General features: G+C 56.2%; 40 protein-coding genes and 1 tRNA gene (1 of these 41 running past the window's edge). 27 read left to right on the top strand and 14 right to left on the bottom strand.

Annotated features, from left to right (window positions below; translation table 11 throughout):
- Positions 1–951: 951 nt before the first annotated feature.
- Entirely contained in the window at positions 952–1,818 is an 867-nt protein-coding gene (locus tag LAO21_16995; GenBank protein MBZ5554417.1) for a hypothetical protein, read from the bottom strand.
- 427 nt (positions 1,819–2,245) lie between these two features.
- Between LAO21_16995 and LAO21_16990 the strand changes: the two genes are divergently transcribed.
- Together LAO21_16990 and LAO21_16985 are read left to right on the top strand one after the other, a co-directional pair.
- Positions 2,246–3,394, top strand: a complete 1,149-nt coding sequence (locus tag LAO21_16990) for a dipeptide epimerase (protein MBZ5554416.1) — start codon at positions 2,246–2,248, stop codon at positions 3,392–3,394.
- Positions 3,395–3,612: 218 nt separating this feature from the next.
- Positions 3,613–3,689, top strand: a tRNA-Val gene (locus LAO21_16985).
- A 206-nt stretch (positions 3,690–3,895) separates the two neighbouring features.
- Here LAO21_16985 and LAO21_16980 read toward each other — a convergent pair.
- Positions 3,896–4,159 (bottom strand): hypothetical protein, encoded by a 264-nt coding sequence (locus tag LAO21_16980; GenBank protein MBZ5554415.1) that lies wholly within the window; start codon positions 4,157–4,159, stop codon positions 3,896–3,898.
- A 713-nt stretch (positions 4,160–4,872) separates the two neighbouring features.
- Between LAO21_16980 and LAO21_16975 the strand changes: the two genes are divergently transcribed.
- Together LAO21_16975 and LAO21_16970 are read left to right on the top strand one after the other, a co-directional pair.
- A complete protein-coding gene (locus LAO21_16975; protein MBZ5554414.1) occupies positions 4,873–6,060 on the top strand; it encodes an efflux RND transporter periplasmic adaptor subunit in 1,188 nt (395 codons plus the stop codon).
- A 26-nt stretch (positions 6,061–6,086) separates the two neighbouring features.
- A complete protein-coding gene (locus LAO21_16970; protein ID MBZ5554413.1) occupies positions 6,087–9,239 on the top strand; it encodes an efflux RND transporter permease subunit in 3,153 nt (1,050 codons plus the stop codon).
- A gap of 35 nt (positions 9,240–9,274) precedes the next feature.
- Here LAO21_16970 and LAO21_16965 read toward each other — a convergent pair whose 3' ends face one another.
- Positions 9,275–9,631 (bottom strand): GxxExxY protein, encoded by a 357-nt coding sequence (locus tag LAO21_16965; protein ID MBZ5554412.1) that lies wholly within the window; start codon positions 9,629–9,631, stop codon positions 9,275–9,277.
- 152 nt (positions 9,632–9,783) lie between these two features.
- A complete protein-coding gene (lepA, locus tag LAO21_16960; GenBank protein MBZ5554411.1) occupies positions 9,784–11,580 on the bottom strand; it encodes a translation elongation factor 4 in 1,797 nt (598 codons plus the stop codon).
- Positions 11,581–11,825: 245 nt separating this feature from the next.
- On the opposite strand from lepA, the gene LAO21_16955 reads away from it, so the two are divergent.
- The 23 genes from LAO21_16955 (at position 11,826) to LAO21_16845 (ending at position 40,933) form a co-directional block, all read left to right on the top strand.
- The gene (locus tag LAO21_16955) at positions 11,826–14,456 is read left to right on the top strand and encodes a tetratricopeptide repeat protein (protein MBZ5554410.1); all 2,631 of its coding nucleotides are present in this window, start codon (positions 11,826–11,828) and stop codon (positions 14,454–14,456) included.
- 80 nt (positions 14,457–14,536) lie between these two features.
- The gene (locus LAO21_16950) at positions 14,537–15,733 is read left to right on the top strand and encodes an acetyl-CoA C-acetyltransferase (protein ID MBZ5554409.1); all 1,197 of its coding nucleotides are present in this window, start codon (positions 14,537–14,539) and stop codon (positions 15,731–15,733) included.
- Positions 15,734–15,879: 146 nt separating this feature from the next.
- Positions 15,880–16,758 carry a 3-hydroxyacyl-CoA dehydrogenase family protein gene (locus LAO21_16945; GenBank protein MBZ5554408.1) on the top strand — a complete coding sequence of 293 codons (879 nt, stop codon included), beginning with the start codon at positions 15,880–15,882 and terminating at the stop codon, positions 16,756–16,758.
- A 121-nt stretch (positions 16,759–16,879) separates the two neighbouring features.
- Entirely contained in the window at positions 16,880–17,665 is a 786-nt protein-coding gene (locus LAO21_16940; GenBank protein MBZ5554407.1) for an enoyl-CoA hydratase/isomerase family protein, read from the top strand.
- Positions 17,666–17,711: 46 nt separating this feature from the next.
- Positions 17,712–18,191: a 6,7-dimethyl-8-ribityllumazine synthase gene (ribH, locus tag LAO21_16935; GenBank protein ID MBZ5554406.1), complete on the top strand. Its 480-nt coding sequence runs from the start codon at positions 17,712–17,714 to the stop codon at positions 18,189–18,191.
- Positions 18,192–18,379: 188 nt separating this feature from the next.
- A complete protein-coding gene (gene nusB, locus LAO21_16930) occupies positions 18,380–18,844 on the top strand; it encodes a transcription antitermination factor NusB (protein MBZ5554405.1) in 465 nt (154 codons plus the stop codon).
- A 132-nt stretch (positions 18,845–18,976) separates the two neighbouring features.
- Positions 18,977–20,530, top strand: a complete 1,554-nt coding sequence (gene lysS / locus LAO21_16925) for a lysine--tRNA ligase (GenBank protein ID MBZ5554404.1) — start codon at positions 18,977–18,979, stop codon at positions 20,528–20,530.
- A 94-nt stretch (positions 20,531–20,624) separates the two neighbouring features.
- Positions 20,625–21,866: an ABC transporter permease gene (locus tag LAO21_16920; GenBank protein ID MBZ5554403.1), complete on the top strand. Its 1,242-nt coding sequence runs from the start codon at positions 20,625–20,627 to the stop codon at positions 21,864–21,866.
- Between the two features lie 126 nt (positions 21,867–21,992).
- A complete protein-coding gene (locus LAO21_16915) occupies positions 21,993–22,691 on the top strand; it encodes an ABC transporter ATP-binding protein (GenBank protein ID MBZ5554402.1) in 699 nt (232 codons plus the stop codon).
- Between the two features lie 98 nt (positions 22,692–22,789).
- The gene (locus LAO21_16910; GenBank protein ID MBZ5554401.1) at positions 22,790–25,228 is read left to right on the top strand and encodes an ATP-dependent Clp protease ATP-binding subunit; all 2,439 of its coding nucleotides are present in this window, start codon (positions 22,790–22,792) and stop codon (positions 25,226–25,228) included.
- Between the two features lie 101 nt (positions 25,229–25,329).
- Entirely contained in the window at positions 25,330–28,392 is a 3,063-nt protein-coding gene (gene bamA, locus LAO21_16905; protein ID MBZ5554400.1) for an outer membrane protein assembly factor BamA, read from the top strand.
- Positions 28,393–28,484: 92 nt separating this feature from the next.
- Positions 28,485–29,075, top strand: coding sequence for an OmpH family outer membrane protein (locus tag LAO21_16900; GenBank protein MBZ5554399.1), 591 nt, complete (start codon positions 28,485–28,487; stop codon positions 29,073–29,075).
- 303 nt (positions 29,076–29,378) lie between these two features.
- Positions 29,379–29,828, top strand: coding sequence for a 3-hydroxyacyl-ACP dehydratase FabZ (gene fabZ, locus LAO21_16895; protein MBZ5554398.1), 450 nt, complete (start codon positions 29,379–29,381; stop codon positions 29,826–29,828).
- Positions 29,829–29,916: 88 nt separating this feature from the next.
- Positions 29,917–30,687 carry an acyl-ACP--UDP-N-acetylglucosamine O-acyltransferase gene (lpxA, locus tag LAO21_16890; GenBank protein ID MBZ5554397.1) on the top strand — a complete coding sequence of 257 codons (771 nt, stop codon included), beginning with the start codon at positions 29,917–29,919 and terminating at the stop codon, positions 30,685–30,687.
- Between the two features lie 42 nt (positions 30,688–30,729).
- A complete protein-coding gene (gene lpxI, locus LAO21_16885; GenBank protein ID MBZ5554396.1) occupies positions 30,730–31,539 on the top strand; it encodes a UDP-2,3-diacylglucosamine diphosphatase LpxI in 810 nt (269 codons plus the stop codon).
- Positions 31,540–31,836: 297 nt separating this feature from the next.
- Positions 31,837–32,805, top strand: coding sequence for a Gfo/Idh/MocA family oxidoreductase (locus tag LAO21_16880; GenBank protein ID MBZ5554395.1), 969 nt, complete (start codon positions 31,837–31,839; stop codon positions 32,803–32,805).
- Between the two features lie 464 nt (positions 32,806–33,269).
- Positions 33,270–34,250: a TonB C-terminal domain-containing protein gene (locus tag LAO21_16875; protein MBZ5554394.1), complete on the top strand. Its 981-nt coding sequence runs from the start codon at positions 33,270–33,272 to the stop codon at positions 34,248–34,250.
- Between the two features lie 86 nt (positions 34,251–34,336).
- Entirely contained in the window at positions 34,337–36,091 is a 1,755-nt protein-coding gene (locus LAO21_16870; protein ID MBZ5554393.1) for a SpoIID/LytB domain-containing protein, read from the top strand.
- A gap of 140 nt (positions 36,092–36,231) precedes the next feature.
- Positions 36,232–37,050: a hypothetical protein gene (locus LAO21_16865; protein ID MBZ5554392.1), complete on the top strand. Its 819-nt coding sequence runs from the start codon at positions 36,232–36,234 to the stop codon at positions 37,048–37,050.
- A complete protein-coding gene (gene miaA / locus LAO21_16860; GenBank protein ID MBZ5554391.1) occupies positions 37,047–38,000 on the top strand; it encodes a tRNA (adenosine(37)-N6)-dimethylallyltransferase MiaA in 954 nt (317 codons plus the stop codon). The genes LAO21_16865 and miaA overlap by 4 nt, the downstream gene beginning before the upstream one ends.
- Positions 38,001–38,022: 22 nt before the next feature.
- Positions 38,023–38,289: an RNA chaperone Hfq gene (gene hfq, locus LAO21_16855; GenBank protein ID MBZ5554390.1), complete on the top strand. Its 267-nt coding sequence runs from the start codon at positions 38,023–38,025 to the stop codon at positions 38,287–38,289.
- 30 nt (positions 38,290–38,319) lie between these two features.
- Complete coding sequence (hflX, locus tag LAO21_16850) at positions 38,320–39,576, top strand: GTPase HflX (protein ID MBZ5554389.1); 1,257 nt, start codon at positions 38,320–38,322, stop codon at positions 39,574–39,576.
- Between the two features lie 7 nt (positions 39,577–39,583).
- Positions 39,584–40,933, top strand: coding sequence for a tetratricopeptide repeat protein (locus LAO21_16845; GenBank protein ID MBZ5554388.1), 1,350 nt, complete (start codon positions 39,584–39,586; stop codon positions 40,931–40,933).
- A 518-nt stretch (positions 40,934–41,451) separates the two neighbouring features.
- Here LAO21_16845 and LAO21_16840 read toward each other — a convergent pair.
- From LAO21_16840 to ffh, 10 genes are all read right to left on the bottom strand, one after another.
- Entirely contained in the window at positions 41,452–42,129 is a 678-nt protein-coding gene (locus tag LAO21_16840) for a Crp/Fnr family transcriptional regulator (protein MBZ5554387.1), read from the bottom strand.
- 281 nt (positions 42,130–42,410) lie between these two features.
- Positions 42,411–43,100 (bottom strand): thiamine phosphate synthase, encoded by a 690-nt coding sequence (thiE, locus tag LAO21_16835; protein ID MBZ5554386.1) that lies wholly within the window; start codon positions 43,098–43,100, stop codon positions 42,411–42,413.
- Positions 43,101–43,372: 272 nt separating this feature from the next.
- Entirely contained in the window at positions 43,373–46,108 is a 2,736-nt protein-coding gene (locus LAO21_16830) for a tetratricopeptide repeat protein (GenBank protein MBZ5554385.1), read from the bottom strand.
- A 175-nt stretch (positions 46,109–46,283) separates the two neighbouring features.
- Positions 46,284–46,940 (bottom strand): ribonuclease HII, encoded by a 657-nt coding sequence (locus LAO21_16825; protein ID MBZ5554384.1) that lies wholly within the window; start codon positions 46,938–46,940, stop codon positions 46,284–46,286.
- Positions 46,941–47,244: 304 nt separating this feature from the next.
- Positions 47,245–47,628: a 50S ribosomal protein L19 gene (gene rplS, locus LAO21_16820; GenBank protein ID MBZ5554383.1), complete on the bottom strand. Its 384-nt coding sequence runs from the start codon at positions 47,626–47,628 to the stop codon at positions 47,245–47,247.
- Between the two features lie 85 nt (positions 47,629–47,713).
- Positions 47,714–48,484: a tRNA (guanosine(37)-N1)-methyltransferase TrmD gene (gene trmD / locus LAO21_16815; protein MBZ5554382.1), complete on the bottom strand. Its 771-nt coding sequence runs from the start codon at positions 48,482–48,484 to the stop codon at positions 47,714–47,716.
- A gap of 101 nt (positions 48,485–48,585) precedes the next feature.
- Complete coding sequence (gene rimM / locus LAO21_16810) at positions 48,586–49,143, bottom strand: ribosome maturation factor RimM (protein ID MBZ5554381.1); 558 nt, start codon at positions 49,141–49,143, stop codon at positions 48,586–48,588.
- Positions 49,136–49,366 carry a KH domain-containing protein gene (locus LAO21_16805; protein MBZ5554380.1) on the bottom strand — a complete coding sequence of 77 codons (231 nt, stop codon included), beginning with the start codon at positions 49,364–49,366 and terminating at the stop codon, positions 49,136–49,138. Before LAO21_16805 ends, rimM begins: the two co-directional genes overlap by 8 nt.
- Before the next feature lie 160 nt (positions 49,367–49,526).
- On the bottom strand, positions 49,527–49,808 hold the full coding sequence (rpsP, locus tag LAO21_16800) for a 30S ribosomal protein S16 (GenBank protein ID MBZ5554379.1): 282 nt from the start codon (positions 49,806–49,808) through the stop codon (positions 49,527–49,529).
- Positions 49,809–49,961: 153 nt separating this feature from the next.
- Positions 49,962–50,674, bottom strand: the 3' portion of a protein-coding gene (ffh, locus tag LAO21_16795) for a signal recognition particle protein (GenBank protein ID MBZ5554378.1). 634 nt of this gene lie beyond the right edge of the window; only the last 713 of its 1,347 coding nucleotides appear in the window; the start codon falls outside the window, past its right edge — the gene reads right to left on this strand; the stop codon is at positions 49,962–49,964.

Here is a 50,674-nt window from a genome sequence, read left to right as displayed (position 1 = left end):
GAGAAGTTGACTGAAAATGCTGCAAAATGTGTTCACGGTTGAGCCTCCGAATGTGAATTTGCAATCTTCCGGACTGCGAATCCATCATACGTGATGGCTCAACCCCTTTCATTTTAAAAAGCTAATTTGGACAAGAGTGTTGAGATGTTGAAGAACTACTTGCAAGGGACAAAACAGAATTGTATCCATCCTGGATGGAATAGTATGGGAAGTCAATCTCGAATTCTCTTGCAGCCACTTGGTTCCCTCCATAAAAATTTGAGGATGGAAACGCCAAGGCGAATAGCAACAGGCATCCTAAAACCTTCAGGCTTTTAAAAAAAATGTTTCTCATCGGCCCCTCCTTATCGAATTGGAATGAGTCAAGTCGACACGTGCATTCAACTGGAATCGCAAGAATTGTGAACCGAGCATCCTCGTCACCGTCTTTCAGATACAAGACGTGCTTCCGCCAATCAGTTCACACGCACACAGCTATGTATTTCAAGTCAGTGTTTATAGGGGGTCGAAAATCGTTCCCGAGAAACCAAAGATGGACGGCGTGCTGCCCCGTCCCTCCCTTGGAAAAAACCGCTATCTGAGCATAGACCGAGGAGTGTTAGTTGATGCGCATCCACCCTGTGATGCGATAGGCAGGCCTCAGCATGCACTACGAGAAGAACTGCGACCGTCACTTCCTCGATTGCCCTCAAATATAAAGTGCCTCAAGAATCAATTTAAGTGCACTCAAACGAAAATATTTGTCTAACGCTCACGTGTGGGTGAGGTCCTACAAGGAGGAGTTGAACCAATGCGGGGTCAAATCATCTCAAATTTCATCTCATTTGCGAGTTGACCGGGATTCCGCGATCGACGCCCAATGAGCAGATGGAATCATGAAAGATTTGACTCCTTGAAATTCTTCACCGTGGTAATCTCTAGCGCAACCCGCGCACGAGCCGTCGGTCATCCCTACTGGATCGTAAACGCCTTGGGCTGGACAGGTTGGTTCACGCTGAATTTCGAATAGTTCATATCCCATTCAGCGACGGAGGAGGCTTCCGCATCCACCGTGTAGCGAATGTTCCAGTGAGTCGGGAGCATCAAGCCCTCAACTTCTTTAAAGTTGTCGAAGCGCTCCTCCAGCTCGTACCGTTTTTCCTTTTGGCTGATTGAAAGCGTGGGACTTCCCGCCACAATCTGCGCGGGAATGACCAGCCGGTAGAGGGTTGCCACGTGGCGATACGTCTCGGCGTCAAAATAGAGATAGACGTTGAGGTCCTTGCCCTTCCGCGGCACGTAGCGGAGCTCGTGAGCGTCTTTCCCCGCAATCTTCTTTACCCCGTCATAATATAATCTTGGATTGCGTTTTTCGAGTTCAGCCAGCGCCCAGCGCGTCGAAAGGACACCGCCCATGAGTCCTTCTTTTACGATGAAATCGTAGGTGTAAAGAAACTGCCCCAGTCGCGACCGCAATCCGTCTCGAATATACCCGACGTCAAACTTTTCGCCGTCATAGACGAATTGCTCCGCCGGATAATTGAGATGGTTGAAGTTGATGATGAACTGGATCTTGTCACCCTCGGACACGAGGGTCGAAGGCCCGGAGAGGGACCCCGGTCCGCTCCCATCGACGATCCGCCACGCGCCATCCCCCTCCAAAGTGCAGGTTTTCCGCGCCGATAGTTTCTCGGAGGCGCCAATGGATTTGAGATGGCGGGAGACGAGTTCACCCGGGCTTAGCTTCGGATCCTTGGCCTCGAGGAGGCCCAAAGAAGCTAACACGACAAAAAGGGCGAAGGCCGTACCGAATACAATCCGGTTATTTATTTTTTCCATGATCACAAGATCCCTCCTTTGAGATCTGATTTGAAGTCCAGGGGGGAAAGATAGGATTCCCTGCAAATACTGAAATACGCCTAGAGAGTCGGGCCTTCTGAACTCCCGGTACTATCTCTTTGGCGGCAGCCTTGCGCCGTCTCTTCAAAGAAACCCCAGCAACCGCCGTCCAGCCGTAATGATGATAGATTCGAGCGCGCTTCTTCACCCTGTTGAAGGCCTTTGACGACTCGAATCCGATTCCACTTTCAGTTTGTCCGGGGGTGGATCTCGCCTCCCAATGGGGAAGAACATCACGGTTGAAGTGAAAATTAGCACAAGCGAGGAAACAAGTAAAGAAGAGATGTATGAATGTCCTTGGATCTCCGTTGCATTTTCCCCACTTCTCCACGAGAATACCTTGAGATTGCAGACCAGGACTCATCCCATGAAGATTACTCGCAAGCATTTCCTAAGAACAGCGACCCTGGCGGCGGCAGTTCCCTTTCTGCCGTCCCCTGCCCGGTTGAGTGAGGCCCAAGTGAAAAGCAAGAAAACGGCTACTTCGGGAACTTCAACCCAAATCCATGTCAAGACGGTTGAGCTTCGACTCAAGCATGCCTGGACCCTGTCGCGGAACACTTCAACCGTGAAGAATAATGTGTTTGTGCGCCTGGAGCGCGAAGGGGTGGCCGGGTGGGGGGAGGCGGCGCCGAATGTGCGCTACGACGAGACCGCCGAGTCCACGCTGAGCGCAATCCAGCAAGCTCGCCCCATCTTTGAAAAAGAAACGTGGTGGCACTACGCCCAAATCTCTGACGAGGTGGCCGGCACCGTCCATCATGACTCGTGCGCCAAGGCGGCGCTGAATATTGCCCTTTATGACTGGGTCGCCCGCAAGCTGGGGGTCCCTCTCTATCAAATGCTCGGGCTGGATCCCGCAAAAACGCCCGTCACCACCTTTTCAATCGGGATTGACACCCCCGAAGTCATGCAGCAGAAGGTCCGTGAAGCGGAAGAATTTCCAGTGCTGAAAATCAAGGTGGGGCTGAAGAACGACGAGGACATCATTCAGGCCATTCGCAAGGTGACTTCCAAGCCGTTGCGGGTGGATGCCAACGAAGGGTGGAAATCCAAGGAAGAGGCGGTGGAGAAGATCAACTGGATGGCCACGCAGGGCATCGAATTTGTGGAACAACCCATGCCCGCCAGTATGATTGAAGAAACGCGCTGGGTGCGCGAGCGCGTGAAGCTGCCCCTCATTGCCGATGAAGCGGTGTTGGGCGCGGCCGACATTCCCAACCTGGTGGGGGCCTTCGACGGCATCAACATCAAGTTGATGAAAGCCGGGGGAATCCACGAAGCCCTTCGCATGATTGAGCTCGCGCGGTCGCTCCGTCTGAAAATCATGCTGGGATGCATGATCGAAAGCTCCGTGGGGATCACCGCGGCGGCGCACCTCTCACCGCTCGTCGATTACGCTGATCTCGACGGCAATCTCCTGATCTCGAACGACCCTTTCAAAGGCGTGCTGGTCAGGAATGGAAAATTGATTTTGCCCAAACGGCCGGGCCTGGGCGTGACTGGGAGTGTGTAGGTGTCGGGAGTTAGGTGTCAGGTGTCGGGTGCCAGGTGTCGGGAAAAGCTCGAAGAGCGGGGGTAGGACCTCAAGGCCTGAGCTTCATAGTGGGATTCAACCTGCTGCCCTACTGATCTGGTTGGGTTTCTCCCTGACACCCGACACCTGCCACCTGACACCTCCACTGCGGTTGCAGATTCAAAATGCCCGTGCTAATATTGACGGCCGCTCGAAACAGGGCCGTAGCTCAGTTGGTATGAGCGCTTCCTTGACACGGAAGAGGTCAGCGGTTCGATCCCGCTCGGCCCTACCATCTTTAGTCATTTTCCTGTGAATTCGAAGTTCTTCCTACCCGCTCTCGGGGCCTCCCCAATCAAAAGTGCATGGACCGCGGGTCCTTCTGTTTCCTGCAGGTGCGCCGATCGGTATTCGAACGCAAGCCACCATCATGCTGTTGGAAATCCCGCCTCTACTGAAACCGAAAAGCACACCCGCAGGCCCTCATACTTTATATGTTCTTCAGTTTAGGACGAAGTATTCGGTCTTATGGGCAAAATGGATTTCGGCGACATGGTCACTGTCCAGAACCAGCTCATCCTGGTCGGATTTCTGCTCGGAATCCTTCCATTCACCCTGATCCTTCGCAACCACTTTCCCATCATCCGTTCTGAACACGATCAATTGGTTATCTTTAATCACGAAGGTGTATTCCCCCGCCTTCAAATGGGCATCGGCGATCGTCGCCGGCATGGTGTCCAGCGTCGCCCTCACTGTCTTAGCCAAAATTGGAACTGAGAAAGCTAGAGCGGCCAAAAAAATCACCAGGGATGAAATACTACGGAGACGCATAATGAAATCCTCCACTTTCGTTAGACTAACGCCTATGGGCATCCAGGGTGGGTCAAGCCCACTCTGAATCAAAACCATCTTTCGGGAAAACGTTCCAATCAAACGGATGCTCTGAATACACTCCGGGTTGCTGGATGTTCCTCGGAAGATGTTTTTGAACGAATCCAATCGCATGATTTTTCAGATGAATGGAGTTCCGTTGTAATTAGTTGTAAGTGGGGATCCCTCAACCGAAGCGGCTGTCCATCCATCGCCTTCTTCGATTGATCGGCGAGGGGCGGTTGAACCGTTGCAAGCTTTTCCCACGAAGTCCTCTCAAAACCCCCTGCAAAGTTCTTAGCTGCCTTTTCGAATCGGTGTTATGCTACTCTTCCTAAGGCTGAGGGGGATTTTTTGCCATGCAACTCCTTGCTCGCAAATGCCTCACAGGCCTCATCTTGGTTGTAACCCTCCAAGGAATTCGGTCGTCTTGGAGGGGTACCGACCATTCCTCCGCCGAGAATGGTTTCTGGAGGTCTTTGCGTTTCCCTCCCCGGTGATTTATAAGCCTTTAAGGACATCAGGAAGGCATCATAATGTTTACTCGAAAAAGCATCCCCGTGGGCCTACCAGAGACTGCGATCCCGTGGAAATCGATACAAGATCTTATGATAGTTTTGACCACCAGTGTTCTATTGGTCTTCAGCATTTCATGTTCGAAGGACACCCCCGGGAAGTCGAACAGCTCTGTGCAGAAGCCCATCAGCGCCCGGGTCATTCCGGTTGAATCGAAGCAGATCCGGCGAAACATTGAATCGGTCGGCTCCTTGTTCGCCTACGAGGAGGTCACGGTCAGTTCCGAAGTCGAGGGGCGGGTTGATGATGTGCTGGTGGACGTCGGCGATCACGTGGCACGCGGTCAGGCCATGGTCAAGGTGTCGCCTGTTGAACTCCAGTATGCGCTCGACCAGCAACGTGCTGCGTTGCGCCAAGCGCGTGCCCGGCTGGGTCTTTCCGAAGATGGCCCGGAGCTGAAAGATGTCCGTGATGCGGCCGAGGTCAAGAAGGCGGCGGCCGATCTGAATGAAGCGGACCAGAAGTTCCGCCGCGCCAAGGCCATGATGGACCAGGGCCTGCTTCCCCAACAGAACTTCGACGAAGTGGAGTCCAAGTACAAGTCCGCCCGCGCCGCTTATGATCTCGCGGTCCAAACCGTCGAAAATATCAGGCACCAGGTCTCCCAGTACCGCGCGACCGTCGCCCTGGCGCAAAAGAAATTGTCGGATTCGGTCATCCGGGCCCCCTTCGAAGGACAGATCAAGACGCGCACCGTGACACCCGGACAGTATCTGAAAGTCCAGACGCCCGTGATGGTGATTGTGAACATTGATCCCCTGCGCGTCCGTCTGAAGGTCCCCGAAAAGATGGCTGCGTGGGTCAGAGCAAACCAGGAGGTCACCCTCTCCGTGGAGGCTTACCCCGACCGGACTTTTTCCGGAAAGATATCGCGGATCAATCCTTCCGTGGACGAGCAAACCCGTTCCTTCGAAGTGGAAGCTTTGATCGTCAATCGGGAGGGACTTCTCAAGCCGGGGTTCTTCGTCAAGGCCAGCATTCCTTCCAATCGCGTCGAAAGCGGTCTATTCGTGCCTTACAGCGCGCTGCAATATGTCTACGGGCTTTACAAGGTCTATACGGTCGAGGGGAATCTGCTCAAAGAAAGGGACGTGAAAATCGGCGAGCGGAGCGGCGACCAGGTGGAGATTGTCGAGGGGATCGGTGCGGCGGATCGCGTGGCACTTCCGGCAAAGGGCCAGGTCTTCAAGGATCGAACCCCGATCGAAGTGGTTCCTTAGATGTATCCCGTGGTGGAGTTCAATCGATGACCCTTGCTGAAGTATGTGTGAAGCGGCCGGTCTTTGCGGTCATGTTGATCAGCTTCCTGGTCGTGCTGGGGATTTTTTCGTTCCGGGAGCTTGGCGTCGATCTCTTTCCGAAAGCTGACCCGGCCACCGTTTACATCAATGTCCGATTGCCGGGCGCCACACCGGAAGAGGTGACGACCCAGGTGATCCTTCCGCTTGAGGAGGCTGTCAGCACCATCAGTGGCCTCGATGAGCTGAACTCCTCGGCGTCCGAGGGGAGCGCGCGCGTCGTCTGCAAGTTCGTACTCGAACGGGAGATTGAAGGGGCGGCCCAGGACGTCCGCGAAAAAGTGGCGGGCGCGGTCCGCAATCTGCCCCCCAACATCCTCCCGCCGGTGATCCAGAAAGCGGACCCGGATTCCGATCCGGTCATCTCGCTGGTGGTGGCGGGTGACAAGAGCGTGCGTGAAACCACCGAGATCGCCGACAAACAGATCAAGCGGGTTCTCGAGACGGTCGACGGGGTCGGCGAAGTCAGCCTCACCGGCGCCCGCATCCGGCAGATCCGGATCCTGCTCGATGCCGAGAAATTGAATGCCCACGGCATTACCATCAACCAGGTCCAGGACGCCATTCAAAACGAGAATGTGGAAATCCCGGGCGGCCGCATCACGCGGGGCGACAATGAACTGGGGGTGCGAACGCTCGGGCGGATCGACGCCGTCAGCCAGTTCAGCGACATCATCGTCACCAACGTCAGGGGCACTCCGATCCGGGTCACCGACGTGGGCCGCGTCGAAGACAGCTATGCGGAGCCGCGTTCATGGAACCTGCTGGAGGGCAAGCAAGCCGTCACCCTGGATGTGCGACGCCAATCCGGCACCAATACCGTCGAAATCATCGATACGGTAAAGAAGAAGCTTGGGCAGATTCAACGGATGCTGCCCCCCGGCATCGCCATCCGGATCATCCGTGATCAATCCGTATTCATCAAGGCCTCCGTCGCCTCGTTGGAAGAGCATCTGTTGTTTGGAAGTCTTCTGGCGAGCCTGGTCGTTCTGCTCTTCATCCGAAACATCCGCTCCGTCATTATTGCTGCCATTGCGATCCCCACGTCCATTGTGGCCACTTTCACCCTCCTCAAGGCGATGGACTTCACCTTGAACAACATGACGCTGCTGGCCCTGACGCTGGCGGTGGGAATCGTGATCGATGATGCCATTGTCGTGCTCGAAAACATCGTCCGCTATCTTGAGGAGAAGCAATATCCCGCCAAGCAGGCCGCCATCGAGGCGACCCGGGAAATCACCTTGGCCGTCATGGCTACGACCCTGTCGCTGGTCATCATCTTCCTACCCATCGCTTTCATGAGCGGCTACGCACGGCGTTATGTCAACCAGTTCGGCTGGACGATGGCTTTTTCCATCATGGTCTCGATGCTGGTGAGCTTCACCCTGACCCCGATGCTGAGCTCGAAGTTGCTGAAGCGGGTTTCCGAAAAACGCGGTGCCTCCGAGAAGGATCTCATCGCCACGCCCGAAGCGCACGGGCATACGTCGAAGGATTCCGTTTTTTTCAGCTGGATCGACCGTCATTATGGCCGCCTCCTGGAGTGGTCTCTCAGTCATCGCGGCATTGTTGTGGCGGTGCTGTTGGCGACCTTTGCGCTGACCTTTCCTCTCAACGCGGTGGTGGGACGAGACTGGATTCCGCCCGATGACCAAAGTGAACTGACGTTGCTGATGGATTTGCCGGTCGGCACTTCGATCGATGGGACGTCCAAGGTCGCTAATGAAGTGGCCAATCAGATTGCGAAACTTCCCGGCGTGGAGTTCGTCAACCCCTTCATTCACGAAGGGAACTCCAGCCACGCTCATGTCTATGTCCGGCTGGTGGACCTCTCCCGTCGAAAATTCACAAACCAGGAGATTGCCGCGGAGGTGCGCAAGCTGACGAAGGATTATCCGGACATGCGAAGCCGCGTGATGATCCCTTCGGCCTTGGGCGGGGGAGAAACATACTTTCCGCTTCGCGCCCCCATCCTGGGGCCCGATTTCAAAAGAGTGACAGAGATTGCCAAGGAAGTTGCCCTGAGGTTGCGGGCCATCCCCGGACTGCTGGACGTGGATCCGGGGATGAGCATCAACAGCCCGGAACTGCAGGTCAAGATTGACCGCCAGCGGGCCTCCGATCTGGGGGTGCGCGCCAATGATGTGGCGGGTGCGCTTCGGCTCATGATTGCCGGCGAAGATCAGATCTCCACCTACAAGGAAGGGGACGAGCAGTACGATGTCACGATGCAACTGATGCCCGAGCAGCAAAAGAATCCCGATATCCTGGCGCGATTGATGATCCCCTCTTCCAAGGTCGGACAGGTCCGCCTGGACAATGTGGCTGCCATTCAACGCGGATTGGGGCCGGCGCGAATCGAGCGATACAACCGGCAGTTCCAGGTGTCGGTGAACGGCAGCAATGCGCCCGACTTTCCCCTCGACGCCGCCGCCCGTGCAGTGGGAGAGGAGATCCGCAAGGTGGGCCTGCCTGCCGGGTACAGCTATCGCTTCACGGGCGCCGTCAAGATCCTGGATGAAACCACCAAAAACCTGATCATCGCCTTCCTGCTCGCGTCCATCTTCATGTACATGGTGCTGGCGGCCCAGTTCGAGAGCTTTCTCCACCCCTTCACCATTATGTTGAGCCTGCCCCTGTCGATCCCGTTCGCGCTACTCTCGCTGTTCCTGACGGGGCGCACCCTCAACCTCTGGAGCGCCCTGGGGGTGTTGTTGCTGCTGGGAATTGTGAAGAAAAATGGAATTCTTCAGGTGGATTATACGAATAAATTGCGGGCACAAGGACTGCCGTTGCGGGACGCGATTGTCCAGGCGAACCATGTTCGGCTGCGACCGATCCTGATGACGACGCTGTCGATTGTGGCCGGCTTGATTCCGACCGCCATTGGAATCGGGGCGGGTTCAGCCCAGCGTTCGGCCATCGCCGTCACCATCATTGGCGGCCAGACCCTGTGCTTGCTTCCAACGTTGCTGGTGACCCCGGTCGCTTATTCACTCTTTGCGGAGTTGGAGGGACGGAAGTTGTTCGTGGGTGCCGGGGCGGTTATATCAAGACTGAAATTAAGCGCGACACGGTTCTTCACGTTTTTTGTGAATTGATTTCACCACAAAGACAGCAAGATCACAAAGCATATCTATTCCAACAGACCCATAACCCGCCGTCGAATGGGGTCCTTCAAGACCGGAACATTGAAGTTCAGAAGAAGGCCGATTTTCCATCCCCCTATTTTCAAATAACTCAGCAGCTGAGCCTCGTGAATCGGGAGAATGGATTCGACTGCTTTGATCTCGACAACAACGGCATCCAAAACCACAATATCCAAACGATAACCACAATCCAATCGCTTTCCCTTGTATTGCAGGGGCAAGGGTCGCTGACGCTCGAACGGAATCTGCCGAAGATTCAGTTCATAACAGAGACATTCTTCATAGGCTGACTCCAACAGGCCTGGCCCCAGGGCACGGTGTACGTCGAGTGCTGCACCAATGATTTCATGGTGATTTCATTGGGGTCCATATGATCCCCCTCTGCGCAGTTGGCGCCATCTTGGTGCGTTTTCTTGGGGGTGATGGGGGGAGAAAATTAAGAAACAACCTTACTATACATCAAAGAAACAAGACAACCCGAGATTCTCCGGTTCTCTCACTGCACCTTCAGGATCGCGAGGAACGCCTCCTGGGGGATATCGACCTTGCCCACCCGCTTCATGCGCTTCTTCCCTTCCTTTTGTTTCTCCAAGAGCTTCCGCTTGCGGGTGATATCACCTCCGTAGCATTTGGCGATGACGTTTTTGCCCATCGCCCGGACAGTTTCTCGCGAAATGACCCGGCTTCCCACTGCGGCTTGGATGGGAATGGGGAAGAGTTGGCGGGGAATCAATTCCTTCATCTTTTCGGTGAGGGCGCGACCGCGGGGAAAGGCCTGATCACGGTGGACGATCAGGGACAGCGCATCCACCGGCTCGTCATTGACCAGGAGGTCGAGTTTGACCAGGTCGGATTCCCGATAGCCGCTGAAATGGTAGTCGAAGGACGCATATCCGCGGGAGGCGGATTTCAGTCGATCATTAAAATCCAGGACGATTTCATTCAGCGGCAGGTCATACACCAGCATCACCCGGGTCGGGGAAACATATTCGAATTTTTTCTGGATCCCCCGCTTTTCCTCCGCCAGTTTCAGGATATTCCCGACGTACTCATGGTGACTCAACAGGGTGGCCTCGATCATGGGCTCTTCAATTCGATCGATTTCATTCGGGGGGGGAAGCTTGGTGGGATTGTCGACCTCGATGACGCTGCCATCGGTCCGAGTCACCCGGTATCGCACGCTGGGCGCGGTCGTCAGCAGGTTGAGATTGAATTCCCGCTCCAGCCGTTCCTGCACAATGTCCATGTGGAGCAGTCCGAGGAACCCGCATCGATAACCGAAGCCCAGCGCCAGCGAGTTCTCAGGCTCATAAAAGAACGAGGAATCATTGAGCCGGAGTTTCTCCAGAGCATCCCGCAGAGGCTCATACTGTTCCGCCTCCACCGGATAGAGGCCGGCGAACACCATCGGCTTAATTTCCTGAAAGCCGGGAAAGGGGGTCGCGGTTGGATGAACGGCATCCGTGAAGGTGTCCCCGATCTTGGTATCCGCGACGCGCTTAATGTTCGCAATGAAAAACCCCACTTCGCCCGCCCCCAGTGAATCCAGCGAGATCGCTTTGGGTGTCATGGCACCCAGATCCTCGATGGTATACACCTGGCCCGTAGCCATCGACCGTATTTGCTTCCCGCGGCGCATTTCCCCATCGATGACGCGCGTCAGGATCACGACGCCGCGATAGGAGTCAAACCAGGAATCAAAGATGAGCGCTTTGAGGGGAGCGTCGAAGTCCCCGGCCGGAGAGGGGATTTCCCGGACAATGGCTTCGAGAATTTCCCCGGTGCCGATCCCCTGCTTCGCGCTGGCCAGAATGGCATTGGAGGAATCAATGCCGATCAGGTGTTCGATCTGCTCTTTGATGACCGCCGGCTGGGCCGAGGGCAAATCGATCTTGTTGATGACTGGGATGATATGGAGATTATTGTTGACGGCGAGATAGCAGTTGGCCAGGGTTTGTGCTTCCACCCCCTGGGAGGCATCGACCACCAGGATGGCCCCCTCACAGGCCGCCAGTGACCGCGAGACTTCGTAGGAAAAGTCGACGTGCCCGGGCGTGTCAATGAGATTGAAAATGTACTCCTGATCGTCGAGCGCGTGGTAGGTCAGCCGCACCGCGTGCGCCTTAATCGTAATGCCCCGCTCGCGCTCAAGATCCATGGCATCCAGCACCTGCTCCCCCATCTCCCGCTGACTCAATGCCCCCGTCAACTCAAGCAGCCGGTCACTCAACGTGGTCTTGCCGTGATCGATGTGAGCTATTATTGAAAAATTTCGGATGAATTTTGTGTCCATGTCATCAGGAGAAGACTTCTCCGCCTCGACAAACAAAACACTATATCAACCGCCTCGGAAGACTGTCAATTGACACTCCACGTGCAGTCCCGGAGCTGGACGTGACGACCGCATGGCATCCGGAGGAACCCAGGGGTCGTACAATTCCTTTGAAAACTAAGGTGCGAAAGAGTATATTTCACATCAAAATTGGGCGCTTTTTTTGGGCCGCTCTTCTTGCCCGGCCCGATCTCAAACTTGAATTCATGTTTACCTCAAGCATTTACAAGAAGCGCATCGAGAAAGCACAGAAGAACCTTCAAAAGGGGAAGACCCGCGAAGCGCTCGAGGAGTACCTTGGCCTTTACCATGATGACCCCACCGATCCGGATCTGCTTCAGACCATTGCGGATCTCTATGTGCAGACCCATCAGAGTGAAGAGGCGATCCGGGCATACCAATCCTTAATTGATCAGGCTCAGGCGGAGGGGGCCCTGAGCAAGGCCATTTTTCTCCATCGCAAGATCATCAAACTCCGGCCCAACGATCCTCAGAAGATCCTTGACCTGGCCCATTTCCTCCTCCAAAACAACAAGGTCACCGAGGCTGTTCAGGAATATCAGATTGCGTCCCAGGTGCTCGCCAAGCAGGGCAAGGCCTCAGCGGCCATGCACTGTTACGAGCGAATCGTGGAGCTTCTGCCTGAAGAGACGGCCCACTATGAAACTCTCGGAAAATTTGCTGCGGCGAACAAGGAGGAGGCGGTCGCGGAGCGCGCCCTGCTCACTGCGGGAAAGCAGCATCTGGCGAAGAAGAACTTTGCGGAAGCCGTGGCCGACCTCCAGCAAGTGATCCAATTGAACCCGAAGAACGCCGAGACGGTGCTGACGGTGGCGCATTTGTACGCTGCCGAGAAACGCTGGGAGATGGTGGTGGAAATTCTGGAAGCAGGGGCCCAGGCCAATCCGCAGCACCCGCAACTCCTGGACGACCTGGGCGCGGCAAATGTCCATCTCAATCGGCTCGATAAGGCTGACCAGGTCTGGTCACGCCTTTTTCAAATCAAACCGGAGTCCTATCCCCGACTGGTTTCCCTGGCAGAGAAATGGCTCCAGGCGAACAACCCCGCCAACGCCTTCGCCCTCGCCATGAAACTTAAGGAGTATTGTTTCCGGATCCGGCAGTATCCGGTCGTCACGGGCTTGCTGGAGACCATTGTCGCACGGAACCCGAACGATGTAGCGGTCCTTTCCCAACTCGCGGGGCTTCACCTGTCGCTCAACAATCGTGAGGAATACAAGCAATCCCTCGAGAAGATGTTTGAAGCCCATTGTGAGGCCGAGAACCATGCGATGGCAGCGGAGGTCCTGGACAACCTGATCAGCGGCGACCCCTCCGATGTCGCTCATGGGGAACGTCTGGAACGCTTGAGGACCAAGCTCCCGCCCGCTACGCTCCAGCCCCTCGAGGCCCATCTCGAAAAGGTCGGCGTTTACCGGCGAGCGGCAGACCGAAAGGCCGAACAGCAGGCGCCTGCGGAGGCCGAGGTCGAACCGCCCGTCGCCATCGGTAAGCCCACCAATGAGGCGATCGAAGATTTGTTTCTGCAGGCAGAACTCCTCTTGAAGTATCAAATGAAGGACCGGGCCCTCGTCCCGCTGAAGAAGCTGGAGACGATGACCCCTTTGCCCGCTGAGTTCAAGGAACGCTACCTCACCTTGTGTCGGGAAACGGGTCACTCACCGGCGGGGGGCATGGAGGAAACTCCGACTCCGGCGCCGAAACCCGCCGGGGCGCCCATCGGAACGGCGCGCCCTTCCCCGGGGGTGCGTCCCGTTGAAACCAATGTCGGACGCGGGATTGAAGCGATCGCGGCCATCTTCCGCAAGGTCCATCTTCAACAGGGCGCGAAGGGCGTGTTGTACACGGCGGTCCATGAGCTGGGCAAGCTTCTGCATGTCAGCCGATGCTTTGCAGCCCTCTCTTCAGCAGCTAAACCTGCCAGCACCTACATTGAGTACTGCGAGTCCAAGCGCGCCAAATCGGATCCCAGCACGCTGGTTCCTTTGCTGCAGTTCTGTGAGCAGACTGTGGTGGTCAACCGTCGGCCTCTGTTTTCCGACCGGGTGACGGAGGATCCCGAGTTCGAGAAGATCCGACCGGAACTCGTTTCACTGGGGGTGCAATCCCTGGTGGTCTGGCCTCTTTCAAGCCAGGAGCAGGTGATTGGGTTTGTCGGCCTCGAGCAGGCCGAGGAAGTTCGGTCTTGGACGGGGGAGGAGATTCTCATTCTTCAGACCGTGACCGAACAGATCGCCGTGGCCCTGGGGCATGCCCGGTTGCGCCATCTTGTGAAGACCCTGGCCGTCATCGATGAAGAGACGGGGCTCATCAGCCGACACTCATTTTTCGACTGCCTGGTGTCGGAGATTGACCAGGCCCGAAGACAGGGCACCACCCTCTCCCTCGCCCTGCTGGAGCTGAGTCACATGGAGGAGTTGGAGCGGTTGCAGGACTCCTTCCGCGCCATGCAGCTGTTGAGAGATTTTGCGCAATTGATCATCGCGCACACCCGGGAAACCGACATTGCGGTCAAGTTTGACCGCTCGATCATTGCATTGATTCTCCCCGATACGCCCTACAGTGAGGCGGATTGGGTGGTCCAGAAATTTCATTCATTCCTGACTTCCGAGGCGCTCGAGAAACTCCATTCGCTGGTCGGTGAAGCCCCTGTCCTGTTGTCCTCCGCGGCGGCAGAGGCCCTGGTGACGCCTCATACGGATCCGGCGGATTCCGCCACCGACGTGGTTTTCCGCGCCGAGCAGGCGTTGGCCCAATCCCGCACTGTCGCTTCCGAACCGCAATCCTCTCTTGACCCGTCGCTGTCCCAGAGATAGCGTTGACACGCGAATTCACTATCTGCTAGTTTGTGAGCGCTTGGGCAGTCCCCACATGAGCTGAAGCTTGAGGTGTCTTTATGAGTCAAAAAGACGAGATCGTCATCGTGGCCGGTGCCCGGACTCCCATGACGGAATACAACGGGGTGTTGAAAGATTTCACTCAGAGCGAACTGGGGGCCATCGCCGCCCGCGAGGCGATCCGCCGTGCGGGAGTCGATCCGGGAGAGATCGACCACGTGATCATCGGGAATGCCATGCAGACCTCCCCCGATGCCATCTATTGTGCCCGTCATGTCGGCCTCAAGGCGGGAGTCCCCATTGAAACCCCGGCCGTGACCGTGAATCGATTGTGCGGCTCCGGGATGGAGTCGATCGTTCAAGCCGCGCACCGCATCCTGCTGGAGGAGGCAAAGCTGGTGCTGGCCGGAGGCTGCGAATCCATGTCCCAGGCCCCCTTCGTTCTCCGAGGAGTGCGGTCGGGCCTTCGACTGGGGAACGCCGTGCTTGAAGATTCCTTGATGGTCTCCCTGATGGATTCCTACTGCCACCTGTACATGGCCCAGACGGCCGAAAATCTGGCCGCCAAATTTGGCTGGTCCCGAAACGATCAAGATTCCTTTGCGCTACGCAGCCAACACCTTGCGGCAGAGGCCTGGAAGAGTTGCCGCCTCTCCGATGAGGTCGTGCCGGTGGAAGTCAAGACCAAGAAGGGGGTGGAGCTCGTCAAGCAGGATGACCACATGAGGCCGGATACTACGCTTGAAGGGCTGGGAAAATTGCAGCCTGCATTTGGGAAGAGCGGCACGGTGACCGCCGGCAATGCCAGTGGAATTGTCGATGGGGGTGCGGCGGTGGTGGTGACGTCGGCCGCCTATGCCCGGGAGCGCGGTCTCAAACCCCTGGGCCGGGTGATTGGATGGGCGGTGGCGGGGGTGGAACCGGAGTTGATGGGCCGGGGACCTGTTCCCGCCACACGGAAGGTCCTGGAGAGAACGGGAATGAAGCTGGACCAAATGGACCTTATCGAAGTCAACGAGGCCTTCGCCGCGCAGTACCTGGGAGTGGAGAAGGAGCTCGGGCTCGACCGCGAAAAGGTCAACGTGAACGGCGGGGCCATCGCCCTGGGACATCCGCTGGGCGCCAGCGGAACGCGTTTGGTTCTTACGATTTTGCATGAACTGCGGCGGCGCCAGAAACGTTACGGGCTGACGACCGCTTGCATCGGGGGCGGCCAGGGCATCGCCATGATCGTGGAGGCCCGCCAGTCGTCCTGATCATTGGGCGATTCACCCGCGTCGGCCTGCACCTCGACCGGGGGACATCGCCCTGGAGTGAAATTCGAAAATGCAACTTTTCGGACGGGAAGGATGATTCCGTCCTCCCTTGCTTTCAACCCTAAATTTCATATGGAGCAGTGACCATGGAGATCAAAAAAGTTGGAGTTGTCGGGTGTGGGCTGATGGGTTCGGGAATTGCGCAGGTGGCTGCGACGGCCGGATATGAAACATTGGTCCGCGAAGTCTCCCAGGCGCTGCTTGATAAGGGTTTCGGATTCATCGACAAGTCGCTCAGCAAGTTCGTGGAGAAAGGGGCGATGTCGGCCGATGATAAACGACAGACGATGAACCGGCTGAGCGGAACTGTGCACTTTGAAGGCTTGAAGGACTGCGACATCATCATTGAAGCCATCACGGAGAACCTGGAAACCAAGAAGCTGACCTACCGGATGCTCGAAGAAGTGGCCGGCCCGGAGACCATCTTCGCGTCCAACACCTCCTCGCTCTCCATCACCGAGATGATGACCTCCACGAAACGACCCGGTCGTTTCATTGGGATGCACTTCTTCAACCCCGTCCCCCTGATGAAGCTGGTGGAAGTGGTCCGGACCATTGCCACGGATCCTCACATCTATGAGCAGGCGGTCCAATTCACGGAATCGCTGGGGAAGGTGGCGGTGAGGGCGCGGGATACCGGCGGGTTCATTGTCAATCGCTTGCTGGTGCCCTATCTTCTCGACGCGATCCGCGCGTTCGAGGAAGGGGTGGGGTCGATCGTCGATATTGACAATGGCATGAAACTGGGTTGTGGATATCCTATGGGACCCTTCACCCTTCTCGATTTCGTGGGACTCGATACCACCTACTACATCGCCGAAATCATGTTCGAAGAGTTTAAAGAAAAACGATTTGCTTCCCCGCCGTTGTTGAAGCGGCTGGTCCTGGCCGGTAACTTCGGGAAGAAGACAGGGCGAGGGTTTTATGATTGGAGTGATCCGAAAAACCCGAAGCCGGCCCTTTAGAGGCAAGAGCGACTGCAAGGAGGCACGGCGTGAATCAACGGCATCCGGGACGGCGAGTGATGGGGTCGGACTGGAAATCCCGCTGCTCATCCAAAATTCTCAGGCAAAGATGGAGTTCTTTATGTCCTCGTATGAAAACATTCTGTTCGAGAAAAGAAGCCAGCTCGCGTATGTCACCATCAACCGACCAACCAAGTTGAACGCCTTGAACCGGGCCGTGATGCAAGAGTTGGACGATGTTTTTGCGACGATTTCTCAGGACGATGGGGTCCGCGCCGTCATCCTGACGGGGGCGGGTGAAAAGGCCTTCGTGGCGGGTGCGGACATCGGTCAGCTGGCGACACAATCCCCCGTCGAAGGCAAAGAGTTTTCGCTTTGGGGCCAAAAGGTTCTCCACAGGATTGAGACCCTGGGCAAGCCCGTGATCGCGGCCATCAATGGCTACGCCCTGGGGGGAGGCTGCGAACTCGCCCTGGCCTGCACCCTCCGCATCGCCAGTGAGAATGCCCGCCTGGGCCAGCCGGAAGTGAAGCTCGGCATCATGGCAGGATACGGCGGAACTCAACGGCTGCCACGGCTGGTGGGCAAGGGGATGGCCATGCAACTCCTCCTCACCGGTGAGCAGATCTCAGGGACTGAAGCCTATCTGATCGGTCTCGTCAATAAAGTAGTGCCCTATGCTGAACTCATGCCCACGGCCGAGAAAGTGGCACAGGCGATGATTGCCAATGCGCCGCTCGCCTTGAAGTACTCCATGGAGGCCGTGAATCGTGGTCTCGAAGGTACCCAGGAGGACGGGTTATTCCTTGAGGCAACGCTGTTCGGCCTATGCTGCACCACTGAGGATATGAAAGAGGGAACTCAAGCCTTCCTGGAAAAGCGCCCCGCCCAATTCAAAGGAAAGTAGAAGTGCGCTTTCGGGAGTGGAGAAAAAACCCCGTTCGAGTGATCTAATGACCCGAGCCAAGATCCAAACAGTGACCGGCGATCTCAACGCCCGTGGCAAGAAGTTCGCTATCGTCGTGTCCCGATTCAACAGTTTCATCGGCGAACGCCTGCTCTCGGCCGCTTTGGAGACGCTGGAACGCACGGGCGCAAACCTGAGGAGGGATGTAAAGGTCGTCCGGGTGCCCGGGGCGTTTGAAATTCCCCAGGCCGCCAGCCGCCTGGCCCGCTCCGGAAAATTTGAGGCGATCATTACGCTTGGTTGTATTATCCGGGGGGAGACGCCTCATTTTGATTCGGTTTGTGCCGGCTGCGCCAAGGGGATCGAGGTCGCCAGCGTGGAAGCGCAAACGCCGATTGCGTTCGGCGTGTTGACATGCAATACGCTCGAAGAGGCCATCCAACGTGCGGGAGGCAAAGCCGGCAACAAGGGGAGCGATGCGGCGATGGCGGCCATCGAGATGGCTGGCTTGATGAGAAAGATCTGAAGCCGTTGCCAGTGGTCAGTTGCCAGTTGAGAACGAACTGAACCATTTGTAAATTCGAAATTCGTTGCTTCAAATCGGAGAGCCGTGATTACCAAAGATCGAATAAATAAATCTAGCGCTGATGGCTGACCGCTGGCAACTGAGAACTGGCAACTGCTATTTGAAAAATCCAAGGTGCCCGCTCTACAATGATCACCCGTCGAAAGTCAAGAGAACTTGGCCTCCAGATGTTATTTCAATGGGATATTGCAAAAGCGAGCCCGGAGGAGGTTGATGAAACTTTTTGGCCCTTGCGGGAAGAAGATCCCGAGGAGTACCCGTTTGCCCGCAAGCTTTTCACAGCAGCCACGACCGAAATCAAACGGATCGATCAGCTCATCGTCAAACACTCCGAGCATTGGCGCCTCGAGCGAATGCCGGCCGTAGACCGAAACGTGCTCCGCCTGGCAATCGCGGAGTTCCTGACCGAAGCCGATACCCCCAAAGTCGTCGTGATCAACGAAGCGCTGGAAATCGCCCGCCGTTTCAGCGGTCCGGAATCGGTGCAATTCATTAACGGAATTTTGGACCAGGTGAGGAAGACGCTGGAAGGGGAAGAAGCCCCGTCGCCGCCCTCGGCTAAAACCGCTTCAACCGACGCCGATGAAGGATGAAAAAGAGGAAAGCCCAGACCCGCTCCCGTATCTTCCCCGCATTGTTCCTTGACCCTGCGTAAAGGCAACCTCTATAATCCCACGTTCATTTGCGCACAGCACAGACTGAGGACCCGGACAGTGACTGAACCCATAAGCCCACTCCTTTCTGAAGGAGACCAGATCGCCCAGCGGAGGAAGAAACTCGAGGAGATCATCGCCCTGGGACATTCCCCCTACCCCTCCCGGTTTGACTGGAACACCACCGCGACCGAGGTTCTCCAAACCCATGGCGGCGCTTCCAAGGAACAACTGGAAACGACGAAGATTGCCGTCCGGTTGTGCGGCCGTTTGATGACGATTCGGGGGCACGGCAAGGCGGCCTTCGCTCATCTCAGCGACGGGGCGAAGAAGCTGCAAATCTATGTGCGGCTGGACGCCGTCGGCGAAGAGAATTTCAAGCTCTTTCAACTGCTCGATATCGGGGATTTGATCGGGGTGGAGGGATCCCTGTTCCGCACCAAGACCAACGAACTGACCGTCCATGTGGAGAAGTGCACCCTGCTGGCAAAGGCCTTTCTGCCATTGCCCGAAAAATGGCATGGCTTGTCGGATGTGGAAATCCGGTATCGCCAGCGCTATCTGGATCTCGTGGTGACGCCGGAGGTCCGTGAGACCTTTCTCAAGCGCAGTCAGATCATCCGATTTATCCGCCGGTTTTTCGATGCACGCGGATATATCGAGGTCGAAACGCCGATGATGCAGCCGATGGCCGGTGGAGCGCTGGCGCGCCCCTTTGTCACGCACCATAACGCCCTCGACATCGATCTTTATTTGCGCATCGCCCCGGAGCTCTATCTCAAGCGATTGATCGTCGGGGGATTAAACCGGGTCTACGAGATCAATCGAAATTTTCGGAATGAGGGCATCTCGACCCGGCACAATCCCGAGTTCACCATGCTCGAGTTCTATCAGGCGTACAGCGATTATCGGGACCTGATGAGTTTGACGGAAGAACTGCTCCGGTCGTTGGTCCAGGAGGTCAGCGGCGGCCTGCGGGTGGAGTACGGCGATCTGGAGCTCTCCTTTGAGAAGTTCGATTGTCTGACCATGAGGGAGGCGGTAGTGCGGTATTGGAAGAACCCCTCCAATCGGCCGACCCTTGAAAGCTTGCGGTCCGAATCCGGCATGCGTGCGGCCGCGAGCGCTCACAACGGGAATGCTGCCAGCTCGGGGAGAACCCTCGAACGTGTCGATGAGAGACTGTCGGCCGGCCTCCTGCTGGGCGCGCTGTTTGAGGCGGTCGCCGAGAAGGAGTTGATTCAGCCCACCTTCATCTTCGAATTCCCGGTGGAGCTTTCCCCCCTCTCCAAGCGCAACACAGATGATCCGGCCATGGTGGACCGGTTTGAATTGTATATTGCAGGGATGGAAATCGCGAATGCGTTCAGTGAACTCAACGATCCCCTTGATCAGCGGGACCGCTTTGAGCAACAGCTCAAACAGCGGGAAGGAGGCAACGAGGAGGCCCATCGGATGGACGAGGATTACCTCCGCGCCCTCAGCTATGGAATGCCCCCCACGGCGGGTGAAGGGGTGGGCATCGACCGCTTGACCATGCTGTTGACGAACTCCAAGTCCATTCGCGATGTGATCCTGTTCCCGCTGATGCGCCCCGAAAGAAGGGGGACTGACCCGACCGATTGAAGGCAGGAGTCGAGAGGCATCCGCCGCAACAGGCCGGACGCCGCCCGAATCCCGGAGGCACCCTCCGCACTGCCTGCCCGATTCTCGACAGACCATGAAATTCGAATTGTTTATTGCTACACGATATCTCAAGGCCAAGCGCAAACAAGCGGTGATCTCCATCATCACGGTAATCTCCGTGATCGGGGTGGCCGCCGGGGTGGCGTCGCTGATTATCGCCCTTGCGGTCAATGCCGGGTTCAAGGAGGACCTGCAGAAGCGACTTCTGGGGGCCACCGCGAACATTAACCTCTTGCGCGTCGAGAACGATGGGATCCGGGACTATGAATCGCTGCTGGTTCGGCTTGCCCAGGTGCCTCATGTCGTCGCGCTGGCGCCGGCTATTTATGAACAGGTCCTGCTTTCGAGCGGGACCCGGGCCAAAGGGGTGGTTCTGAAGGGCATCGACGTCAAGCGGGAACTCCAGGTCGGGGATTTGCTGCAATCGGTGAGGCAGGGCAAGCTGGACGCCTTGGAGACAGACACCCAGGAAAATCCGGCTGCTCCGGCCCCCCTGGCCGTCGGAAAAGATCTGGCGGAATCGTTGGGGGCCGAGGTGGGTGATGTCGTCACGGCAGTCAGTCCGCAGGGCAACATCACGCCGACGGGCGTCATCCCGCGCTACAAGAAATTCAGGGTGGCTGCGATCTACGATTCCGGTTTTTTTGACTATGATTCAGCGTGGGTGTTTACTTCGCTCCCGGCGGCCCAAAACCTCTTTTCCCTGCCGGATGTCGCCTCGGTAATTGAATTCAGGATTGACGACATTTACCGGGCTTCTGAGGTGGCGACGGATCTCAAAGGGATGGCAGGTCCCGGCTACACGACGGTCAACTGGATGGAGCAGAACCGATCCCTCTTCCAGGCGCTGAAACTGGAGAAAGTGGTGACAGTCATTACCATCGGTTTGATTGTTCTGGTCGCCGCCCTGAACATCCTGATCACGCTGGTGATGATGGTCATGGAGAAGAACCGGGACATTGCCATCCTGGTGGCCATGGGCGCGCGCTTGGATCAAATCCGGAAGATATTTATCTGGCAGGGAGTCATTATCGGGGTCGTGGGAACGGTTTTTGGCGCCCTGGTCGGGTACTCGGTCAGCTGGGTCTGTGAGCGGTACCACCTCATCGCCTTGAATGCGGATGTCTACTCTTTTGCCTATGTCCCCTTCAGAACCCGTCCGTCCGATGGCCTTCTCATTGCCGCAGCTGCGATTTTGATCAGTTTTCTTTCAACCCTGTATCCGGCACGCAGTGCTGCCCGCGTTTCGCCCGTGGAAGTGCTGAGATATGAATGAAGCCCGCCGGGAATTCAACCCCACCGCCCCGATCCAAGGGGAGGCGCCCGGTCCGTTCCGTTTTGTTCAGGATGCGTCCGCAAACGCCCGCCATTCCGGCATTCCGAGGCCATCCGGGATAGATTCTTGAATATCTTCCTTCAAGCCAAAAACCTCGCCCAGGTCTTTCACGTCGGTGACCACTCCCTCACGGTTTTCGAGGATCTGTCATTTGAAGTGAGCGCCGGAGAAATGGTCGCGGTGACCGGCGAGTCGGGCGCTGGAAAGTCGACCTTGCTCTACCTTCTGGGCGGACTGGAGCAGCCCACCCACGGTGAAATTCTGATTGATGGCCGCGAGATCCACCGGGCCGCACTGGGAGCGCTCGCCGGGTTTCGAAACCAGGACATCGGATTCGTGTTTCAATTCCACTATTTGCTTCCGGAATTCACCGCCCTCGAGAACGTCTGTATCCCCCGGCTCATTCATGGAGAGGCCTACCGGGAGGCTCGCCCCGAGGCTGAGCAAATTCTTGGAGAAGTGGGGCTGGGCGACCGGATGGGACACCGGGTGGGTCAGTTGTCGGGGGGGGAGCAGCAACGCGTCGCCCTGGCGCGCGCCCTCATCAATCATCCGAAACTCTTACTGGCGGACGAGCCGACCGGCAACCTGGACTACAAGACCAGCACCTCGGTGATCGCCTTGCTCCGCCGCCTGCACCGGGAACACCAGCTGACTTCCGTCATCGCCACTCACAGCCGGGAGGTGTCGGGGCAGGCGGATCGCGTTTTTTGCATCGCCGAGGGGCGACTCTTTGAAGTTGATAAAAACACTTTTGCTAGGTAGAATGACTGGCGCTCTGGAGACTTTCTGCTGACTCTGTTGGCGCTCTAGCCAGGGGCATTCCGCCAGCGCGGATATCTCGAACCAAGGATTTGGATTCTATGTTTGAACGATACACTGAGAAGGCCCGCCGTGTCATCTTTTTCGCCCGTTATGAAGCCAGCCAGTTCGGCAGCCCGAACATTGAGACCGAGCACCTGCTCCTGGGTCTGTTGCGCGAAGACAAGGGGTTGACGAACCGCTTCCTGCGCTCCCACGCCGGGATCGAGTCGATTCGAAAGCAGATTGAGGGCCGGACCATCTTACGGGAAAAGGTTTCGACCTCGGTCGATCTGCCGCTAAGCCAGGAGTGCAAGCGGGTGTTAATGTATGCCGCGGAAGAGGCCGAGAAGCTGGGATCCAAGCACATCGGCACCGAGCACCTGCTGCTCGGACTCTTGCGGGAGGACCAGTGTTTCGCCGCGGAGCTGCTGCGCGAACGTGGCCTGAAGCTTTCGGCGCTGCGCGAAGAACTGGCGCGACAACAAAGCGAGAAGGCCCCGTCCAGCAAGCAAAAGGAAACTCCCCTGCTGATGGAATTCAGCCGGGACTTGACGCAGGCGGCGATGGACGGGCAACTCGATCCCCTCATCGGACGGGAAAACGAAGTCGAGCGGGTGATCCAGATCCTCTGCCGGCGCACCAAAAATAATCCGGTGCTGATTGGAGAACCCGGAGTCGGCAAGACCGCAATCGTGGAAGGATTGGCCCAGCGAATCGCCGACGGGCTGGTCCCTTCTTTTTTGGCCGAGAAGCGCGTCCTGGCCCTCGACCTGTCCCTCATCGTGGCGGGCACCAAGTACCGCGGTCAGTTCGAGGAACGCCTGAAGACCATCATGAAGGAGCTGATTGAAAATCAAAATGCGATCGTGTTCATCGACGAGCTGCATACCCTGGTGGGCGCCGGTTCTGCGGAAGGTTCGCTGGACGCCGCCAATATCCTGAAGCCTGCGCTTTCGCGCGGTGAAATCCAGTGTGTCGGGGCCACCACACCCGGGGAGTTTCGAAAATCGATCGAGAAAGACCGCTCGCTGGAACGCCGCTTCCAGGCCGTGAAGGTGAACGCTCCCAACGAGGGAGAGGCCATCAAGGTTCTTTACGGGATCAAGGAGCGGTACGAGAAATTCCATGCCGTCTCTTATGCCGATGAATCCATCGAGGCCGCGGTGTACCTGTCGAATCGGTACATCTCCGACCGGTTCCTGCCGGACAAGGCCATTGACCTCCTCGACGAGGCGGGGGCCCGGGTCAAGCTCCGCCAGACCATGCTCCCCGACGAAGTAAATGAATCCCAGCGCAAGATCAAATTCTTTGTGACCCGCATGGAAGCGGCCATCCAGAATCACGAATTCGAGAAGGCGCGCTTTTATAGCGACGAGGAACGACGCGAGCGCGAGCACATGAAGCAACTGCGCGAAACCCTCAACCTCGATGACAGCCCGATGGGGGTAGTCACCCGGGCGGAGATTGAAGAAGTGGTGGGACGGTGGACCGGCATCCCCGTGACTTCGATCAAGGAGGAAGAGAGTGCCAAACTGCTGCGCATCGAGGAAGAACTCCACAACCGCGTGATCAGCCAGGACAGCGCCATTTCGGCCCTGGCGCGCGCCATCCGGCGCTCGCGCGCCGGATTGAAGAACCCGATGCGGCCCGTGGGCTCGTTCCTGTTCCTCGGCCCCACCGGCGTCGGCAAGACCGAGATGGCCCGCACCCTGGCCCATTTTCTGTTCGGCAGCGAGAAGGCCCTGATCCGGTTCGACATGTCCGAGTTCATGGAGAAACATTCGATCTCGAAGCTGATCGGCTCGCCGCCGGGCTATGTGGGATACGAAGAAGGCGGGCAATTGACTGAGAAGGTGAAGCGCAACCCTTATTCGGTCATTCTGCTCGACGAAATCGAAAAGGCGCACTACGATCTTTTCAATATTCTGTTGCAGGTTTTTGAAGACGGCCAGTTGACCGATGGCCTGGGCAACACCGTCGATTTCAAGAACACCATTATCGTGATGACCTCCAACATCGGAGCCCGCTACCTGCAGAAGCGGGCCACCATGGGATTCCAGGCCCCTTCCGATGATCTGAGCCAGGGAAAAATGGAAGAAATGGTGATGGGAGAGGTCAAGCGGATTTTCAATCCCGAATTCCTCAACCGGCTCGATGAAATCCTTGTATTCAATGCCTTGGGAGATGACGATCTGCTGAAAATCGTTGAATTGCTGGTCAACCAGATGAACCTCACCCTGGCCCAGCGCAAGATCGAGGTGGTCCTGGCGGATGATGCCAAACGGTGGATTGTCGAGAAGACCTGCCTGGACCGCTCCTATGGCGCGCGACCGCTTCGCCGGGCCCTCCAGAAGTATATCGAGGATCCCCTGTCGGAGGCCCTCATCCACAACCGGCTTCACCCCGATTCAAAGCTGGATATCTTTCTGGAGAATGACGGGCTCTATTATCGGATCCCGAACGCAACCGAGGTTGAGGCGGTGTTGCTATACAAATAATTCGCGAAACAACCTTCGGACTCCAGTTTTCATCATCTAATAGGTTGGTCCTGCATCCCGGCATCCTTCACTCGGGATAAACTTATAGGTGGGAGGAATCTTTGTTCATTTCATTTCGAGGGCAAAGGACGAAGTTCGCCCTGAGCCTTGTGGTAGCGATGCTGTCCGCGCTGACGTGGTTTGCTTCCGTTCCCGTGGTCGCTCAATCGGCCCCGCCCTCAAGCCAGGAGCCACCTAAACCCGCGGCCGGCGACCAGAAAAAGAACCCCTCCCAGGAGAAGCCCGACTCTCAGCAACCCGAGAAAAAGCCGGAGGAAAAAAAGAAGGAGGGTGCGCCCGCTCCCTTTGAACCCATCCCGACCGCCAAGCCCGAGCAGCCCCCAAAGCCCGCACCCGCGCCCGCCGCTGGGCCCACCGCGCCGGAAACCGGCCGGCCTGCGGTCAACCCGGTCATCGAGGATATCATCATCACAGGGAACCGCCGCGTCCCCAAAGAAACACTGCGCGCGCGAATCCTGACGCGCAAGGGGGACCCCTTTGATGCGGATGCCCTCCGCCGCGATTATATGGCGTTGTGGAATACCAACCTGCTGGACGACATCAAGCTGACCACTGAAGGCGGGACCAAGGGAATCATTGCGACCTTTACGGTCAAGGAAAGGCCGTTGGTTCGAAAGATCGAATATGAGGGCAACAAATCGATCACCCGGTCTGAAATCCTCGATCGATTCAAGGAACGCAAGGTCGGACTCTCCCAGGAGTCCCAGTATGATCCAACGAAAATCAAGCGCGCGGAACAGGTCCTCAAGGACTACCTCGCGGAGCGCGGACGCCAGTTTGCGAAGGTGACCCACGAAGTCAAGGAGGTCCCCCCGTCTTCGGTGGAACTCACTTTTATCATCGAAGAGGGCCCCAAGGTCAAAGTGGGAAAGATTGAGTTCGACGGAAACACGGTTTTCTCAGACGGCACCCTGGTGCGTGCCATGAAAAACGAACGCCCCAAGGGGATTCCCCCGTTCTTCTATCTGTTTCACGCCACCTACGATAAAAATAAGATGGCGGAGGACCTGGAGCGGGTCCGCAGCCTTTACCAGGACAAGGGCTACGCCAAGATGATTGCCCAGGAGCCCAAGACCGAGCTGGAAGACACCGGCGCCCCATTGCTCCGAATTCCGTTCATCAGCTCATCGAAGGGCGGAAAACGGGTCAACGTCCTGATTCCCGTCGAAGAGGGGGCCCAATATCACATGGGCCAGCTCACCATCACGGGCAACAAGCTGTTCAGCGAGGAACAGCTCCGGACCGTCATTGGACTGAACACGGGCGACATCTTCAGTGTGGGAAAGATCCGCAAGTCCTTTGAAAATATTCGCAAGGCGTACGGGGAGCGGGGTTACATCAACGAGACGCCGGTCCCCGATCAGACTTTCGACGACGATAAGAAGACCGTCGATTTCGCCATCCGGTTTGAGGAAGGGAAGCAGTTTTTTGTCCACCGGATCGAGTTTTCCGGAAACACAACTACGCGGGACAAGGTGATCCGGCGCGAGATGCTGCTGGACGAGGGGGACGTTTACAACACCCGCCTCTGGGATCTGAGTCTGCTCCGGATCAACCAGCTGGGATTCTTTGAGCCGGTGAAGGCGGAGAAGGATGCGGATGTCAAGCTGAACGAGCGCGACGGGCAGGTGGATCTGACCCTGAAATTGAAGGAACGGGGAAAGCAATCGATCAGCTTCAATGGCGGGGCGAGCGGCGTTGCCGGCACGTTTATCGGGCTGACTTATCAGACCAACAACTTCCTCGGACTGGGTGAAACGCTCACGGTCCAGTTGGAAGGAGGAACGCGGCAGAAGAATTTTTTGTTCGGATTCACGGAACCTTACTTCCGGGATCGGCCGTTGACAACAGGATTCACGATCTTCACCCGCAGCTTCCGCTTTGACCAGGCCCGCGAGACGGCGCTGGCCCTGGGACTCTCCTCCACGGATTTGCTGGGGGATCCCAATAACCTGCAGCAATATACTCAGGATTCCTCGGGATTTACCCTGTTTGGGAGTTACCCTCTCCGGCCGTTCACCCGAGTGGGGCTGACCTTCGCGTTGGAGAACTCGTCGCTGACAAACTTGAACGCGGCAGCCCAGCAATTTTTCAACTTGCTGACGTTCAACAGCCTGGGGGGGCCCAGCGCATTGTCCAACATTCGCTCCCACAAGGTCACTCCCTCCTACTCCTTCTCCACCGTGGACCACCCTTTCACACCGCATTCGGGCAAGAGCCTTTTTGTGGCGATGGATTTTGAGGGCTCTATCCTGGGAGGCAACGTCAGTTCGTATCGGCCGGTCATCGATTTCAAATACTTTCACCCCGTGAACAAAGGCCGGCATGTCGTGGGAATCCACTTCCTGGGATCCTTTGTGTCGGGGTTTGGTTCAACGACCATCCCCGATCCTTCCCATCCGGGACAGTCGATTACGACCCCGCTCGTGGCTGCTCCGTATGAGAGGTTTTATACCGGGGGAGAGGATTCCATCCGTGGATTCGACATCCGGGCGGTTTCTCCCATTGCCCTTTTCCCGCAACAGGTATCGTTCGCAGAGCCGTTGCTGGATGCGGCGGGAAATCCCATATTCACCCCGGACGGCCGGCAACAATTCAATTTTCAGTCCTTCCAGACGAGGCGGCTGATCCAACCCGGCGGCGACACGCAGCTCGTGGTCAATGCCGAATATCGAATCCCTCTCTTTGGCCCGGTCACGCTGGCAGCCTTCGCAGATGCCGGCTCGTCCTTCGTCCTCAAACATTCACAATTGACCCTCTCGACCCCCGACGTGTTGGGAGACACCAGTGTGCCCCTGCTCAAAGGAACCAACCTGACGCTGCGCTCCTCGGTGGGCCTGGAGCTGCAAGTGGTGCTTCCGGTGGTGAACGCGCCGTTCCGCCTCTATTATGCGTTCAACCCTTCGCGCTTGAGCACCACCTTCACGCCGCCCGGATTCATTCCAACGGATCCATTTACGCGCAGTCGGGTGAGTGACATCTCCGTACTCTTCAATGATCCCAATTACTTTAAGACCCAAGTCCTGGCTTCGCCGTTCTTGTCACCCATTTCAATCAAGGAACCATCACGCACCATCCGATTCTCAATTGGTCGGACCTTCTGACACCCCGCGACTGGTCGCATCGAAGGACAGGCGGAGGGTCTTTGACAAAAGGGCCTCGCTCCAATTATTATCCTTCGGGAGGAGATACTGAATTGACAAGAAAAAACCTAATCCGGATTACCCTGATGGTTGTCGCTTGTGGCCTGAGTCCCCACCTGGCACGGGCGCAAGCTCCCACAAAGATCGCCATCATTGATATCCAACAAGCCATCGCGAACAGTGAAGAGGGGAAGAAAGAGTCCTCTGTCCTCAACGCAAAGGCCACCGCCAAGAGGGCCGAGCTTGAGAAGATGCAGAAGGACATTGAGTCCATGCAGAAACAGCTCCAGGATCAGGCCACCACCCTGAACGACGACGCCAAAGCGCAATTGGCGCGGCAGATTGACCAGAAGGGCAAGGACCTGCAGCGCCAGCAACAGGACGCACAGGACGAATTTCAGGGCCTATCCCAGGAAATTGTCAGCCGAATCGGGCGCAAGATGCTGAAGGTCATCGAAGTGTACGCGAGTGAGCAGGGCTACACGGCCGTACTCGATGTCTCTTCTCCTCAAAGCGGAGTACTCTGGTACGCACCCACATCGAACATTACGACCGAGATCATTCGTCGTTACGATGCGGCGAGTGCCAAGCCGGCGACCCCCGCGGCCAAGCCCACACCGACTCCACCTCCGCCTAAGAACTAGAGAGGCTCAAGGATGCACCCCTCGAGGGTCGTCGTGTGTTCCTTCCTTTCTTTCTCCCGAGGCAAAGCGTGATCCTGGGCGAGGATTCACTCTCCCAGGATCGATTCTCTTTAAAGCAAAGTCTGCGCAGGCCGGGGGCATGCTTCGGCCCCTCTCGAAGCAGGGTCGGCGCCGCCGGAGCGGTGGACGGATTGACTCTTCGGCCTGACGGCGCGACTTCTCCCGATCCCGGGTTGATTTGGTGAATCAAGAACGGTAGACTTTGGGCGACCGATCAACGTTGCGATGCCGCAAAGGAGTTCCATGAGCCTGGACATCAACCAAATCATGAACATCATTCCTCATCGATATCCGTTCCTGCTGGTTGACCGGATCGAAGAGCTCGTCCCGGGGGAGCGCGTGGTCGGCCTGAAGAACGTGACCATCAATGAACCGTTCTTTGCGGGCCATTTTCCGCAGGCCCCCGTCATGCCGGGGGTCCTGATTCTGGAGGCCATCGCCCAGGTAGGTGCGGTTCTGGTGCTGAAGGACCTGCCCGACCGAACCCAGAAGCTGGTTTACTTCGTTGCCATCGAGTCGGCAAAATTTCGCCGTCCCGTCCTGCCGGGCGACCAGTTGCGCATCGAGGTGACGGTGGAATCCATGCGCTCCAAATTCGGAAAGATGCGGGGCGAGGCCTCCGTGGATGGCAAGCTGGCCGCCGAGGCGCAGGTTACCTACGCCGTCGTCGATCGAGAGAAGGCGCAGGATTAGCCCGGAGAAAATACCGGCGCTCACCGACAGGGAGGCAGGCGAATCTCCATCATAAGGAGTTGAATCCCCTCACTTGAAGACACGTTTAATCCATCCGACCGCCGTCATCCATCGCAAGGCCAAGCTGGGAAAGGGAGTTGCTGTCGGCCCTTTTTCAATCCTTGGTGAAGATGTTTCCATCGGCGATTTCACCGAGATCGGCGCTCACGTCTCGATGGAAGGTCCCACCAGGATTGGGTCTCATTGCAGGTTTTTCCCCTTTGCCTCCATCGGTCATCCTCCCCAGGACCTGAAATACAGTGGAGGGCCCACCTCCTTGAAGATTGGAGACCATAATACGTTCCGGGAATTTGTCACCGTGCATCGCGGAACCGAACAGGGCGGCGGTATTACTTCAATTGAAGACCACAACTATTTTATGGCCTATGTGCATGTGGCCCACGATTGCCACCTTGGAAGCCACATCATCCTGGGCAATGCCGCAACCCTGGCAGGGCACGTTACCATTGGGGACTATGCCACGGTGGGCGCGTTCAGCGGCGTCCACCAGTTCTGCCGGATTGGACCTCACGGGTTCGTTGGGGGATACTCCGTCATCACAAGGGATGTCCTTCCCTACTCCAAGACCGTGAGCGAACGGGGAACCCATGCCTATGGGGTAAACTCGTTGGGACTCAAGCGAAGAGGATTGACCACGGAAGCAATCGGCCAGCTACATCGAGCGTTCCACGTGCTTCTGGCTGAAAAACTGAATACGTCCCAAGCTCTCAAGAAAATAAAGATTGAGAAGAACCTGTCGGAGGAGGTGAAAATTTTGATCGACTTTGTCGAATCCTCCGAACGTGGGGTAATAAAATAAGCAGCGACGATCCACCGGCCAACCCTACCGATCGAGTGTGCCATGGAAAGATTTGGATTGATTGCAGGCAATGGACAGTTTCCCTTTCTCGTTCTCCGTGCCGCGCGGCGCCAGGGCCATGAACTGGTCGTGGCCGCGATCAAAGAAGAGGCCTTCCCCGAATTACAGAGCGAGGCCAGGAGCATCCACTGGCTTTCCATCGCCGATCTCTCCGGCTTGATCCAGTGGTTCAAGAAGGAAGGTGTCACGAAGGCCATCATGGCGGGACAGGTGAAACATAAGATCATTTTCAGCTCCATCAAGCCCGACTGGCGATTATTGAAGCTTCTCACCAGTCTGAAACATAAGAACACCGACGCTTTGATCGGAGGGGTGGCAAGGGTTCTCTCCGATGAAGGAATCGATCTCATCGATTCCACATTTTTTCTGAAGGATTTGATTCCTCAACCGGGTGTTCTCACCCGGCGCAAACCCAATTCCGAAGAGAAGGCCGACATCGAGTACGGGCGCGGGATCGCCAAGGCGATTGCCGGGATGGATCTCGGGCAGTGTGTGGTGGTCAGGAACTGCGCATGCATCGCGATTGAGGCCATGGAAGGAACGGACGCCGTCATCCGACGTGCGGGGGAGCTGAGTCGGGGGGGACGGATGACGGTGGTCAAAGTCAGCAAGCCGAACCAGGACATGCGGTTTGATGTGCCGGTCGTGGGAAAGGCCACGATCGAGCTCATGGCGGAATCCAACGCCTCGGCCCTGGCACTCGACGCTGGAAAAACGCTGTTGCTCAACCGCGACGAGCTGCTGGCCCTGGCAAACGAAAAGGAAATCACCATCGAGGCATTCCCGCCTTGAAGCAAGTTCAAGGTTCAAAGTCTAAAAGGCCAGTTCCAAGTTCCAAGTTCCAAGTTCAAGGTTCAAGGTTCAAGGTTCAAAGTCTAAAAAGCCAGTTCAAAGTTCCAAGTTCAAAGTTAAGACTTCCAAATTCGCAGTCAAGATAATGTTCACTTTTTGTGCGACTTCTGACTTCTGGCTTCAGGCATCTGACTTCCGTCTTCTGGCTCCCGGCCTCCGCTACCTGAAACCCGGCACCTGATACCCGGCACCTATTAATCATTTCCCGCTTTCATGGCTTTCCCGGAGACAAAACGCATGAGTTCAGAATCACAGAAACTTCGTGTGGGGGTGATCGGCGTCGGGAGTCTTGGCCGGCACCACGTGAGGATCTATTCACAGATGGCCGGCGTGGAATTGGTCGGGGTGGCGGACACCAACCTGGCGCGAGCCGAGGAAATTGCGTCGGCGAATCATACGCATGCCTTTGACGATTTTGAAAAGTTGTTTGATCGGGTGGATGCCGTCAGCCTGGCTGTTCCTACGGTCGATCACGCCTCAATCGGAACTCGGCTTCTTGAACAAGGGATCGACGTTCTGGTGGAAAAGCCGATCGCGGACTCCGTCGAACACGCCGACGGGTTGATCGAGGCCGCACGGACTCATCGGCGCGTTTTGCAGGTGGGGCACGTCGAACGATTCAACCCGGCAGTCACCGCAGCAAGAAAGATTCTCAAGGGGCCCAAGTTCTTCGAAGTGCACCGGCTGAGCCTGTTTACTCCGCGAAGCCTGGATGTCGATGTGGTGCTCGACCTGATGATCCACGACCTTGACATCGTGCTTTCGTTTGTTGAAGCAGAGGTGGCAGACATTCGAGCCGTTGGACTTCCGATCCTCACGCCCCGGGTCGATATCGCCAATGTGCGTCTCGAATTCACAAACGGCTGCGTCGCCAACCTCACGGCTTCCCGCGTCTCCACCGAGAAGGTCCGTAAACTAAGGTTTTTTCAGCCTAACGATTATGTATCCATCGATTACACCCGCCAGGAAATGTTGGTTCTGAACCTCGGCCGCAGCGAAAATGGGGAGGCGAAGATTGACGGGCGCAGGGTGGCGGCCCCTCTGGAGGAACCTCTGAAGCTGGAATTGGAGTCCTTTGTGCAGGCCGTGCGGAACCGGTCCGTACCAGTCGTGACCGGTGAGGAGGGACGACGGGCGTTGAAAGTGGCGTCAGACATTGCCAGGAAAATCAAGGAGCACTCCAGCATCGCGTTAGGAACAAATTAGACCGGATTGAGCGCTCTTTCGGTCCTTCCATTGAGATCCCGCCGTAACCTCCCGCGAAACTTCTACGTCCTACTTTGCATCCAAAGAAAGGTGCGACCGGGTTGAAGTCCCGGAAAGCGTGGAAAACCCTGAAATTGGACATTTAAAATGCAGGAGGCACAGACAAACCGCCCTGTCTGGGATGGTCTGACCTGACGAGTGTGAAATCTCGGGTTCGACAGGCAAAAATGACCATCCTGCGGAAGCGCTATTCAGGGCAGCATACTTTGCCGTCGAATTCAAACACGGCGGCGTCTAGGGTCCGCGGTCGTCCCCTCGGGCACTCCATTGAACCAGGCGGTTCGGCATGGCCCTTTCAAAACATCGGAGCGATGCGAACTTGGAAGGAATCTCCTCCTGCCCAACCTGAGAAATCCAATTAATGATAAAATGCCAGCTGAATATGGGTTTTTTATAGACTGAGCATGCCAAAAACGGAAGAGCTCCACCTGATTATCCTGCTCGAAAAGGAACGCGACTCGGCGCGGCGGCGGGAGTCTGTTCTATTTTCCATCATCCTCCACCTCGTATTCGTCATCGTCGTCGTCGTGAATCCGAAATTTCTGTCCTTTTTGAAGTCCGAGCCGCCGGTTCAGGAAAAACAGCAGGAACTGACGGAACTTGTTGCCCCTCCACCATTTGAAGAACCAAAGCCGGCGCTGCCTCCGCCCCCCGTGCGAGGCCACCTCTCCGCGCCTCCTCCCACCACCCCCAAACCCGGTGGCGGATTTGAGGCTCCTCCAATCGTCAAGCAGGAACCGTTGCCCAAGCCGGACACAGCACAACTGCAAAAGCCTGTGGAGCCTCCTCCCGGGCAGCAACAAAAAGGAGGGGTTCAGACCGAGCCTCAGGACCAGGCGAAATTGAATGTCCCCCAGGGGCCAACCCTGGAGGACCTGAGCTCCTTGGACAGGAAAGGCAGGAGTGATTTGAAAATTCCAGGTGAGTCTGCAGGGAAGAGCCTGGAAGATGCCATGCGCGAATCGGCCAAAAACCGCGGGGCGGGGGGGATGGGATCGGGATCGGGGCTGAAGGGACCGCAAAGCGGCCAGCGACCTGATTTGAGCATCGATGAGCCCATCATTCTCTCCGATACCTACGGGGTCGATCTCGACCCTTATTTGCGCCGCATCTATTTCATTGTCCGGGCAAACTGGTACTCCCTGATTCCGGAGTTGATTTACACGGGGCGCAAAGGGCGTGTGACCATTGTCTTCGATATTCAGAAGAACGGCCGGATCCTCAACATGAACGTGGTGGCCCGGTCCGGAACCGGTCCTTATGATAATGCCGCAGTGGGTTCGCTAAATATGTCGACCCCTTTGCCGGCCCTGCCCAATTATTTTCCGGGTGATCACATTACACTTCAGTACACCTACCTGTATAATCTGTCTCCGCGAACGTAGGGCAAGAAGAATGCTCAATGGGACGCTTCAAGCGAGCTGCGGCCATGGAGAAGACGACTATGGGTCTGGATGGACAGGGTAGATGAATGGATCAATTCCGTCGCGTCCTCATCTTCGTGCTCCTTCCCATCGCTTTCCTCGCCGATGCATGTAAATCGCGTCCCGTACCACCCCCTGTCCCGCATCCCCCGACCGCCTCCGCGGGGGGTCCTTCACAGCCTCCTCCCGCTCCAAAGGAACCGAAGGCGCCGCGCCCGGCTCCAGCGGAAGTTGAACCCAAAGCAGAAACTGCACCCGCAGCCAAGCCGGTCTCCCGCGGCATCCCGCGATGGATCCGAATCGGCTTGGCCAACGATCTCCGCACCGTTCAAATTACATCCAAAGGGAGACTCTTAATCGAAAATCTCCTGGAAGCGAACCAGCCTTCGAATGTGGCAGAACGTCGGGTCGCCCTCTCGTTATTGTCCTCGCAAGTTGAAAGCAACCCGTCGGTCCAAGCTGCCTCCGCTAACCTCACGCGGAAAGGTCCCATCTATCGAATTCAGGTTGCCTCCTTTCGCGAGGCCAGCCGGGCCGACTCCTTGAAGCGGGAACTCGAATCCCGATTCGAGGTTCCCGTCACCATCACCTACAACGACTCCACAGGAACTTATCGGGTCCGGGTGGGAGAGTGTGCTTCGCGGGTAGAAGCAGAAGAACTCGGAGAGCAATTGCAGGAGGCCGGATACGCCGAAGGCTGGATCGCCAGCGAAGAGGGCATCCGTGTTCCGGCGGACGCCCGCCGTTCAGAAATTCGACCTGCTCCACCGGCGATCGCTACCTCAACCCTGGAAATTCATACCGAAGGAGACCGTGGGCTGGCGAGTGTGGCGCTTCCTGATCCCCGGCTTGCACCCGTGGGCCTTTTGAGGATATCGCCCCAGGACCCCCAAGACCTTCTCACGTTTGACCACCTCGCCTATCGCGGAACGATCGAACTCGTCGAAAATGCGCGCGGAAAATTCAATGTCGTGAACATCCTTGACCTGGATGATTATCTGAAAGGTGTGGTTCCTAATGAAATGCCTCCTTCGAAGTTCGATGCCATCGAAGCCCTCAAAGCTCAGGCCGTCGCGGCAAGAACCTATGCCCTGAAGAATGAGGGGAGGTTCCGGCGCGAAGGGTATCAGCTCTGTGCCACGATCGCCTGCCAGGTGTATCGCGGGGCCGACTCGGAAAGGCCTCTCAGCACCGAGGCCGTCGAGGCCACCCGGGGGATCGTGATAGAATACCACGGCGAGTTGATCGACTCACTCTACACCTCCACGTGCGGGGGGCACACGGAAGATGCGAAGAACATTTTTCGAACCATGGATGCGCCCTACTTGCGAAGCGCCTCCTGCCCTCCCGAAAACGCCAGTGAGATTGATCCGCGGCTGGTGGAGGTGTCAGGCTACCATCTGAAATGGACGGTTCATGTCACACGCGCGGATCTCGAAAAAATCCTGCGCAAGACGTTGCCCCTCGATGAACTTGTCGACCTGGAGCCGGTGGAATACGGGATTTCAAGCCGAGTGATTGAATTGAAGGTCAAGGGCCGAAAGCAGAATTTTACCCTCAAGGGGTTGGAGGTAAAATCCGCCCTGGGACTGAAAGATAGTCTGTTCATCCTGGACCGGGAGCGCGACCGTCGAGGCAAGATTGAGGCCTTCGTATTCATTGGCCGCGGATGGGGACATGGTGTCGGGATGTGTCAAACCGGGGCCTACGGGCTGGCGCGAGAAGGGCAGAACTTCGAATCCATATTGAAGACCTATTATTACAACGTCGATGTGGTCAGGGAAAACACTCGTGAAAATTGAGCGTGTACAATTTCGGGGGCTCCTTCTTCTCGCCATTGTCATGATGCTATACCTGTTGTACAAAATCTGGTCCCTGAACCTTTGGAACCACACAACCAGTTCTTATTGAACGCAGGGGATTCGACCTAATGCGCACATGGATGACTGAACGATTCCGGACTCACTGGAAAAACGCCCTCGGATGCCTGTGGCTGATCGTCTCCACCTCGGCCGCCGTCTTGGCAGCGGAAGACCCTCGAATCAAAGCCCTCAACAACTTTCTCTGGACCCGGACCCAGGCGAACAACGTCATTGAATACACTTACATGACCGATCGTTTGAAGGACTACTATCGCGGAAACAAGAGAGTCAAGATTCGGCACGAATCCGGTGTTTTGCTTAGCTTTCGCTATGATCCGAACAAGATCGAGGCCAAGGAGGGAGACAAGAGTTTTGAAGTGGATGTGGTTGGAATCTGGAAGAATCTCAACGATCATCTAATCGGCGAAATTGATGAACGGGACACCTTTATCCAGACCCCGCGCGGTTGGTTGGCCGACAAAATCAAGTTCGGTGCGGAGCGCGAAACGGCAAAGGCCATCGTGGACGGATACGAAGCGCCCAAGGAATATCGGGACCCCCTCCGGGTACTGAAGATCGTAATGCGGGCCTGGGCCGACCGCGACGGCGACACGGCGATGCGGAACACAAGCATTGATCTCGGTCAACAATTCCGTTCTCCGGACGAACTGCGACAGATCTTCATCGGGCTTTCGAATCCACATCATGTGGCCTATGCCATACGACGGATCTCCTCCATCGACCGGGACAAGGCCGAATTTGACGTGGATATGTATGAGATGGTGACCGGCGATCCCCGACTGATCTCCAGCAAGGTTCGAGTCGCTGTCAAACGATTCAACTCAGCGTGGCTTGTGGATGGCTGGACCCCCGAAAAGAGCAATGTTCCCGCTCCATGACAAACCCTTCTGAACCGCCTCCATACCCGCTGGTCGCGCTGGTTGGACCAACTGCCAGCGGAAAATCCGCTCTCGCGATGACCCTGGCTACGAAGCTCGGGGGAGAGATCATCAATTATGATTCCATCCAGGTGTTCAAATACTTTGACATCGGAAGCGCAAAACCTTCGCCCCAGGACCGGGAGCGGGTCCCTCATCATTTGATTGATCTGCTGGAACCCCACGAGCCCTTTACCGCGGGAGAATTTGCACGCCATGCGCGAACCGTCCTCGAGGAGGTACGAAGACGACGGCACCTTCCCATCCTGGTGGGAGGCACGGGACTTTACCTGCGGGCCTTGCTCGACGGGTTGTTCGAGGGTCCCCAGCGAAATGAACATCTTCGTGAACAATTGAGGGCTCGGGCGCAACAAAAAGGAGTCCCCCATCTCCACCGGCTTTTGAAGCGTTGGGATCCCTTCTCTGCCTCGCGAATTGCTCCCCAGGACAGCCATCGCCTAATTCGCGCCCTCGAGATCTTCCTGACCACAAGGAAAGCGCAATCCGAATACTTTCTTCAACCCCGACAGGCCCTGAAAGGATTCTCCATTATCAAAATCGGCTTGAATCCCCCGCGAAAAGAGTTATATACTCGCATTAACGATCGAGTCACTGGGATGTTCAACCAGGGTTTGCTGGCGGAGGCTAAGACAATTCTGAGTCAGGGCGTTGCTCTCTCGGCCAAACCGTTTCAATCTCTAGGATACAAGCAGGCAGGAAGGTTATTTCTCGGACAACTGGATCCTCCCGCGGCGGTGGTTGAGGCACAGAAGGCAACGCGTCATTATGCAAAACGCCAGATGACTTGGTTCAACAAGGAGGGGGGGGTGACTTGGTTTGTTGGATTCGGAGATGATCGGACCGTTCAAGAGCAGGTTTTGAATTTTTTGAAGTTCATTGCAGGCTCGTAAGGGCCCTGCTGAGGAGGGTACTGTGGACAACAAGGTGGCGCAGAACATCCAGGACGCTTTCTTGAACAACGCCCGGAAGGAAAAACAGACCGTAACAATCTATTTATTAAGCGGGGTGAAACTGACGGGCCGCATCAAAAGTTTTGATAAGTATTCGGTCATTCTCGAGGCCAGTAATCAGGACCAATTGATTTTCAAGCACGCTATTTCAACGGTCGTCGTGGCTCGGTCAATATCCAGTCAAGCGCCTCCTCCCGTTGCGGCGCCGACGACTGCCAATGTGAGTTAGGTGGGATCCAGAGTTACTTCTTTAAGATCAGTGAACGACAGGGCTTTACTGGTTTCCGTTTGTTCGCAGCGAGCCTCGCGCGGACGTTCAACGGGCGCCCGGCGCGAAGGCGACGATTCCCTCGACGAACTTCAAGAACTGGCATTTACGGCCGGAGCCGAGGTGGTGGGCCGCATCAGTCAATCGCGGCCCAACCTCGACCCGGCCTTTTTCATTGGGCGGGGAAAGGGTCTTCAACTCCGGGAACAAATCCAATCGGGCCGGGTCACGCTCCTCATCTTCGATGACGAGTTGACCCCGACACAGCAACGGAATCTGGAGAACCTGACGGAATGCCGGGTCATCGACCGCACCCAGTTGATTCTTGCCATCTTTGCACAGCGCGCGAGGACGCGCGAAGGGAAGTTGCAGGTTGAATTGGCGCAACTCGACTACCTGCGACCCCGCCTGACCGGCCATGGCGTCGAACTTTCGCGGCTGGGCGGGGGCATCGGGACTCGGGGCCCCGGCGAGACCCGGTTGGAGATGGACCGTCGACGCATCATTCGACGTATCGCCCGGATCCGTGCGGAAATGGAACGCGTGCGTTTCCAGCGCGAATTGCATCGACGCCACCGTCGCGACACCTTGATCGCAACCCTTTCCCTGGTGGGATACACCAATGCCGGAAAGTCGACCCTCTTCAATGCCCTGACCGACTCTGATGTTGGGGTGTCAAGACAACTCTTCTCCACTCTCGACCCCACCCTTCGCAAGATGGTGCTCCCTTCCAAGCGGATGGCCCTGCTTTCCGATACCGTCGGTTTCATCCGAAAACTTCCCCATACGTTGGTGACCGCCTTCCGGGCAACGCTCGAAGAAGTCGTCGAGGCCGATTTGATCCTGCATGTGATTGATCGGGCCGACCCCCAGTTCATGGATCACGAAGTTGCGGTCAACAGCGTGCTCGAAGACCTTCAGGTGAAACATACTCCGATTCTCAAGGTGTACAACAAGACGGATCTCCTGGAACCTCCGACCGGTCGTCCGGATCCTGCCCAGGGGGTCTTCGTTTCTGCCCTCACGGGGGAAGGACTCGAGGAGCTGGTGCGTCGCATAGATGCCATGCTCCTGCGTGATCCGCTCGTGGATTGCCACCTGGTCTTTCCCCATGCCGAAGCGCGGGTTTTGAGTCTGATTCAGCGGAAGGGACACCTCCTCGAAAAAGAAATCACAACAGACCTCATCCGGGTGCACGCGCAACTGCCACAATCTGTCGCACGTCAGTTAACCTCATTTGTGCAATAATAGGGGGATGGTTCGCATCCTGGCAAAGAGGCTGCTCTGGGCAGCGGTCTTGCTATTGGCGGGCATGGGCGCCCCCTGCCGATCCGCGAGTATGCCCCAATCCTCCCCGGAGACCCCCGCGATCAAGTCTCCGTGGATCTATCCGCAACCTTCCGCCGTGGAGCATCGCTCCGCTAAAGAAGCGAAACGATTTGAAGAGGCCTGGAAGAGTTTTACTGAAGGCAAGACCAAGAAAGCGCAAAAGGACTGGATCTCCCTCCTCAAAAAGCATTCAGATTCCTCCTCCCTCTTGACTGCACTGAGCTACATCGATTTCATGGAGCAAGAACCTGCATTGGCCATTGCCAAACTCAACGCCGCACTCCGCGCGGACCCCAAGTATCTTCCCGCAGTGCAAACACTGGCACGCTATTACCAATCTCAAAAGGACCACGAGAAGGCTTACCGGTACACGGCGACGATCGTGGAACTGCGGCCGGACGACGCTCAAGCTCGCTCTGACCTCGAGGAATTGCGCTTGCTGGTCACCGACCAGTGGATTGCGGAAGCTCATTCCGCGCGGGCAAAGGCCAAATGGCAGGAGGCGGAATTCGCATATTTACAGGCAATGACCGTTGCACCCGAACTGGAGACCCTGCCCCGCGAACTGGGAGACATCTATGTCTATGAAGGGAAGTGGGCGGAGGCCGAAAAGAGTTATCGCAGGGCAATCGGGCTGGATGGCACGGATCTTGAGGCACGGAAGAAGCTGGCCGACGTTTATGTGCACACCAATCAGCGTGAGAAAGCAGAAAGCCTTCTCAAAGAACTCGCGGGTCAGGATTCACAAAATGAAGAGATCAAGTCCATGCTGGACAGAATCCTTGACCAGATGAATCCCGAGGAGGAAGCCCTTCGTGAAATCCGCCAGCGCCCCCAGATTAATCGAGGGGATTTTGGCGCCATGATGGCCATCCGCTTCCCCTTCCTCAAGGAGTTTCTCACCGGCGCTCCCGTTATCCTGACTGACTTGGGATCACACTGGGGGAGAAAATATCTGCCTCTTGTGGCGGGACTCGATCTCATCTCAGCGTCCCCCAATCATCGGTTTCGGCCCACCCTCATCATCCGTCGTTATGAAATCGCCGTAGCGATCGACCACCTCTTGGCGCTCATCAATCGTCGTCCCAGCGTGGACATTTCGCAGACAAAAATCACAGACGTTCCTCGCACAAATCCGAATCGTGACGCTATTGCACGAGTGGTTACGTTGCATCTGATGCAACTCGATTCCAACGATCGCTTCATCCCTCAAGCCGGAGTCACTGGGGCTGACGCGTTCAAGATTCTCGACGCGGTTGAGGATTTTCTCCGCTGAATTGTTCGATTAAATAGCCTTCCCGACAGAGACTGTCGTGTTTCAAGGGGGATTCGAGACACCCAGCGGGGGGAAACTTATGCGGACAAGTTGCGCCGTCTCCCTAAAAGTCGTATTTTGAACACGATGTTCAATTTTGATTTCCACAATTGTGTGGAAATCTTTGTGGAAAAGTAGATTCCCGTCCCCGCAAACTTGGAAATTACTAGAGTTTAGAGCAGTTTGCACTTTTTTTGTTCAATTTTGTAAACCTATGAAAGCGAAGGACCTTTATTTCATTCTCAGGATTCGAACGTTCCGGCGCGGCGATCCCTGGTCAAGAAGGCAGGCTAAGTTCACTTTTCAACAAGGATACCGGAATATAGCCGGTATTTCGATACCCCATCATGGCAATAGTGACTGCTCGATTATTGGATTTTGGGGAGATCTGTTGGCGAAAAAGGTTAGAAAACCGGGCTCAAAGGGCGAATCCCGCCGTTCGAGGAAATCCAATTCCAGAGGGCGGGCTAGTATAAATATTAAAAGGATTGTTGTCCCAGGTAGCGTTCGGTTTTTGCGGGATTGACGACGAGACTTTTTCGCGTGTAGACCACGAGACCTTGGCGACGAAACTGATTCATCACCATCGTGATAATTTCTCTCGACGTCCCGACCAATTGGGAGAGTTCCTCGTGCGTGAGATATTGTTTCACGCAAATTCCATTGGCGACTTTCTCACCCCCTCCACGGCTCATCTTCAGCAGTTCTTTCGCCAGTCGGCGGGGGATATTATCGAATGCCAGCGTTTCGATCTGGGCCTGGGCTTCGGAAAGTCTCTGACAGAAGAACATCAGCAATTCCAAGGCCGCTCCGGGATCCTTCGAAATCATGTCCAGGAGTCTGCTGATCTTGAATGAGAGCACCTTGACGCCACCGAGCGCAACCGCCTGATCGGTCCTTCTGCTGTTTTCGCAAAGGCAGAGCTCTCCAAAAAAGTCCCCCGTCTCATAGATATCAATGATTTTTTCCTTCCCGGAAAGCGAAACGCGTGTAATCTTGACTCTTCCACTGTTAATCAGATAGATTTCATCGGCGGGATCGCCCATAAAATAGATGACTTCGTTCCTCGAAAATACCCTTTCGGCCGTGAGATTCTGCAATTTCTGAAGGTGCTCTTGAACAAAGCCCGAAAGTGTCAGACACCGTGGGTGGGCCATTCCTGATTCCTCCTCGGTTCCAACCTCATGTTTACCGATGACGCTCGAGCAACAAAATACAGCGGTCAGAACCTTTCATCATACTCGCCAGGGGTCGGAATGCCAAGCCTGGTGCTGGAGATCTGAGGACGATCCCCGGCTCGATTTCGAGGTAGTACAACCCCTCTGCAACGAAGGACACCAAACGCCTCTCCGGGCTTGGGCACGCGCCCCGGATCACTCCAGGTGGAAATCGGTGGAGGAACTTTCAGGAAGCCATCCAGAGAGGATTGATCGGAAGTTTACTCTAACTCGGGAGCATCGAGCTGGAACTTTGCGACACGAAGGCGGGAGACCACCTTCCTTATGGAACGGGAGCTTTGAAAAAGCGAAATAGCTGCGATCCCTTCTGCCCCGGCCTTCAAACAATCCTGATAATTCGCCAAAGAGATTCCTCCGATTGCCAGAACCGGAATTGAGAGCAGAGAAGCGACGGCATGGAGTCTCTGAACACCTTGCGGGGGGCCGTACTTCAACTTGGAGGGAGTGGCGAAAATCGGCCCAAAGATGACGTAATTGGCTCCCTCGCGTTCAGCTGTCACCGCCTCATCCAAATGATGGATAGAGGCGCCCACAATGAACCCGGCAGGAACCCTTCCTCGAACCGCCCCCACCGGAAACGAGGTTCCCCCGAGGTGGACCCCATCGAACCCGCACGCAAGGGCAACGTCCAATCGATCATTTAGAATCATTTTCTGATGACTTTCGTGTGGCAACTGGACCACTTTTTCGGCAATCTCGATTAATTCGCTCGTTGGAGTCCCCTTCTCGCGCAACTGCACCCAATCGACTCCCGACTCCAATGCCTCGCGGATCCGGCCCAGGAGTTTTCTCTCGCCTACAGACGATCGGTCCGTTACATAGCAGAGGATGGGTTGAGAAGAGAAACCCGACGGGCGGTGGAGATTGCGATGGGGTGGCTTATTTTTCAATTTCAGAAAAGGACTTCCCAATGCTGAGGATTTCTGAAAGGCTGAACCAGAGGTTGATGATTCCCAATCCCGAGATGGCTCCTCGGAAAAAATAATTCAGCAAGACCGAGGTTAGGGTCGGCGACAATCGCGTAAAAAAATTCCTTTCCCAGATCTCAATCCAGGGAAAAACGATCAGTAATAAACCCATTTCCGCAAAAAAGACGCTCAACAGAACGCTAGGGAACCTCTTGGGCATGGGATCCGAGAACCGCCGTCTGAGTTGTTAGAACCTAATTCGAGAGTTTGGGCTGGTGCAACGACTGCAGCCGCTTCTCGATATCGCGGAACCTTGGGTTCTCGCTTTGAATTTTCTGAAAAATCTCCCTGGCGCGTTCAGTATTCCCCGCCAACTGGTATGCGTTTGCCAGGTCATACTCGAGGCTGAGGTACTCATCATTCTTCTCTAGATCTCCCAAAGCCAACAAGCCGCGTACCATCCATTCAATCGCCTCCGGATAATTCTTGCTTTCGACCAGGCACAGACCCAGCAGGCTGCACACACTGAGATAATCCTGTTTCTGTTCGCGAGGGTTCAGAATGGAGATGGCCTTTTGGACTTCCGCGATCGCCTCTTCCAGCAGACCCATTTCCCGAAACGCGATTCCGAGATTGTAGTGGGTGTTGAAATCTCCACTGGCATCGATAGGGCTCTCGACGATGTTGAATTCCGCAAAAAGGTCCCCGAGTCCCTGGGACGGGGTGGCCTCAGCAGACACAGGCGCCTGAGCGACCGGTTCGCTTATCGGAGCCACTTCAGCCGGCGGCCCCGGTTCTATTAAAGACTCGAGCGGGACTTCAGAGACGAGGGCTGCCGGCGGGGTTGTTGAAAGGGGTGTTGAAGGGGGTGTTACCTCAGGCCCCTCCTCCACGGCCGCCTCTGGAGTCGCTACTTCCTCCGAGGTCACCGCCTCCGGTGCATTGTCACAGCGCTCCAGGCGGGCAAGGAGGGGCTGGGACTCCGGAAAACCCTTCAACCCTTTTTCGATCAGGGTGCGGGCCTCGTTCCAGAACCCTTGCTCAACATAAAAATCAATTTCCTCAAGAGTCTCCCGAAGTGCCTCTTCTTCCTTGATGATCCCAGCCTCCGGAGCCTCAGCGACGGGTTCGGCCTTCGGCTCTTCTGGGGTAGCGGCCGGCGTCACCATCTCCTCCAGTTCGCTCGACAGGTCGTACACCATCTCCCCTTCGGAGGGCTTGTGCGCTTCTTCGCTCTTCACGGTCTCAGGCACTGGGGGGGGTGGGGTTTCCTCTTCCACTGCCTTGGAGGCAGGGACCGTGGTGAACTCAGCTGCCTTCTCGGCCCACTGACGGGCCTCCTCGCGGTGTCCATTCTGGATCGCCGCGTCCGAGAGCTTCGTACAACAGGCTGCAGCTTCATTCATCTTCCCCATCGAGGAGTAAATCTCGACCAACTGTCTCAATGCCACCGGGTGATCTGGAGAGATTCGAAGCAGTTCCTCAAACAGCTGTCCGGCCCGCTTCAAAAGGCCGTATCCCATCAACAATTCGCCTTCCAGAATCAAGCCGTTCACTAACTCATTGGTCTCTTCCGATGTAAGCGTACTTGCTGCCCGGGGCTTCTGAGAAGGAGTCGGTTCTACCGAGACTTCTTCGACAGAAACGGGTTGCTCCTCTTTCTCTTCGGGGGCCTCTTCCTCCGAAGTCACGGGGGGGGGTTCTGAAAGCGTGAATTCCTTAGTATCCAGCTCTTCACGCTTCTCGAGCGAATGCTCCATAAACTCTTGAAGGGTCCCTTCTGCGGTCTCCTCGCTCACCGGGACAGATTCTGCTCCTCCGTGGGAATCCATCTGCCTTTGAAGCCGCGCAATACCCTGCCGGACAATCGCATTCGTGGGATCAATATCCAGCAACTCCTGGTAAGCAGACATGGCAGCCGCAAAATTTTCCTGCTTGAGGTGGTAGCTCGCTAAGTGTTCCAGCGAGAGCGAAAGCAGATGCGATTGACCTAACTTGTGATTGACCTTAACGGTGCGTTCAATGGCGGGAAAATAATCCGGTTGTTCGGAGAGGATCTTCTGAAGAGTCTCTGCGATCCGGGCCCCGAAGGTGTCAATCAAGGGAGACTCAATCAGCGGATTCAGAATCTGGACGACACGCTCGAAATTGGAAGAGGCGATGTAGCGATCCGTCAGCGTAAACAGCAATGGATAGTGCACCGAATCGATCTCGAAGAGATGCTGGGCCACGTCGCCGGCTTCCTCCAAGTGGTCAGCTTCAAGCAAGCATTCCCACAGGGAGATTTGAACCTCCGTCGAGGTCCGCTCCGGGTCCATCTTCCAGAGCATCGCAATCGCTTCGTCATGCTGCCCTTCGGCAAACCTGATTTTCGCGAGAACCGTCTTCAGGCTAAGGCTTTCGGGATCGATTTCTTCCGCTCGGGAGAGCATTTCCTTCGCTTCAACCAACTGCCCGCTCTTGCGTAATCGTTCTGTCGAGGCCAGGAGCAAATTGAGGGCGCTGTCCTTGTTTCCCCGGCGCACTTCCACCGCGACCAACCGCGTGAGGATCGCCGTGTTGTCGGGATCGCCAATCAGGAGTTTACGAAGCGCGTCGGCAGCCAGATCCGACCGTGATTCCGCCAGATAAGCATCTACCAATTGGAGATACTGTCCCCTGGCATCGCTCATCAGTCCCTGCAGGGCATAGAGCTCAGCCAAATGGCGTCTTGGTTCAATCCCCCCCGGATCGAGCTTGGTGATCTTCTTGTAAATTGCGATCGCTTTTACTTTGAAGCCGCTTTCGAGATACGCGTCCGCCAGTTGGTTGAAGAATTTAAGCCCTTCATCCGTCTTGCCGAGACGGACGTAGAGGTCACCAATGGTGTTGAGGATCGGGAGGTCGTTGGGATCGGCTTCGATGATCTTCTTATATTCTGAAATCGCCGAGTGAAGCCTGCCTTGCATCACGTGTTTTTCTGCGTTCTTGAGTATTTTGGCTTTATTCAAGGCAGTTTGGGCTCCCTTACCTGACGCCGGAGTTCGATCCAACCCTTTCCGGCTCTGAGACTTCAGACAACACGGGCCATAGGCCAACAACCCCAGTTCCCAAGACTATAGCTGAAAGGGGGCGGGGTCGCAATTTCTTTGTGCAGTCCCCAGGGGCTGGCTCGAATCGAGGACGTCACTCTCCGGCATGGGAAAACGGAATGTCCCTTTGGAAGACCGGCCGAAAGGTTCTCCGATGAATCGGTGAGGGGCCAAATCGGCGCAATGATTCCAAATGTTCGCGTGTTCCGTAGCCCTTATTCTGTCGGAAGTAATATTGTGGATAAAGGCGGTCAAATTCCATCATGATCGCGTCGCGCGTCACCTTGGCGACAATCGAAGCCGCCGCGATGGAAACCGAAAGAGTGTCGCCCTTGATAATCGATTTCTGGGGCAGGTCGACGGCGTGCAACCGGACCGCATCAATCAGTAGAAAATCGGCGCAGGGGGAGAGTTTTGAAACCGCCAGAGCCATCGCGCGGAGTGTGGCCTTGAGGATGTCTTCCTGATCGATGGCTTCAGGGTCAATCTGTCCGACCCCCCAGCTCAAGGCAGAGTCCACGATTTCCCTGAAAAGCACCTCCCGCCGATCGGGTGAAAGCTTCTTGGAATCATCAATTCCTTCAGGAATGTGCGCTGGATCCAGGATCACAGCCGCTGCCAGGACTGGCCCTGACAAGGCCCCCCGTCCTACTTCATCGAGGCCGGCGACACGGGAATATCCCATGCGATAGACCTCTTCTTCATAGCGGCTGGTACAAGTGGAGCAGGAACTGTGCTTCTTTTGGCGCACGCTTGCTCCTGTCGCTCAATCGAGGGGACGATGGATGGGAAAAAGCACTTTTCAGCTGGAAAGAATACGAGGATGAGAAAATTATTGGTGGAGGATCAGGTCAAAGGGCGACACCCATCGTTCACAAAAGGCCGTCGATCGAGAAATCCAGATCGATCGACGGATCTGACCTCCTCCGGGGGACAGGTTCCTCGTCCAGTTCCCCCGCTGTCCCAGTCGCACATGGGATCTGACTACAACACAAACCTGGGGTGGCCTCCTGATTCATCGGGGTTCAGCCGCTGACCGGGAGCCAAGGTGGATTCTAGTTCGCAGCCACAATGGGTTCGGGTTCGGTGTACCGTTCTTCTTTCAACCGCGCCGCCTTTCCACGCAACCGGCGCAGATAATATAGTTTGGCCCGGCGCACCTGAGTGCTCTTGACGACTTCAATCTTGTCGATCACCGGAGAGTGCAGAGGAAAGATGCGCTCGACGCCCGTGCCAAAGGACATCTTTCGGACGGTGAAAGTAGACTGGTTCAGCCGGCGGTTTTCAGCAATCACTGTCCCCTCGAACACCTGGACGCGCTCCTTGTCCCCTTCCTTGATCTTTACATGCACGCGGACCGTATCGCCGGGCTTGAATGAGGGAAGATCAGTGCGCAGCTGCTCTCTTTTCAATCTTTCCAAAATCGCTTGGGACCCCATAATCGTTTCTCCTTGAAATCTATCTCTGCTCCTGTTATTTGCCCCATGATCGGGGGATTCCTTCCAATCTCGCGCTGTCCCGGAATCACATCGCCTTGACGGGTGATCCGGACGGCGTCAACCCCAGCAAATCCGGCCGCATTCGCGCCGTCTTCTCGATTGCCTGCTGTCGACGCCACTTCTCAATCTCCTGATGATTTCCCGAAAGCAGAACCTCGGGAACCTTCCAGGCACGAAAGCTCTCCGGCCGGGTATACTGGGGCCAACTCAAGGTCCCGGTTCCTGCGCTCGAACCCCCACGGACCGCTTGAGGGTCTGCCGGACCAGAAAAAGAATCGAGTTGGGAGGACATCTCGTTACCCAGTGCTCCCGGCAGGAGACGTGTCACCGCATCCACGACGACTGCAGCGGCCAGTTCTCCGCCGGTCAGGATGTAATCGCCAATGGAAAGCTCCTCCGTGGCGAGGTGTTCTGCGACGCGTTCGTCCACGCCCTCGTAGCGGCCGCAGATCAGGACGATGCGATCTAAAGACGCCAACCGGAATGCGTCGGCCTGGGCAAACCGCTTCCCCTGGGGGGAAAGAAGAATGACCGCCTTTGATCGGGATTGCGCATCCTCCCGGAGGATGTCCAGGTAATCCACCGCTTTGAAGATGGGCTCAGGTTTCAAGACCATCCCGTCCCCGCCGCCGAAAGGCCGATCGTCCACCGTGCGATGCTTGTCTTCGGTGAACGTCCGCAGATCAACCACTTCGATGTTTGCCAGCTCCGCCTCGCAAGCGCGCCGCACGATTCCATGCGAGAACGGGCCCTCAAAAAACCTGGGGAAAATGGTGATGATTTCAAACCGGACCATGTTTTCGGTGCAAAAAAAAATCCGCAAGGAACACCTCGCGGAGTTCTCTTCCTCTCTCTTCACGGCTCGGTGCCCAAGGCCCCGCCGGTTGTGCGTCCCTTTCAGCGATTCAACTCAAACAACCCCTCGGGCAATCGCACCCGAATCTCGCGTCGTTGTACGTCGACGGAGAAACAGATTTCTTCGGCGAAAGGGACCAGCAATTCGCCGTGACTGGTTTCCAAGGCCAGGAGGTTGTTTCCACCCGCTTCCAAGAACTCCTTTACCCGGCCGATCTCCCGGCTGCTGTGGTCCTCCACCACCCGGCAGCCCACCAGTTCAAAGATGTAATGGTGATTCCTCGGAAGCGGCAACGCCTCACTCTGAGGAATACGGACCTCTGATCCCACCAGGGCTTCTGCGTCCGTAATCGTCTCGATCCCGGAAAATTTCAGGATCACCGCCTGCTTGTGGAACCAGACCTTCTCCAACTCCTTCCAACTTCCGGCTTCACCCGTCTTCACCAGTCGGACGCGCTTCATCTGGTGGAACCGCTCCGGAAAGTCAGTCAGAATTTCTGCCGCAACCTCGCCTTGCCGGCCCTGGGTCTTTCTTACCAGGGCCAGAGTAATCTCCCCTTCTTCCATCTCTCGGAGGAGCGGCTTGACGTCGCTATTCAAGGATCTCCAGGGTAAATCGTTTCTTCAGCTTCATTCCCGCAGCGCCCAAAATCGTCCGAATAGAACGAGCCGTGCGTCCCTGTTTTCCAATCACTTTCCCAAGATCACTGGGAGCGACTTTCAATTCCAGGACCGTCGTCTGCTCTCCTTCGATGGGGCGAACAAACACTTGATCGGGGTTATCCACCAGGGCCTTGGCGATTTGCTCGATGAGTTCCTTCATACCTTCTTCTCCTTGCCGCCTCGCACGAACCTGCTCCGAGTCTCTCGGAGACGAAGAATGTCAACCTGAAGTGACAACCAGAGTAGGCGTTCAATGTTTCAAGTTCCGGGTCATGACCCTCACTAACGAGAAATCTCAATCGCCTCCGCAGCCGTAGCTGTCAGGCCGCGGCCTGACGCTTGAGAAAACTTTTCACCGTCTCCGATGGCTGTGCGCCCCGACGCAGCCAATGGTCGTAACGCTCACGATTCAACTTGATCTCCGCCGGATTGACCAGCGGGTAATAAGTTCCAAGAACCTCCAGATATCTTCCATCGCGTGCCTCATCTTTTTCGACCACGACAATGCGATAGTGAGGGCGCTTCTTAGCGCCGACTCGGCTCAATCGAATGGTCAACAAATTTCTACCCTCCACCTTTGGTGTAAGTGCCCGGTGAAACATCACCGAATTCCGGTGACAATCATGAAGCTTAATTCTATCGGAAACATGCAGTTCCCGCAACTTTTTTGACGATTCTCCCTCCCGCTTCAGAATCAACCGTCGCTTTTCCTGATCTCCACGAGCGGCGGGGCAGGACGATAATCAAAAAAAAGTTCACTGCCGGGGAAGAAACCGCTCCAGGTTTCGGGGCAAACGTCCTCCCGCCAAGCCCCCGGTCATGGATTTCATCATCTTCCGCATCTGCGCATACTGCTTGAGCAACTGGTTCACCTGATTCACAGTGGTCCCGCTTCCGCGCGCGATCCGTTTCCTCCTCTGGCCATTGATGATTTGATGGTTTCGCCGTTCACGGGGCGTCATCGAGTTGATCATGGCTTCGGTGTGAATCAGTTGCTTCTCGTCAATGTTGGCTTTTTGGAGGTCTTTCATAGGGCCGATCTGAGGAAGCATGCCGAGAATCTTGTCCAAGGGCCCGAGCTTCCGCATCTGTCGCAACTGGTCTCGAAAATCTTCAAGCGTAAATTCATCTTTGCGGAGCTTCTCTTCCAGCCTTTGGGCCTGCTTCAAATCAAAGGTTTCCTGGGCCTTCTCGATCAGGGAGAGCACGTCGCCCATCCCCAGCAGACGCGAGACCATGCGATCAGGGTAGAACAGTTCCAAGGCGTCGGGTTTTTCCCCCACGCCGACGAATTTGATGGGCTGTCCCGTCACGGCCCGGATCGAAAGCGCGGCACCCCCGCGTGCGTCGCCGTCGAGCTTGGTGAGAATCACTCCGCTGATGCCCAGGCGCTGATGAAATTCGTGGGCACTCTTCACCGCGTCCTGACCCGTCATGGCATCCGCCACGAACAGAATTTCGCTGGGCT

Source organism: Terriglobia bacterium (genome assembly GCA_020073085.1).
Taxonomy (GTDB): domain Bacteria; phylum Acidobacteriota; class Terriglobia; order JAIQFV01; family JAIQFV01; genus JAIQFV01.
This window is presented reverse-complemented; position numbering and strand designations above follow the sequence as displayed.

Excerpts from the sequence above, each read along its gene's own strand:
- LAO21_16995 (MBZ5554417.1), bottom strand. The coding sequence starts at position 1,818 with ATGGAAAAAATAAATAACCGGATTGTATTCGGTACGGCCTTCGCCCTT.
- LAO21_16990 (MBZ5554416.1), top strand. The coding sequence starts at position 2,246 with ATGAAGATTACTCGCAAGCATTTCCTAAGAACAGCGACCCTGGCGGCG.
- LAO21_16975 (MBZ5554414.1), top strand. The coding sequence starts at position 4,873 with ATGATAGTTTTGACCACCAGTGTTCTATTGGTCTTCAGCATTTCATGT.
- LAO21_16970 (MBZ5554413.1), top strand. The coding sequence starts at position 6,087 with ATGACCCTTGCTGAAGTATGTGTGAAGCGGCCGGTCTTTGCGGTCATG.
- lepA (MBZ5554411.1), bottom strand. The coding sequence starts at position 11,580 with ATGGACACAAAATTCATCCGAAATTTTTCAATAATAGCTCACATCGAT.
- LAO21_16955 (MBZ5554410.1), top strand. The coding sequence starts at position 11,826 with ATGTTTACCTCAAGCATTTACAAGAAGCGCATCGAGAAAGCACAGAAG.
- LAO21_16950 (MBZ5554409.1), top strand. The coding sequence starts at position 14,537 with ATGAGTCAAAAAGACGAGATCGTCATCGTGGCCGGTGCCCGGACTCCC.
- LAO21_16945 (MBZ5554408.1), top strand. The coding sequence starts at position 15,880 with ATGGAGATCAAAAAAGTTGGAGTTGTCGGGTGTGGGCTGATGGGTTCG.
- LAO21_16940 (MBZ5554407.1), top strand. The coding sequence starts at position 16,880 with ATGTCCTCGTATGAAAACATTCTGTTCGAGAAAAGAAGCCAGCTCGCG.
- ribH (MBZ5554406.1), top strand. The coding sequence starts at position 17,712 with ATGACCCGAGCCAAGATCCAAACAGTGACCGGCGATCTCAACGCCCGT.
- nusB (MBZ5554405.1), top strand. The coding sequence starts at position 18,380 with ATGATCACCCGTCGAAAGTCAAGAGAACTTGGCCTCCAGATGTTATTT.
- LAO21_16920 (MBZ5554403.1), top strand. The coding sequence starts at position 20,625 with ATGAAATTCGAATTGTTTATTGCTACACGATATCTCAAGGCCAAGCGC.
- LAO21_16910 (MBZ5554401.1), top strand. The coding sequence starts at position 22,790 with ATGTTTGAACGATACACTGAGAAGGCCCGCCGTGTCATCTTTTTCGCC.
- fabZ (MBZ5554398.1), top strand. The coding sequence starts at position 29,379 with ATGAGCCTGGACATCAACCAAATCATGAACATCATTCCTCATCGATAT.
- lpxI (MBZ5554396.1), top strand. The coding sequence starts at position 30,730 with ATGGAAAGATTTGGATTGATTGCAGGCAATGGACAGTTTCCCTTTCTC.
- LAO21_16880 (MBZ5554395.1), top strand. The coding sequence starts at position 31,837 with ATGAGTTCAGAATCACAGAAACTTCGTGTGGGGGTGATCGGCGTCGGG.
- LAO21_16875 (MBZ5554394.1), top strand. The coding sequence starts at position 33,270 with ATGCCAAAAACGGAAGAGCTCCACCTGATTATCCTGCTCGAAAAGGAA.
- LAO21_16870 (MBZ5554393.1), top strand. The coding sequence starts at position 34,337 with ATGGATCAATTCCGTCGCGTCCTCATCTTCGTGCTCCTTCCCATCGCT.
- LAO21_16865 (MBZ5554392.1), top strand. The coding sequence starts at position 36,232 with ATGACTGAACGATTCCGGACTCACTGGAAAAACGCCCTCGGATGCCTG.
- miaA (MBZ5554391.1), top strand. The coding sequence starts at position 37,047 with ATGACAAACCCTTCTGAACCGCCTCCATACCCGCTGGTCGCGCTGGTT.
- LAO21_16845 (MBZ5554388.1), top strand. The coding sequence starts at position 39,584 with ATGGTTCGCATCCTGGCAAAGAGGCTGCTCTGGGCAGCGGTCTTGCTA.
- LAO21_16840 (MBZ5554387.1), bottom strand. The coding sequence starts at position 42,129 with ATGGCCCACCCACGGTGTCTGACACTTTCGGGCTTTGTTCAAGAGCAC.
- rplS (MBZ5554383.1), bottom strand. The coding sequence starts at position 47,628 with ATGGGGTCCCAAGCGATTTTGGAAAGATTGAAAAGAGAGCAGCTGCGC.
- trmD (MBZ5554382.1), bottom strand. The coding sequence starts at position 48,484 with ATGGTCCGGTTTGAAATCATCACCATTTTCCCCAGGTTTTTTGAGGGC.
- LAO21_16805 (MBZ5554380.1), bottom strand. The coding sequence starts at position 49,366 with ATGAAGGAACTCATCGAGCAAATCGCCAAGGCCCTGGTGGATAACCCC.
- rpsP (MBZ5554379.1), bottom strand. The coding sequence starts at position 49,808 with ATGTTTCACCGGGCACTTACACCAAAGGTGGAGGGTAGAAATTTGTTG.